General features: G+C 63.1%; 53 protein-coding genes, 1 tRNA gene and 1 pseudogene (2 of these 55 only partly in view). 26 read left to right on the plus strand and 29 right to left on the minus strand.

Features of this window, described 5'->3' with window-relative positions:
- Positions 1-1,856 carry the 3' portion of a M23 family metallopeptidase gene (locus NKH06_RS11275; protein ID WP_352867443.1) on the plus strand. It extends 112 nt beyond the left edge of the window, so 1,856 of the gene's 1,968 nt are visible here — the last part of the coding sequence; its start codon lies off the left edge, out of view; its stop codon occupies positions 1,854-1,856.
- A gap of 6 nt (positions 1,857-1,862) precedes the next feature.
- On the opposite strand, the gene NKH06_RS11280 is transcribed toward NKH06_RS11275, so the two are convergent.
- The 9 genes from NKH06_RS11280 to NKH06_RS11320 all read right to left on the minus strand — a co-directional run bounded on the left by NKH06_RS11280 (position 1,863) and on the right by NKH06_RS11320 (position 15,335).
- Positions 1,863-3,422, minus strand: coding sequence for an MFS transporter (locus NKH06_RS11280; RefSeq protein ID WP_352893077.1), 1,560 nt, complete (start codon positions 3,420-3,422; stop codon positions 1,863-1,865).
- Between the two features lie 220 nt (positions 3,423-3,642).
- Positions 3,643-5,148 (minus strand): L,D-transpeptidase family protein, encoded by a 1,506-nt coding sequence (locus NKH06_RS11285; RefSeq protein ID WP_352675611.1) that lies wholly within the window; start codon positions 5,146-5,148, stop codon positions 3,643-3,645.
- A gap of 148 nt (positions 5,149-5,296) precedes the next feature.
- Positions 5,297-5,662 (minus strand): MmcQ/YjbR family DNA-binding protein, encoded by a 366-nt coding sequence (locus NKH06_RS11290; RefSeq protein WP_352675609.1) that lies wholly within the window; start codon positions 5,660-5,662, stop codon positions 5,297-5,299.
- A 57-nt stretch (positions 5,663-5,719) separates the two neighbouring features.
- Positions 5,720-8,326, minus strand: a complete 2,607-nt coding sequence (clpB, locus tag NKH06_RS11295) for an ATP-dependent chaperone ClpB (protein ID WP_352893078.1) — start codon at positions 8,324-8,326, stop codon at positions 5,720-5,722.
- Between the two features lie 219 nt (positions 8,327-8,545).
- The gene (locus tag NKH06_RS11300; protein WP_352893079.1) at positions 8,546-9,469 is read right to left on the minus strand and encodes a DUF4167 domain-containing protein; all 924 of its coding nucleotides are present in this window, start codon (positions 9,467-9,469) and stop codon (positions 8,546-8,548) included.
- A 303-nt stretch (positions 9,470-9,772) separates the two neighbouring features.
- Positions 9,773-10,645 (minus strand): peptide chain release factor N(5)-glutamine methyltransferase, encoded by an 873-nt coding sequence (gene prmC / locus NKH06_RS11305; protein ID WP_352893081.1) that lies wholly within the window; start codon positions 10,643-10,645, stop codon positions 9,773-9,775.
- Positions 10,638-11,717 carry a peptide chain release factor 1 gene (gene prfA, locus NKH06_RS11310; protein WP_352675599.1) on the minus strand — a complete coding sequence of 360 codons (1,080 nt, stop codon included), beginning with the start codon at positions 11,715-11,717 and terminating at the stop codon, positions 10,638-10,640. Before prfA ends, prmC begins: the two co-directional genes overlap by 8 nt.
- A gap of 10 nt (positions 11,718-11,727) precedes the next feature.
- Entirely contained in the window at positions 11,728-13,998 is a 2,271-nt protein-coding gene (gene ptsP, locus NKH06_RS11315) for a phosphoenolpyruvate--protein phosphotransferase (RefSeq protein WP_027038177.1), read from the minus strand.
- Positions 13,999-14,081: 83 nt separating this feature from the next.
- Positions 14,082-15,335: an aspartate kinase gene (locus NKH06_RS11320; RefSeq protein WP_013529459.1), complete on the minus strand. Its 1,254-nt coding sequence runs from the start codon at positions 15,333-15,335 to the stop codon at positions 14,082-14,084.
- Positions 15,336-15,590: 255 nt separating this feature from the next.
- Between NKH06_RS11320 and NKH06_RS11325 the strand changes: the two genes are divergently transcribed.
- The 3 genes and pseudogenes from NKH06_RS11325 (at position 15,591) to NKH06_RS11335 (ending at position 18,760) form a co-directional block, all read left to right on the plus strand.
- Positions 15,591-17,432, plus strand: coding sequence for a CHASE3 domain-containing protein (locus tag NKH06_RS11325; protein ID WP_352893084.1), 1,842 nt, complete (start codon positions 15,591-15,593; stop codon positions 17,430-17,432).
- A 211-nt stretch (positions 17,433-17,643) separates the two neighbouring features.
- Positions 17,644-18,393: a bifunctional 2-polyprenyl-6-hydroxyphenol methylase/3-demethylubiquinol 3-O-methyltransferase UbiG gene (ubiG, locus tag NKH06_RS11330; RefSeq protein WP_023811162.1), complete on the plus strand. Its 750-nt coding sequence runs from the start codon at positions 17,644-17,646 to the stop codon at positions 18,391-18,393.
- Positions 18,394-18,419: 26 nt separating this feature from the next.
- Positions 18,420-18,760: pseudogene (locus NKH06_RS11335) on the plus strand (MmcQ/YjbR family DNA-binding protein).
- On the opposite strand, the gene NKH06_RS11340 reads toward NKH06_RS11335, so the two are convergent.
- Positions 18,757-19,683, minus strand: a complete 927-nt coding sequence (locus NKH06_RS11340) for a DMT family transporter (protein ID WP_023811160.1) — start codon at positions 19,681-19,683, stop codon at positions 18,757-18,759. The pseudogene NKH06_RS11335 and the gene NKH06_RS11340 overlap by 4 nt on opposite strands.
- A 99-nt stretch (positions 19,684-19,782) precedes the next feature.
- On the opposite strand from NKH06_RS11340, the gene NKH06_RS11345 reads away from it, so the two are divergent.
- Positions 19,783-20,268, plus strand: coding sequence for a MarR family winged helix-turn-helix transcriptional regulator (locus NKH06_RS11345; RefSeq protein ID WP_023811159.1), 486 nt, complete (start codon positions 19,783-19,785; stop codon positions 20,266-20,268).
- Between the two features lie 4 nt (positions 20,269-20,272).
- Here the strand turns inward: NKH06_RS11345 and NKH06_RS11350 are convergent, their stop codons facing one another.
- Genes NKH06_RS11350 through NKH06_RS11365 form a run of 4 tightly spaced genes read right to left on the minus strand, consistent with a single transcriptional unit; the run spans position 20,273 to position 22,669 of the window.
- The gene (locus NKH06_RS11350) at positions 20,273-20,698 is read right to left on the minus strand and encodes a DUF1178 family protein (protein ID WP_023811158.1); all 426 of its coding nucleotides are present in this window, start codon (positions 20,696-20,698) and stop codon (positions 20,273-20,275) included.
- Positions 20,695-21,561 (minus strand): carbon-nitrogen hydrolase family protein, encoded by an 867-nt coding sequence (locus NKH06_RS11355; protein WP_023811157.1) that lies wholly within the window; start codon positions 21,559-21,561, stop codon positions 20,695-20,697. The genes NKH06_RS11350 and NKH06_RS11355 overlap by 4 nt, the downstream gene beginning before the upstream one ends.
- Before the next feature lie 10 nt (positions 21,562-21,571).
- Complete coding sequence (gene grxC / locus NKH06_RS11360; protein ID WP_023811156.1) at positions 21,572-21,841, minus strand: glutaredoxin 3; 270 nt, start codon at positions 21,839-21,841, stop codon at positions 21,572-21,574.
- A 27-nt stretch (positions 21,842-21,868) separates the two neighbouring features.
- The gene (locus NKH06_RS11365; RefSeq protein ID WP_023811155.1) at positions 21,869-22,669 is read right to left on the minus strand and encodes a ComF family protein; all 801 of its coding nucleotides are present in this window, start codon (positions 22,667-22,669) and stop codon (positions 21,869-21,871) included.
- A 65-nt stretch (positions 22,670-22,734) separates the two neighbouring features.
- Between NKH06_RS11365 and NKH06_RS11370 the strand changes: the two genes are divergently transcribed.
- Complete coding sequence (locus NKH06_RS11370) at positions 22,735-23,610, plus strand: methyltransferase domain-containing protein (protein ID WP_023811154.1); 876 nt, start codon at positions 22,735-22,737, stop codon at positions 23,608-23,610.
- A 28-nt stretch (positions 23,611-23,638) separates the two neighbouring features.
- Here NKH06_RS11370 and NKH06_RS11375 read toward each other — a convergent pair whose 3' ends face one another.
- The 5 genes from NKH06_RS11375 to argJ all read right to left on the minus strand — a co-directional run bounded on the left by NKH06_RS11375 (position 23,639) and on the right by argJ (position 26,815).
- On the minus strand, positions 23,639-23,824 hold the full coding sequence (locus NKH06_RS11375; RefSeq protein WP_352441702.1) for a Flp family type IVb pilin: 186 nt from the start codon (positions 23,822-23,824) through the stop codon (positions 23,639-23,641).
- Positions 23,825-23,933: 109 nt separating this feature from the next.
- The gene (locus tag NKH06_RS11380; RefSeq protein WP_352753245.1) at positions 23,934-24,248 is read right to left on the minus strand and encodes a hypothetical protein; all 315 of its coding nucleotides are present in this window, start codon (positions 24,246-24,248) and stop codon (positions 23,934-23,936) included.
- A 128-nt stretch (positions 24,249-24,376) separates the two neighbouring features.
- A complete protein-coding gene (locus tag NKH06_RS11385) occupies positions 24,377-24,799 on the minus strand; it encodes a (deoxy)nucleoside triphosphate pyrophosphohydrolase (protein ID WP_292455459.1) in 423 nt (140 codons plus the stop codon).
- Positions 24,792-25,544, minus strand: coding sequence for a GNAT family N-acetyltransferase (locus tag NKH06_RS11390; RefSeq protein ID WP_352753242.1), 753 nt, complete (start codon positions 25,542-25,544; stop codon positions 24,792-24,794). The genes NKH06_RS11385 and NKH06_RS11390 overlap by 8 nt, the downstream gene beginning before the upstream one ends.
- A gap of 29 nt (positions 25,545-25,573) precedes the next feature.
- Entirely contained in the window at positions 25,574-26,815 is a 1,242-nt protein-coding gene (gene argJ / locus NKH06_RS11395) for a bifunctional glutamate N-acetyltransferase/amino-acid acetyltransferase ArgJ (RefSeq protein ID WP_128304559.1), read from the minus strand.
- A gap of 169 nt (positions 26,816-26,984) precedes the next feature.
- On the opposite strand from argJ, the gene NKH06_RS11400 reads away from it, so the two are divergent.
- On the plus strand, positions 26,985-28,214 hold the full coding sequence (locus NKH06_RS11400) for a caspase family protein (protein ID WP_352893088.1): 1,230 nt from the start codon (positions 26,985-26,987) through the stop codon (positions 28,212-28,214).
- A 302-nt stretch (positions 28,215-28,516) separates the two neighbouring features.
- A complete protein-coding gene (locus NKH06_RS11405) occupies positions 28,517-29,116 on the plus strand; it encodes a TetR/AcrR family transcriptional regulator (RefSeq protein ID WP_352893089.1) in 600 nt (199 codons plus the stop codon).
- Positions 29,117-29,181: 65 nt separating this feature from the next.
- On the opposite strand, the gene NKH06_RS11410 is transcribed toward NKH06_RS11405, so the two are convergent.
- On the minus strand, positions 29,182-30,099 hold the full coding sequence (locus NKH06_RS11410) for a peptidylprolyl isomerase (RefSeq protein WP_352893090.1): 918 nt from the start codon (positions 30,097-30,099) through the stop codon (positions 29,182-29,184).
- Positions 30,100-30,367: 268 nt separating this feature from the next.
- Here NKH06_RS11410 and secA point away from each other — a divergent pair, with 268 nt between their 5' ends.
- Positions 30,368-33,100, plus strand: a complete 2,733-nt coding sequence (gene secA / locus NKH06_RS11415) for a preprotein translocase subunit SecA (protein ID WP_127293637.1) — start codon at positions 30,368-30,370, stop codon at positions 33,098-33,100.
- A 198-nt stretch (positions 33,101-33,298) separates the two neighbouring features.
- On the opposite strand, the gene NKH06_RS11420 is transcribed toward secA, so the two are convergent.
- The gene (locus NKH06_RS11420) at positions 33,299-33,550 is read right to left on the minus strand and encodes a hypothetical protein (RefSeq protein WP_352760705.1); all 252 of its coding nucleotides are present in this window, start codon (positions 33,548-33,550) and stop codon (positions 33,299-33,301) included.
- A gap of 461 nt (positions 33,551-34,011) precedes the next feature.
- On the opposite strand from NKH06_RS11420, the gene NKH06_RS32020 reads away from it, so the two are divergent.
- The 6 genes from NKH06_RS32020 (at position 34,012) to NKH06_RS11445 (ending at position 41,019) form a co-directional block, all read left to right on the plus strand.
- Positions 34,012-34,197, plus strand: coding sequence for a plasmid mobilization protein (locus tag NKH06_RS32020; RefSeq protein ID WP_502908870.1), 186 nt, complete (start codon positions 34,012-34,014; stop codon positions 34,195-34,197).
- Between the two features lie 3 nt (positions 34,198-34,200).
- Positions 34,201-35,898 carry a DUF262 domain-containing protein gene (locus tag NKH06_RS11425; RefSeq protein WP_352760703.1) on the plus strand — a complete coding sequence of 566 codons (1,698 nt, stop codon included), beginning with the start codon at positions 34,201-34,203 and terminating at the stop codon, positions 35,896-35,898.
- A 287-nt stretch (positions 35,899-36,185) separates the two neighbouring features.
- Positions 36,186-36,506 (plus strand): hypothetical protein, encoded by a 321-nt coding sequence (locus NKH06_RS11430; RefSeq protein WP_352893092.1) that lies wholly within the window; start codon positions 36,186-36,188, stop codon positions 36,504-36,506.
- 329 nt (positions 36,507-36,835) lie between these two features.
- Positions 36,836-38,236: a lipopolysaccharide biosynthesis protein gene (locus NKH06_RS11435; protein ID WP_352893094.1), complete on the plus strand. Its 1,401-nt coding sequence runs from the start codon at positions 36,836-36,838 to the stop codon at positions 38,234-38,236.
- On the plus strand, positions 38,236-39,516 hold the full coding sequence (locus NKH06_RS11440) for a GNAT family N-acetyltransferase (RefSeq protein ID WP_352893095.1): 1,281 nt from the start codon (positions 38,236-38,238) through the stop codon (positions 39,514-39,516). The genes NKH06_RS11435 and NKH06_RS11440 overlap by 1 nt, the downstream gene beginning before the upstream one ends.
- 228 nt (positions 39,517-39,744) lie before the next feature.
- Positions 39,745-41,019 (plus strand): coiled-coil domain-containing protein, encoded by a 1,275-nt coding sequence (locus tag NKH06_RS11445; RefSeq protein WP_352893096.1) that lies wholly within the window; start codon positions 39,745-39,747, stop codon positions 41,017-41,019.
- A gap of 41 nt (positions 41,020-41,060) precedes the next feature.
- Here the strand turns inward: NKH06_RS11445 and NKH06_RS11450 are convergent.
- A tRNA-Leu gene (locus NKH06_RS11450) sits at positions 41,061-41,145 on the minus strand.
- Between the two features lie 276 nt (positions 41,146-41,421).
- Between NKH06_RS11450 and NKH06_RS11455 the strand changes: the two genes are divergently transcribed.
- Entirely contained in the window at positions 41,422-42,009 is a 588-nt protein-coding gene (locus NKH06_RS11455) for a YqaA family protein (RefSeq protein WP_023811139.1), read from the plus strand.
- A gap of 34 nt (positions 42,010-42,043) precedes the next feature.
- Positions 42,044-42,562, plus strand: coding sequence for a disulfide bond formation protein B (locus tag NKH06_RS11460; RefSeq protein WP_063173147.1), 519 nt, complete (start codon positions 42,044-42,046; stop codon positions 42,560-42,562).
- A gap of 162 nt (positions 42,563-42,724) precedes the next feature.
- Here NKH06_RS11460 and NKH06_RS11465 read toward each other — a convergent pair whose 3' ends face one another.
- Positions 42,725-43,282, minus strand: a complete 558-nt coding sequence (locus NKH06_RS11465) for an HNH endonuclease (protein ID WP_006328497.1) — start codon at positions 43,280-43,282, stop codon at positions 42,725-42,727.
- Positions 43,283-43,410: 128 nt separating this feature from the next.
- Positions 43,411-44,052, minus strand: coding sequence for a DNA-3-methyladenine glycosylase family protein (locus NKH06_RS11470; RefSeq protein WP_352893099.1), 642 nt, complete (start codon positions 44,050-44,052; stop codon positions 43,411-43,413).
- A 73-nt stretch (positions 44,053-44,125) separates the two neighbouring features.
- Here NKH06_RS11470 and gluQRS point away from each other — a divergent pair, with 73 nt between their 5' ends.
- Both gluQRS and NKH06_RS11480 read left to right on the plus strand, forming a co-directional pair.
- Entirely contained in the window at positions 44,126-45,001 is an 876-nt protein-coding gene (gene gluQRS, locus NKH06_RS11475) for a tRNA glutamyl-Q(34) synthetase GluQRS (protein ID WP_023811136.1), read from the plus strand.
- Positions 45,002-45,150: 149 nt separating this feature from the next.
- A complete protein-coding gene (locus tag NKH06_RS11480) occupies positions 45,151-46,044 on the plus strand; it encodes a DMT family transporter (RefSeq protein WP_352441716.1) in 894 nt (297 codons plus the stop codon).
- A gap of 159 nt (positions 46,045-46,203) precedes the next feature.
- On the opposite strand, the gene NKH06_RS11485 is transcribed toward NKH06_RS11480, so the two are convergent.
- The gene (locus NKH06_RS11485; protein ID WP_013529430.1) at positions 46,204-47,055 is read right to left on the minus strand and encodes a YihY/virulence factor BrkB family protein; all 852 of its coding nucleotides are present in this window, start codon (positions 47,053-47,055) and stop codon (positions 46,204-46,206) included.
- Between the two features lie 55 nt (positions 47,056-47,110).
- Here NKH06_RS11485 and NKH06_RS11490 point away from each other — a divergent pair, with 55 nt between their 5' ends.
- The 7 genes from NKH06_RS11490 to NKH06_RS11520 all read left to right on the plus strand — a co-directional run bounded on the left by NKH06_RS11490 (position 47,111) and on the right by NKH06_RS11520 (position 52,658).
- The gene (locus NKH06_RS11490) at positions 47,111-47,977 is read left to right on the plus strand and encodes an SDR family oxidoreductase (protein ID WP_081734841.1); all 867 of its coding nucleotides are present in this window, start codon (positions 47,111-47,113) and stop codon (positions 47,975-47,977) included.
- 24 nt (positions 47,978-48,001) lie between these two features.
- The gene (locus NKH06_RS11495) at positions 48,002-48,193 is read left to right on the plus strand and encodes a twin transmembrane helix small protein (RefSeq protein WP_013529428.1); all 192 of its coding nucleotides are present in this window, start codon (positions 48,002-48,004) and stop codon (positions 48,191-48,193) included.
- Positions 48,194-48,218: 25 nt separating this feature from the next.
- Positions 48,219-48,800, plus strand: coding sequence for a cob(I)yrinic acid a,c-diamide adenosyltransferase (locus NKH06_RS11500; RefSeq protein ID WP_023811132.1), 582 nt, complete (start codon positions 48,219-48,221; stop codon positions 48,798-48,800).
- 29 nt (positions 48,801-48,829) lie between these two features.
- Positions 48,830-49,630: a rhomboid family intramembrane serine protease gene (locus tag NKH06_RS11505; RefSeq protein WP_023811131.1), complete on the plus strand. Its 801-nt coding sequence runs from the start codon at positions 48,830-48,832 to the stop codon at positions 49,628-49,630.
- Between the two features lie 213 nt (positions 49,631-49,843).
- Positions 49,844-50,593 carry an electron transfer flavoprotein subunit beta/FixA family protein gene (locus tag NKH06_RS11510; RefSeq protein WP_023811130.1) on the plus strand — a complete coding sequence of 250 codons (750 nt, stop codon included), beginning with the start codon at positions 49,844-49,846 and terminating at the stop codon, positions 50,591-50,593.
- A gap of 24 nt (positions 50,594-50,617) precedes the next feature.
- Positions 50,618-51,547 (plus strand): electron transfer flavoprotein subunit alpha/FixB family protein, encoded by a 930-nt coding sequence (locus tag NKH06_RS11515; protein WP_128304638.1) that lies wholly within the window; start codon positions 50,618-50,620, stop codon positions 51,545-51,547.
- A 232-nt stretch (positions 51,548-51,779) separates the two neighbouring features.
- Positions 51,780-52,658: a 3-hydroxybutyryl-CoA dehydrogenase gene (locus NKH06_RS11520; RefSeq protein WP_013529423.1), complete on the plus strand. Its 879-nt coding sequence runs from the start codon at positions 51,780-51,782 to the stop codon at positions 52,656-52,658.
- A 52-nt stretch (positions 52,659-52,710) separates the two neighbouring features.
- On the opposite strand, the gene NKH06_RS11525 is transcribed toward NKH06_RS11520, so the two are convergent.
- The 4 genes from NKH06_RS11525 to NKH06_RS11540 all read right to left on the minus strand — a co-directional run.
- Positions 52,711-54,672 carry a PAS domain S-box protein gene (locus tag NKH06_RS11525; protein ID WP_352441717.1) on the minus strand — a complete coding sequence of 654 codons (1,962 nt, stop codon included), beginning with the start codon at positions 54,670-54,672 and terminating at the stop codon, positions 52,711-52,713.
- Between the two features lie 210 nt (positions 54,673-54,882).
- Complete coding sequence (locus tag NKH06_RS11530; RefSeq protein ID WP_352441718.1) at positions 54,883-55,521, minus strand: NrsF family protein; 639 nt, start codon at positions 55,519-55,521, stop codon at positions 54,883-54,885.
- 1 nt (position 55,522) lies between these two features.
- The gene (locus tag NKH06_RS11535) at positions 55,523-56,074 is read right to left on the minus strand and encodes a sigma-70 family RNA polymerase sigma factor (RefSeq protein WP_127379999.1); all 552 of its coding nucleotides are present in this window, start codon (positions 56,072-56,074) and stop codon (positions 55,523-55,525) included.
- 156 nt (positions 56,075-56,230) lie between these two features.
- Positions 56,231-56,957, minus strand: partial view of a hypothetical protein gene (locus NKH06_RS11540; RefSeq protein ID WP_352441719.1) — the 3' portion only. The gene runs 293 nt beyond the window's last position; the window shows 727 of its 1,020 coding nt (coding positions 294-1,020); the start codon falls outside the window, past its right edge; the stop codon is at positions 56,231-56,233.

Genomic DNA, 56,957 nt, shown 5'->3' on the forward strand with positions numbered 1-56,957 from the left:
GAACATTTCTCACTGGCGTGACCTCGAGCGTGCTGATGGGCGTGGCGCTGTTCGCCGCCCTTGACGGCCGTCAGCAGCTGGCCACCCCACCCGAGATCGCCGAGTTGATCAGCCTTGCCGGCAACGGGGATTCCGGTGAAGTCGCCAAGACCACCAGGCTGGTGGCGCCGCGTCAGATCGCAAAGGCCAAGGACCGCCGCCGCATGGAAGTGTCGATGGTCACCAAGGTCGGCGACCGCGACGTCATCCACACCATGCCTTTCGTCCAGATCAAGATGGCCCTTGCCGCCGGCCACACCACCAGCCGCGCCTACCCACCCTTCGACCCGATGCAGGTGTTCGGCGACGACAGCGACGACAATGCCCAGCCGGCGACGGCCTCTGCCGCTTCCGGCCAGATCTACGGCGCCAAGGTCGAAAGCGAGATGAGCCTGAAGACCATCGATTTTCCGATCGAAACGGCTTCCTTCGACGAAAAGAGTGACCTCTCCGCCGACGAGGTGGAAAAAGTGGTGCGCGAAGCCGGCACCGACCTCAGCGACGGCGCCGTGCAGGTCGCTTCACTTCACTATGTCGACCCGCAGCGATTCGGCGAAGCTTTTGCCGAGAGCATGGCGGGCTCCTACGACGTCAAGATCGTGCCGGAAAATGTCTCGGTGGCGCCCCGCGCCACTGTTGACGACCAGGCGCCGGCTTTCGCCGAGGAAATCATCCCCTTCACCAAGGATCTCGACGTCACCGAGGCTTTTGCTAATTCGGGCTACACGGGTGAAGATGCCACCGGAATGGCCGAAGCCATCGCCAAGTTGCTCAACGCAACGGCGCTCAAAGCTGGAACCGTGCTGCGTGTCGGTCTTGAGGTTCACGGCGATGCCGCCAAGGTCGTGCGCACCAGCGTCTATGACCGGACCCAGCACATCGTCACCATCGCGCTCAACGATCGCGGCCAGTATGTGCCGGCGCAGGAACCGGATCCGAACCCCGAATTGCTGACGGCCTTCGATGATTCGTCGGCGCCCGTGGTGGTGCGCGGCAACCTGCCCAACGTCTATGACGGCATCTACCGCGCCGCCTATTCCTACGGCATGTCCAAGGTGATGACGCAGCGGTTGATCAAGTTGCTGGCGTCCGACGTCGACTTCCAGTCCCGCCTCAGCCCCGCCGACCGCATCGAAGTCCTGTTCTCGCAGCCCGACGGTGACGACCAGACCTCGGACAGCTCCGAGCTTCTTTACGTCTCGGCGACGTTCGGCGGCCAGACCCGCAACTTCTACCGCTTCCAGATGCAGGACGGCGGCACCGACTATTTCGATGAGGACGGCTCGAGCGCCGAGCAGTTCCTGTTGCGCAATCCCCTGCCCGCCGGGAAATTCCGCTCCGGTTTCGGCGCCCGCAGGCATCCCATCCTCGGCTATGTCCGCATGCACACCGGCGTCGACTGGTCCGCGCCGATCGGCACGCCGATCATCGCCGCCGGCAACGGCACGGTCGAGAAGGTCGGCTGGGCCGGCGGTTACGGCAAGCAGATCATCATCCGCCATGCCAATGGCTATGAGACATCATACAATCACCAGAGCGCTTTTGCCAAAGGCATCGAACCGGGCGTGCACGTCCGCCAGGGCCAGACCATCGGCTTCCTCGGCCAGACCGGCCTCGCCACCGGCCCGCATCTTCACTACGAACTGATCGTCAACGGCACCAAGGTTGATCCGATGCGTGTCCGCCTGCCGGTCGGCAAGGTGCTGAAGGGCGATGACCTCGTTGCCTTCAAGCGCGAGCGCGAGCGCATCGACGAACTGCTGAAGCAGGAAGACAGCGATTCGCTGAAGGTTGCGAGCGCCAAGATCGACGGTTGACCCGCTTCAGCCTTGCTGATCTTCGGCCTGTCGCGACCATGGCAATCGCTCACCGGGAATGGTCGTCCAGGCGATGACAGCCGCAAACAGGCAAAGCAGCGCGGTCACCGAAGAGACCGCGGCAAAAGCGGCGTCGCTGGCGGCGAGCCTCGCCGCATCGATGGCCGGCCCAAGCCCGGCTGGCGCCGGTTCACCAAATCCTGGGATGCCCGGCGTTGCGCTCGCGTCCAGCGCATTCGCGTAAACCCATGCGGCAAGCGAGCCCATCGCCGCCACCGCGATCAAACCGCCGATGCGTGAGACGGCATTGTTGATGCCGGAGGCCGCCCCCGTGTCCTTGTCTTCCACCGCCGTCATGATCGCGGTCGACAAAGGCGATACGACCAGAGCCATGCCGAGCCCCATCAGCCCCATCAGCGGGAATGTTCCGGTCCAGAAATTATGGATACCGGCGTAGGTGAGCAAGGCCAGCCCGGCAAACGCGAAAGCCACTACCAGGCTGCCGCAGGCGATCGGAAAACGCGGTCCGATCCGGTCCGACAGCTTGCCGACAGGTCCCGACAAAAGCGCGATCGCTGCCGACAAAGGCAGGAAGATGAAGCCGACCTCGGCCGTGCTCAGCCCCCAGCCGGCGATCAGCAGCATCGGCAGATAGAAAAGGTTGGCCGATAGCGCGAAATAGAGGAAGAACGTCGCCACATTGGCACCGGCGAAAGCACCGACACGAAACAGGCTGAGGTCGATCATCGGCTCACGCTGCCGAAGCTCGAAGAAGATGAAGACAGCCAGCAATACGACGCCTGCGGCAATGCTCGGCCCTGCCATGAGGCCCTCGCCGCTGGCGCTCATCGAGGTCAGCCCATAGGCAAGCGCGCCGAAGGCCAATGTCGCGAGCGCTGCACCGCCGAGATCCAGGCTGCGTTTCTCCGTCGGCGTATCGGCTGGAACCTTGGCCAGCAGAAGCCAGATCGAAATAAGCCCGAGCGGCAGGTTGATGGCGAAGATCGCCCGCCAGATGCCGTCGCCGAAGGCCGACAGCACGAAACCGCCGAACACCGGGCCAAGTGCCGTGGTCAGCGCTGAAGCCGCCGCCCAGATGCCGATAGCGCGGCCGCGTTCTTTCTTCGGGTAGGCCTTGGCGATGATGGCGAGGCTGCCGGGCACCATGATCGCTGCGCCAATGCCCTGGACGGCACGAAATGCGATCAGCACAATGGCATTCGGCGCCAGCGCACAGGCAAGCGAAGCGACGATGAACAGCGCAATGCCGGCCACGAAGGCGCGGCGTAGGCCGAATCGGTCGCCGGCGGCACCCCCGGCCAGGATCAGCGCCGACAGCGTCAACGCATAGGCATTGGAAATCCACTGCGCCTCGGCAAGGCTGGCGCCGAGGTTGACGCGGATCGCCGGTGTGGCGATGGCCAGGATCGAGCCGTCTATGAAGCCAAGCGCCGAGGCCAGAATTGCCGCGATCAGCACAAATCGCCGCTGCGACTGCGGACAGAACGTCCCATTCCTGACCGGGCTGGTCAGCGGGACGGCGGCAGCTTTACTCGGTGAATGCATGAAATCTTGCTTAAACCCCTAGCGCACCGGCAACAACCAGCCAGTGGCTTGCTGTCGCTGAAACCAGCCGTTTGGCCAGGTCGCACTCTGTCAGGGCGCAAATGGCACAGTCATGCTGGCGCCGTTACACGCAGCCGGCGGGGATTTCGGTGAGGCAACCACTTGAAAGCTCGGTTTCATTCTGATCGTGCATCTGGTCTATGCCGCCGCACTTCACAGTTCACTGCTGCGCAAAATCATCGGCTGAAGGTCCGCCGACAAACTCCACCGTCACACCCGGCGACACCAGCTTGGCCAGTTCACGCGCATCCCAGTTGGTCAGGCGCACGCAGCCATGGCTTTCGGTCTTGCCGATCTTCGACGGATCCGGCGTGCCATGGATGCCGTAGGTCGGCTTGTCCAGGGCGATCCAGACCGAGCCGACCGGGCCGTTCGGGCCCGGCGGAATGGTCAGGACCTTGTCGTTCTGGCCCTGCTTGAAATTGATGCTGGGGTTGTAGGTGTAGTTCGGATCGAGCGCGACGCGCGACACCGTGTGTATGCCGGACGGTGACGGCGTGTCCGATGAGCCGATGGTTGCGGGATAGGCCGCGACCAGTCTGCCGCCGGCATCATAGGCGAAAACCTCTTTCTTGTCCTTGTCCGCGACGATGCGGGCCACCGGCGTCGAAACCAGTTTTCCGAAATTGGCGACCTTGATGGTTGTGCCGGGACGATTGAAATCGACGTCCGGGTTGAGCGCTTTGAGATAATTCTCGTCCATGTGGAAGCGCTCCGCGAGCGCCTCGGTCACGGACGTATAACCCATGCGGTCGAGTTGCGCCTTCTGGCTGTAGTCTTCCGGGATCGACGCGACATAGGGACCGGCCGCATCCTCCGCTGTGATCGTGTAGTTGGCGAAGGCATCGCCGCCGGATTGCGCAAGTGCCGCCTGGATGGCGACCGCGTCGGTCGATCGCAGATTGGCGCCGGTGATCTGGTTGTAGGCAGCGAGCGCCTTGTCGACATTCGAACCGAAACGCCCGTCGATGACGCCAGGCGAAGCGCCACCCCGGTCGAGCAGCACCTGAAGGGCGGCGACATCCTGGCGCGCTCCCAGCGAAAGTGCTGGGGCAACAGTGGCCTTGTCGTCAGCCTTTGGTGGCAGAGCCGCCTGATCGGCGGGTATCGCCGGCTGGGCAGGGTCTATCGAGGCCTCGTTCAGCGGCTGGCGCTTGATGGTGCCCGGCTTCGCCGGCTGCGGCGCGTCGGGATAATTGTCGTCGTAGCTGCCATCGTCCTGCGGTGGGGGAGGATAGGCTTCGACGGAATTGTCCCCATAGGGATCGTACTCGTCCGCCGGCGGCGGGATAACGCGGCCTTCCTCTTCCAACTGCTGGCGGCGGAACCGCGCCATGTCTTCCGGATCGTCGAGATAGTAGCGGTCGTCGCCGTCGGGGGCGCGGCCCAATTCGCGCAGTCGTGTCTCACGGCGCAGGGCACGACGGTCGAGCCGGGTCTGCGGCGGCTGGATGGCGATGACCTTGCCGGTATCGGCATCGACGATGACGCGGTTGCCTCTAGCGTCGTAGTAGATGTCGAGATTGCCGTCCTGGGCGATAAGGATGCCCCCGGTATCGGCGGCACGGACAATCGGTGGTGCGCTGTCCTGCGTTGGGGCAGCGATTGCATTGGCAGACAAAAGCCCGCCGGCAAGTACCGAAAGGGTGAAGATCGTACGCAGCATAGTGGCGAAACTCTCCGGTCCGTAATTGCCGCCGCCCGGCATTGTTCTCTGGCGAAGCCCCTCGCCAGCAAACCAGTTACCCACCATATGGTTCCAACATGAACCGGGCATGAAGATGGCGGTTTCCCGGCACCTCGACGAATATTGGCTAGCCTGCGGCAAGCCCCAATTCCTTGCGCGCCTGCTTCGTCAGTTTCAGGGCAACAAGGCGATGGCTCTCGCGCAGATAGTCTTTCAGCGCAGCATCATCCATGCTCTGGCTTGTCCGACGCTGGATCCATGTCATGCCGCGCGAGGCAAGATAGGGCGCTGGTCGCAGGCCCGGCTGCTCCTTGAGCACATCATAGGCGATTTCGGAGCATTTGAACGTGACGAAGAGCTGCTGGCCCTGGTCCCAGCCGCCGATCGCGAAGACCTTGGCTCCGACCTTCCAGACATGGGCTCCGCCCCACTGGACGACATGGCTCGTCGCAGGCAGCGATGCGCAGAAGCTGTTATAGTCGTCCAGCGTCATCCCCGCCCCCGTTTATATGAAAAAGCCGCGCGTCCAGGATGGACGCGCGGCTTTGGATCAGGCTGCCACTTCCGCCGCCACAATCGTCGGTTTCGAGCGGAAGTTCAGCCGATCGGAACCGGCTGTCACCTTGACGGTCGAGCCGTCGAGGATGTCGCCGAGCAGGATCTTCTCCGCCAGCGGGTCCTGCAATTCCTTCTGCATCACTCGCTTCAGCGGTCGCGCGCCATAGGCAGGGTCGTAGCCCTTGGCGGCCAGCCAATCGACCGCCTCCTGGTCCAGCGAAAGTGTGATCTTGCGATCGACAAGCAGGCTCTCCAGCCGCTTGAGCTGGATCTCGACGATGCGGCCCATATCCTGCCGGCGCAGGCGGTGGAACAGGATCACCTCGTCGACGCGGTTGAGGAACTCCGGCCGGAACGACGCCCTGACGACACCCATCACCTCGTCGCGAACCAGATCGACGTCCTGATCCTCGGTGAGATTGACGAGATATTCGGCGCCCAGGTTCGACGTCATGATGATCAGCGTGTTGCGGAAGTCGACCGTGCGGCCCTGCCCGTCGGTCAGGCGGCCGTCATCGAGCACCTGCAACAGCACGTTGAACACATCGGGATGCGCCTTCTCGATCTCGTCGAACAGCACGACCTGATAAGGCCGGCGCCGCACCGCTTCGGTCAGCGCGCCGCCTTCCTCATAGCCGACATAGCCGGGAGGTGCGCCGATCAGCCGGGCGACCGAGTGCTTTTCCATGAACTCCGACATGTCGATGCGCACCATCGCGCTCTCGTCGTCGAACAGGAAGCTCGCCAGCGCTTTGGTCAATTCGGTCTTGCCGACGCCCGTCGGTCCGAGGAACATGAACGAGCCGATCGGCCGGTTCGGATCCTGCAAGCCCGCGCGGGCACGCCGCACGGCCTTCGAGACAGCTTGCACCGCCTCGCCCTGGCCGACGACGCGCTTGCCGATCTCATCTTCCATGCGCAGCAGCTTGTCGCGCTCGCCCTGCAGCATCTTGTCGACCGGAATGCCGGTCCAGCGCGAGACGATATGGGCGACATGATCGGGGGTGACCACCTCTTCGACCATGCCGGCTTTGCCGTCCTGGGTTTCGGCCTCCTTCAGCTTCTTTTCCAGCTCCGGGATCTTGCCATAGGCAAGCTCGCCGGCGCGCTGGAATTCACCCTTGCGCTGGGCAATGGCAAGGTCGTTGCGCGCCTCGTCGAGCTGCTTCTTCAGATCGGCGGCCAGCCCGAGCTTCTGCTTTTCGGCCTGCCATTTGGCGGTGATCTCGGTCGATTCTTCCTCAAGGCCGACGAGTTCCTTTTCCAGGCGGGCAAGCCGATCCTTCGAGGCGTCGTCCGTCTCGACCTTAAGCGCCTCGCGTTCGATCTTGAGCTGCATGATGCGGCGATCGATCTCGTCCAGCGCCTCGGGCTTGGAATCGACCTGCATGCGCAGCCGCGATGCGGCTTCGTCGACCAGGTCGATCGCCTTATCCGGCAGGAAGCGGTCGGCGATGTAGCGGTTGGACAGCGTCGCCGCCGCCACCAGCGCCGAATCCGAAATGCGCACCTTGTGGTGCTGCTCGTACTTCTCTTTCAGGCCGCGCAGGATCGAGACGGTGTCTTCCACCGTCGGCTCGTCGACGAACACCGGCTGGAAGCGGCGGGCAAGCGCTGCATCCTTCTCGACATGCTTGCGATACTCATCGAGCGTGGTGGCGCCGACGCAGTGCAACTCGCCCCGCGCCAAAGCCGGCTTCAACAGGTTCGAAGCATCCATGGCGCCATCCGCCTTGCCGGCGCCGACCAGCGTGTGCATCTCGTCGATGAACAGGATGATGTTGCCGTCGGCCGAGGTGACTTCGGAGAGCACGGCCTTCAGCCGCTCCTCGAACTCGCCGCGATATTTGGCGCCGGCAATCAGCGCGCCCATGTCGAGCGCCATCAGCTGCTTGTCCTTCAGCGATTCCGGTACGTCGCCATTGACGATGCGCAGCGCCAGGCCCTCGGCGATCGCCGTCTTGCCGACGCCGGGTTCGCCGATCAGCACGGGATTGTTCTTGGTGCGGCGCGACAGCACCTGGATGGTGCGGCGGATCTCGTCGTCACGGCCGATCACGGGGTCCAGCTTGCCGGCACGGGCATCCGCGGTCAGGTCGCGCGCGTATTTCTTCAGCGCGTCGTAGCCCTGTTCGGCACTCGCCGAATCGGCGGTGCGGCCCTTGCGGACATCGTTGATGACCTGGTTGAGCGCCTGCGCGGTGACGCCGGCCTTGGCCAGTATGTCGGCGGTCTTGGCCGATTTCTCCATGGCGAGCGCCTGCAAGAGCCGCTCCACCGTGACAAAGCTGTCGCCGGCTTTCTTGGCCAGTTCCTCGGCGGTCGAAAACACTTTTGCCAGCGGCTGCGCCAGATAGAGCTGGCCATTGCCGCCCTCGACCTTGGGCATCGCTTCGAGCGCCGTCTCGACGCCAAGCTTGACGTCGCGGGCGTTGCCGCCGGCGCGTTCGATCAGCGACGCGGCCAGGCCCTCATCGTCGTCGACGAGCACTTTCAGGATATGTTCAGGGGTGAATTGCTGGTGGTTGCGGGAAAGTGCCATAGTCTGCGCGGCCTGGATAAAGCCGCGCACACGCTCTGAGTATTTCTCGAGGTTCATATCTGTCTCCTTCCATCACCGGCCCGCTTTGCGGCACCGGATCCGATTGCGGTGACGGACCCGCCCGGTCGAGCCGGGTCCAGTTGAGGCTGATATGGTGCACAAGCTCCGAACCCTCAAGACGTCTCGATATCGGCAACTTCATAATATTGCACGGCCGCCCAAACGAAAACGGCGGAGATTTCTCCCCGCCGTTCCATGTCTTGAGGTGCCGTTCGATCAGTTGTCGATATCGACATTGACCGGCTGGGCATTGCCGCTTTCGACTGGGGCCGCCTCGGCACTTTCGCCACCGCCATCAACCTGATCGGCGTTCACGCGCGGGCGGCGCGGACGACGCGGACGACGGGCAGCCCCGCTTTCGGCGGCCGCCTCGTTGAGTTCGGCCTGGGCGGCAAGACCTGCCGGGGAAAGATTCTCGAACGACGGAGCCGGTTCGGCCGGCGCTACAGATTCGGTCGGCGAAACGGCTTCGCCCTGAACCGGGGTCTCGTTGCCCTGGGGCTGACCACCTTGTTCCACGGGTGAACCAAAGTCGCGCTGGCCGTTCTGGCCATAACCGCCATTGGGGCGACGATCGCGATGGCGCCCGCCATTGTTGTCGCGGCCACCATTGTTACGCCCGCCATTGTTATCGCGGGCCTCGCGGCCACCTTCCCGGTTGAGCGCAACCTCGGCAGGCGTCCCTTCGATGACCGGCTGCGGGCCGGCGCCATGGTTGATCACCGGGATCTGGACGTCGGAAACAGTGTTGCTGTTGTTGTTGCCGCCATTGTCGAAATCGTCGCGATCCTCGTCGCCGTCATCGTCGAAATCATCGCGATTCTGCTGCGCGTTCTGGATCGGCATCTGCGCCTGTGCGGCCGCGATGATGCGATTGTAGTGCTCGGCGTGCTGGAGATAGTTCTCCGCCATGACCCGGTCGCCGGAGCTGTGAGAATCGCGGGCAAGGGTGGCGTATTTTTCGGCGATCTGCTGAGCCGAACCGCGGATCTTCACATCCGGGCCATTGCTCTCGTAGTTGCGCGTCAGGGGATTAGGCCCCTTGCGGTTGTTGTTGTTATTGTTGTTGTTATTGTTACCACCGCCGCCGCCACTATTGTTGCGACCGCGCATGCGCCTGTTCTGCTGTTGTGGCCTCATCAAACTCTCTTCATTTTGAAATTTTCGAAAAACTCTTCACGAACGGAGGCGCTCATGCAGCCAGCCGTTTCGTCTCTTCACCGGCGTTCGCCCGCATCGATTGCGTTGGCGCCACGTGCCATCCTGTTCCGGTTACATCACTTGCCGGACGATTCCCGCACGAAGCTTGGGCATCGTTTGCGCAAGAAGGCAGCTATTTCCAAGGAAAACCGAATCGCTAAGAGCACTGCCTGCTTCGTCTCATCCGGTTAAGGCGACCCTAGCCGCATTCCCCGGCATTGCCAAGCGCTTTTTTGCACTGCGTCAAGGCTTTATCCTTTCAAAGACAACAACCCTGTCGTTTCCACCGAGGTCACGAAAAGCACCGCCCGGCCCATAGCCGGCTGCAGCGAATATCTCGCAGACCTCGTTGCGTTGCGTTTGGCCGATCTCGACCGCAATCCTGCCTTCAGTTTCCAAAAACCTTGCCGCTTCCGCAGCGATGGTTCTGTAGGGGTTCAGACCGTCCGCGCCGCCATCCAGGGCCAGGCGCGGGTCGAAATTGCGGACTTCGTCCTGCAGATTTCCAATGTCTTCCGTGGTTATATAGGGAGGGTTTGCGACAATTACATGGTACCGGCCGGAAACTTTTTCGAACCAGTCCGACTGCAGCGTCGTGAACCGGCCTGCAAGACCCAGTTGCCCGGCATTGCGCGCCGCCGTCACCAGCGCACCCGCGGACAGGTCGACGCCCGTGGCGTTAGCCGTCGGCACGACACTGAGCAGCGCCAGCGCAATGGCGCCGGTGCCGGTGCCAAGATCGAGGATGCGGCACCCGCCTTCCCGCGCCGCAACTACCTTGACGAAGGGCAATATCGCCTCGACCAGCGTTTCGGTATCCGGCCGCGGCTCCAGCGTTTCCGGCGACAGCGACAGGCGCAAACCGTAGAATTCACGATAGCCGAGGATGCGATGCACCGGTTCGCCGCTAGCGCGACGTCTCAAGGCGGCATCGATTTCGGCAACAACGCCGGCGCCGAGCCTGCGTTCGGGGTCCGCAATGGCTTGCGTGCGCGTCGTGCCCGAAAAATGCTCGACGATCAGCCGCGCATCGAGCGCCGGGTCGTCGACGGTAGCGCCGAGCCGAGCCCGCGCTTCCCGCAGCAGCGGCCCGAGTGCATCGGGCAGGTCAGTCATCGATGCCGATGTCGGCGAGCAATTTCGACTGGTGATCGGCGATCAGCGCGTTGATGATCTCATCGAGTTCGCCCATCATTACCCGGTCGAGCTTGTACAGCGTCAAATTGATGCGGTGGTCGGTGACGCGGCCTTGCGGGAAATTATAGGTGCGGATGCGTTCCGAGCGGTCACCGGAACCGACCTGCGACTTGCGCGATTCGGAACGCTCCTCGTCAGCCTTGCCGCGCTCCAGATCATAGAGCCGGGCCCGCAGGATCTGCATGGCCTTGGCGCGGTTCTGATGCTGCGATTTCTCCGCCTGCACGACCATGATGCCGGTCGGCAGATGGGTGATGCGGACGGCCGAATCGGTGGTGTTGACGTGCTGGCCGCCCGAACCCGAGGCGCGCATCGTGTCGATGCGGATGTCTTCGGCCCTGATGTCGATGTCGACCTCTTCGGCTTCTGGCAGCACCGCGACGGTTGCCGCCGAGGTGTGGATGCGCCCGCTCGCCTCGGTTGCCGGCACGCGCTGCACGCGGTGCACGCCGGATTCGAACTTCAGGTGCGCAAAGACGCCCTTGCCGGACACGGTGGCGATGATTTCCTTGTAGCCGCCGGCGTCACCATCGCTGGCCGAGGCCGTCTCGAAACGCCAGCCGCGTTCGGCGGCGTAGCGCTCATACATGCGAAACAGGTCGCCGGCGAAAAGCGCCGCCTCGTCTCCGCCGGTGCCGGCGCGGATTTCGAGAATGGCGTTCTTGTCGTCGGCGGCATCCCTGGGCAACAGCAGGATCTGAATGTCCTTCTGCAGCGCCTCGATGCGGTCTTCGACCTCCGGCAGCTCGGCCTCGGCGAGCGCCCGCATCTCGGCATCGGTGCCCTTGTCGGCAAGCATGGCTTCGAGATCGGCCTGCTCATGCTCGGCCAGGCGCAGCGCCCTGACCTTGGCAACCATGTCCTGGATTTCGGCATATTCGGACGCCATGCGCACATAGGCATCCGGCGCCGGGCCGGCCGACATCTGCGCTTCGAGCATCTCGAAACGCTTGACGACTTGATCCATACGATCGCGGGGCAAATTGACCATGATGAGGCTGCTACAACGGGATCGAACGGTCGTCGGCAAAGGCCTGCAGCAGCGCTCGCATCGGCAAGCCCTGTGCCGGAGCCATCAGATTGTCGTCGAAAAACGCCTTCAACTCGTCCAGCGGCAGTTCCGTCAGCATCGCCTTGACCGGACCGATCGATGCCGGCGACATCGAGATCGAACGGAAGCCGAGTCCGATCAGCGCCATCGCCGAAATCGGCTTGCCTGCGAGTTCGCCGCACAGCGTCACCGGCGTATTGTTGCGGACGCCGGCATCGGCGATCTGCTTGAGCACCCGCAGGAACGGCGCCGACAGCGTGTCGAAGCGGTTGGCCAGTTGCGTGTTGCCGCGGTCGACGGCCATGACGAACTGGAACAGGTCGTTCGAACCGACCGAGACGAAATCGACCGCCTTCATCAATTCATCAAGCTGGAACAATAGCGACGGCACTTCCAACATCGCCCCCAGCTTCAGGCTGGTCGGCAAATGATGGGCAAAGCGCGACAAATGCCGCACCTCGCGGTCGATGATCTCGCGTGCCTGGGCGATCTCGCCCAGCTCGGTCACCATCGGCAGCATCAGCTTCAATTCGCGGCCGCCGCTGGCCTTGAGCAAAGCGCGGATCTGGGTGCGCAACAACCCTGGCCGGTCGAGCGTCAGGCGGATCGCCCGCCAGCCAAGCGCCGGGTTCTCTTCCTGGATCGCACCCTTGAAATAGGGCAGCACCTTGTCGCCGCCAATATCGATGGTGCGGAAGGTGACCGGCTTGCCGCGCGCCGCCTCGAGCACGTCGCGGTAGAGCTTTTCCTGGGCCTCGGCCCGGGGAAAAGTGGAAGCGACCATGAATTGCAATTCGGTGCGGAACAGGCCGATGCCGGCCGCGCCCGCTTCGGCAAGCTGCGGCAGGTCGACGGCAAGACCGGCATTCATCAGCAAATCGACCTGGACACCATCCCTGGTCGTCGACGGCTTCTTGCGCAGCTCGCGGTAGACCTCTTGCCGGCGCGCCCTGAAACGCACCTTTTCGGCGTAGGCGGCCTCGAGATCTGGCTGCGGCCGCAAATGGATCACGCCCTCTTCGCCGTCGACGATGATGGCATCGCCGTTTTCCGCCATGGAAACGGCGCCCTTCATTTGGCCGGCGACGGGGATGCCCATGGCACGCGCGACGATGACGACGTGACTGGTCGCGGCACCATCCTCGAGCACCAGCCCGCGCATCTTGTCGCGGGGATAATCGAGCAGCTCGGCGGCCCCCATCGAACGGGCGACGATGATGGCGTCCTTTGGCAGCGATGCCGCGACATCTTCCGGCCCGCGCCCCATCAGCTGGCGCAGCAGGCGGTTGGCGAGGTCGTCGAAATCGCTCATCCGCTCGCGCAGATAGGGATCGGTCATGTGCAGCATGCGGGCGCGCATGTCGCTCTGCACCTTTTCCACCGCGGCTTCCGCCGTCAGGCCGTTGCGGATGGCCTCTTCCAGCCGTCGCACCCAGCCGCGATCGTTGGCGAACATGCGATAGGCTTCCAGCACCTGGCGATGCTCGCCTTCGAAGGCGACGTCGCGGCGTTCCAGCATGTCGTCGATGGACAGCCTGAGCGAGCTGAGTGAGGTCTCGAGCCGGCGGACCTCTTCCTCGCTGTCTTCGTTGAACAGATTGGTGACGACGATGCGCGGCTCGTGCAGCACGACATGGCCGAGCCCGACGCCTTCATTGAAGGACAGGCCGGTGAAGCTGACAGGACGGCGCAGATCGAGTTCGAGGCCGGGCCGGGTCAGCCGCGCCAGATCGCCGGTGGCGATCATCTCGGCGATCACCATCGCGGTGGTTTCCAGCGCCTCGACCTCGTCGTCGCGGTAGTGGCGCATGGTCTTGTTTTGCACCACCAGCACGCCCAGCGTGCGCCCTGCCCGCAGCACCGGCACGCCGAGGAACGAGTTGTAGATCTCTTCCCCGGTCTCCGGCAGATAGGCGAAGGCAGGGTGTTCCTGCGCATTGGACAGGTTGAGCGGCCGCGCGCTGGCTGCGATCGTGCCGACCAGACCTTGGCCCAGCCGCAACTGCGCCAAATGGACGGCGTTCGGGTTCAGACCTTCGGTGGCGTAGAGTTCGAGCACCGAATCGGCGCGCAGCACATAGAGCGAGCAGACTTCCGCGACCATGTTGGAGGCGATGTCGCGCACAATCCGGTCAAGCCGCTCCTGCGGCTCCAGCGGCTCCTGCATGAGCTCGCGGAGCCGTTTGAGCAAAACGCGCGGGCCACTGGCCTGATCACGCATCGCGGCTTGTTCTCCAATGGGCATTCTGCCCGCCGCAGTTTCCACCGCGACCGGCGCACACGCAACAACTCAAATCGTTCTCGCTACTGCTTATCCAGACCGTAGACGGAATGCAAAGTACGAACCGCAAGTTCCGTATATGGACCGTCGATCAGGATCGAAATCTTGATCTCGGAGGTCGTGATGGCGCGGATGTTGATCGATTTGTCGGCCAGCGCCTTGAAAGCGGTGGCGGCGACGCCGGCATGGCTCCTCATGCCGATGCCGATGACCGAAACCTTCGACATGCCGGCTTCCGACTGCACGACATCGTAGCCGATCGAGGCCTTGAGGCGTTCAAGCACGGCCAGCGCCTTGTCGACATCGCCCGACGGCACGGTGAAGGTCATGTCGGTGAACTTGCCGTCCTCGGAAATGTTCTGGACGATCATGTCGACATTGATGTTGGCCTCGGCCAGCGGCCCGAAGATGCCGGCGGCAACGCCCGGCCGGTCGCCGACCCGGCGCAGCGAAATCTGCGCTTCGTCCTTGGCGTAGGCAATTCCGGTGACGACCTGCTGTTCCACGATCTCTTCCTCGTCGCAAATGAGCGTTCCGGGCGGATTGAGCAAATCCCCCATTCCGGGCGCGTCGGGATCGTCGAAGGACGACCGCACGAAGGTACGCACCCTGTGCACCATGGCAAGCTCGACCGAACGCACCTGCAGAACCTTGGCGCCGAGCGAAGCCATTTCAAGCATTTCCTCGAACGATATCTTGGCCAGCCGCCGCGCCTTGGGCTCGATGCGCGGATCGGTGGTGTAGACCCCGTCGACGTCGGTGTAGATGTCGCAGCGGTCGGCCTTGACCGCCGCGGCGATGGCGACAGCACTGGTGTCGGAGCCGCCGCGGCCGAGCGTGGCGATGCGATTGTCCGGGCCGATGCCCTGGAACCCGGCGATCACCGCCACCTGGCCCTCGCCGAAGCGCTTGATCAGGAACGCGCCGTCGATGTCGAGGATGCGCGCCGCGCCATGCGCATTGTCGGTCTTGATCGGGATCTGCCAGCCCTGCCAGGAGCGGGCATGCACGCCCATATTCTGCAAGGTGATGGCTAGAAGGCCGGCCGTGACCTGCTCGCCGGAAGCGACGACCGCATCATATTCGCGTGCGTCGTGCATCGGCGAGGCCTCACGCGTCCAGCCGACCAGTTCATTGGTTTTCCCGGCCATCGCCGAAACGACCACCGCCACCTCATGGCCGGCGTCGACCTCGCGTTTGACGTGACGCGCCACGTTGCGGATGCGGGCGATGTCGGCGACCGAGGTTCCGCCGAATTTCATCACGATGCGCGCCATGGGAGCGAAATGCCTTTGCCTGAAGCCGGACCCGCCAAAAGCCGGAATCCCGAAAAGCGGAAGGCCGGCTGACGCCGGCCGCTGAATGCGCGGCCTCCTTAGCCAAATGATGAAGGTTCCGCAAGGCTGGCGGCCGATTGCGGCTCCAGAAGCCGGCATATTGCCTTCCGCCCCGCCGCCGCCTACGAAATGCTGCCTGCGGGGAATTCTTTTGGTTCGGCATAACAGATGATGATTGCTCGTCTTCGACGTGCCATGCGATGGCAATCGCTCCCGCTTGTCGCCGGCTTTGCCGTGCTGGCGCTGATTGTCGGCAGCCGTGCCATTCTGGTCGAGGAACAGCGGGCCAACCGCGCCGCCGCGCGCGAGGCAATCGAATATCAGCAATTGCTTTCGGGACTGCTTTCGCTGGCGCAAGATGCAGAGAGCGGCCAACGCGGCTATCTGCTGACCGGCGAGAAAACCTATCTCGATCCCTATCAGCGCGCTGTCGGCGCCATTCCGGGGCAACTTGCCCGCATCGACAGCTTGACTGCCCCCGACGACCAGCTCGTCCAGCAGATCAGCCATATCAAGGACGCGCTTTCGCAAAAGCAGGCTGAACTGGCCGAGACGATTGCCCTGTACGACCAGGGCAATGCGACGAATGCGCTGGATCTGGTTCGCAGCGGACAGGGCAAGGCCGTCATGGACGAAATCCGGACCAGCATGGACACGGTCCGACGCATCAGCGCCGCAGCCGTCGCCGCGCGCGACGCGCATACCGACCAGGTCGAGGCCTGGCTACGCATCGGTTCGCTGGCGGCGCTGCTGGCGATCTTCCTGCTTGCCGGCTACGCGATCAGGGAATCGCGCCGCCGCTTCCGTGAGGTTGCCGTTGCCCAAGATGAGTTGGTGCGCAAGAACGTCGCCCTCGGCAAGGAGATCGATACGCGCGAAAAGGCCGAATCCCAGATCCGCCAGATGCACAAGATGGAGGCGGTCGGCCAGCTTACAGGTGGCATCGCCCACGACTTCAACAACATGCTGGCGGTGATCATCAGCGCCATGAATCTCGCCCAGCGCAAGCTGGCGCGCGGCGAGTACGACATCGCACAATTCATCGACGCGGCGATCGATGCCGCGACCCGTGCCGCCAATCTGACGGCCCGGCTGCTCGCCTTCTCGCGCCAGCAGCCGCTGGCGCCGCAGATCGTCGACGCCAACCGCCTGCTGACCGGGATGTCCGACCTGATCCGGCGGGCACTCGGCGAAACCATCCGCATCGAAACGGTGCTGGCGGGAGGCTTGTGGAAAACCCATGCCGACCCGAGCCAGATCGAGAACGCCGTTCTCAACCTGGCCGTCAACGCGCGCGACGCCATGGGCGATGATGGCAAGCTGACCATCGAGACCGCCAACAGCCATCTCGATGAGAGCTACGCCGCCGCGCATGCCGAAGTCGCGGCCGGCCAGTATGTGATGATCGCCGTCAGCGACACCGGTTCGGGCATGACCCCCGATGTCATGGCCAAGGCCTTTGAACCCTTCTTCACCACCAAGCCGGTCAACAAGGGCACCGGCCTGGGATTGAGCCAGGTGTTCGGCTTCGTCAAACAGTCGGGCGGCCACGTTAATATCTATTCCGAACCCGGCGAAGGCACGACGATCAAGATCTACTTGCCGCGGTATTTCGGCGCCGAAGAGCCGGCCGTGCCCGCCGGGCGAGGCGACAACCCCGCCGCACCGGTCACCGAAACGATCCTTGTCGTCGAGGATGATGCCCGCGTGAGGGTCTCCACCACCGAGGCCATACGCGAACTCGGATACACCGTCATTCATGCAGCGAGTGGCGAGGAAGCGTTGCAGAAACTGGCGGAGAACCCGAACGTCGCCCTTCTGTTCACCGATATCGTCATGCCCGCCATGAACGGCCGCAAGCTGGCGGAAGAGGCCGTTGCCCGCATGCCGCTGCTGAAGGTGATCTTCACCACCGGCTTCACCAGGAACGCCGTGGTCCACAATGGCGTGCTCGACCACGACGTGCATTTCCTCGCCAAGCCCTTCACCATCGAGCAACTGGCGGCGAAACTGCGTGACGTGCTCGGCACGAACTAGGCAGGCTGCCAGCTCGGCCAGTCTGTCAGTCCCTTGGGCAGCATCGAAAATTGTTGCCTTGACATTCGCGGCCTCACGCCCGACTTCCTAGCGCATGACCCCGAAATCGAAGTCGATTTCGGAAAGGATCATGCGCAGAATCTAAAGTGCTACAGCGTCCTTTGCGCGTCCAAGAGGACGCGCGGCGCTGTAGTGTCGAGGAGACCTATCGATGCCAGAGCCCCGACGATCGACGATCGATGCCGGAGAAGTGGAACGCTTTTCCGCCCTTGCCGCCGAATGGTGGAACCCGAACGGCAAGTTCCGTCCCCTGCACAAATTCAATCCGGTCCGGCTGGCCTATATCCGCGACCAGATAGCGACGCGCTTCGGCCGTGACCCGCGCGCTGCAAGGCCTTTCGAGGGCCTGCGCATCCTCGACATCGGCTGCGGCGGCGGACTTCTGTGCGAGCCGATGGCGCGGCTTGGCGCCGAGGTTGTGGGTGCGGATGCCTCCGAAACCAACATCGAAGTGGCCAAACTGCACGCCGCCGAGGGCAATGTCAGCGTCGACTACCGCGCCACGACGGCCGAGGACCTTGCCGACGCCGGCGAGAAATTCGACGTCATCCTCAACATGGAAGTGGTCGAGCATGTCGCCGACATCGACCTGTTCGTCGCCAAATGCGGCGAGATGGTGCGGCCCGGCGGCATCATGTTCGTGGCCACCATCAACCGCACGCTGAAGGCGCTGGGCTTAGCCATCATCGGCGCCGAATATGTGCTGCGCTGGCTACCGCGCGGCACCCACCAGTTCGGCAAGCTGGTGCGCCCGGAAGAGCTCGAAAAGGCGCTTGGCGGCGCCGGCCTGACCATCATCGACCGCACCGGCGTCACCTACAACCCGCTGGCCGACCGCTGGGCGCGGTCGAAGGACATGGACGTCAACTACATGGTCCTGGCGGAAAAAGGCTCGGTCTGAAGGCTGATCTGGAGATTTGTCGGGCCGTGGACAGTGTGAGAGCCCGACAATTGGCGCTTGAGCTTCCCGAAGCGGCCGAGAAATCGCATTTCGGCAAGGCCGACTTCCGGGTACGCAATCGCATCTTCATGTCGCTGCCCGAAAACGATCGCGCCGTCATAAAGCTCGACATCGGCCAGCAAGAGATGACGACTGCAGCCGAACCGCTGGTTTTCAAGCCAGTGCCTGGTGGATGGGGACGAAAGGGCTGGACGTCGATCATTCTTGACGCATGCGATGAAAGACATTTCGCAGCGCAATACGGATGTCATGGCGAAATGTTGCCCCGCCGGCTCTCAGGAAAATCTTTGACGCGAGCCAGGCCTAACGGATCGGCAAGGCGGCTCCGGCTGCAGGAACTCGACCCTTCTGGCTTTGTGCCCTGGTGGTGATGAACACGCCGGCAGTGATGATGAGCGCGCCTGCCCAGGTCAGCAACTGATAGTGCTCGCCGAGGAAGATGGTTCCGGCAAACAGGCCGACGGCGGCCGCCACATAACCGATCTGGCTGAGATAGACCGGACCGCCAACCGCCTGCAGCCTGAAGAAGAAGGCAAACATCGCCGACGCCGACGCGACCTGCGCGACCACCACCAGCGGCACGCCGCCGAGTGGCACGAAAGCCTCGCCGCCGAACAGGAGAAGAATGCCGGCAAGCAGCATCGCCGCTGACGCCAGATGGCTGCCGACGGCAAGCTCGATCGGGCCGGTGCCGTCCGGCCAGTCGACCGTGCGGTAGATGTTGCCGACGGCAAGGCTGACCGGAATGAGCAACCCCATCGCCACCCAGAACAAATCGGCCGGCTGGCCGGCCTCGCCGCGCGTCACCGCCACCATGACAGCGCCGACGAAGCCGACGGCGATGCCGACAATGCCCAGCATGTTGGGGCGCCGGACACGCAACAGGATCGAGAACACCAGTGTGATGACAGGCGACAGGGTGAACATGATGCCGGTGTAGCCGGCGCCCAGATGCGGGATGGCCGAGAACATCAGGAGGTTGGGGACAGCATAGGACACCGCGGCGGTGACGAAGAAATAGCGCAGTTTGTGCGCGGTGAGCCGGACCCGCTTGCCGCGAGCCAAGAGCACGCACAGCAAGACCCCGCCGGCGCCGAGCGAGATGACGAAGGCCCAGACCATGGCCGGCACGCCGGCAGCCGTGGCGAGCTTGCCGAAGGGCAGCGTCAGGCCGAGCAGGCCGCCGGTGACGACCAGCAGGCCGAGCGCCGAATCCCAGAGAAGTTTCATTGACCGAATCCTGTAGCGCGGCGGCTCTTGGCCGGCATTGCATGTTACGATAAGATAATGGCAAGATTCTTAACGTCAAGATAAATAATGGTGAGACAGTTGGACAGGGCAGCAAGAGCGATCGAGCAATGGAAGCGGGAGCGGCCCGATCTGGATGTCTCGCCGATGGCCGTGCTCGGACGGCTGAACGAGGCCTCCTCGCTGATCGCCCGCGAGCGCCTGGCGCCGTTGTTTGCCCGCTATGGATTGCAGTCGGGCGAGTTCGACGTGCTGGCGACGCTGCGCCGCGCTGGCTCACCCTATGCGCTGACGCCGACCGCTCTCTATGAAGCGACGATGGTCACATCGGGCGCCATGACCAACCGGCTCGACCGGCTCGAAACGTCCGGATTGATCCTGCGTGGGCCTCATCCCAACGATAGACGCGGCATTGTCGTGAGGCTGACCGAAAAGGGCTTGGCGCTGGTCGACGAGGCCGTTACCGCCCACGTGGCCAACGAGCACGCGGTTCTCTCGGGCTTGACGCAGGCGGAACGCGAAACGCTCTCTCGGCTGCTTGAGAAATTGATCGGTAGCGTCAGCTAGCCGGTCAGTTGCGATCGTCCGGGAATACCGGGATAGGCATGAACTCGACGCCATCCTCGGCCAGGCTCTTGGCCTCGTCCAGCGTCGCCTCGCCATAGATGCCGCGCGGGTCGCTCTCGCCGAAATGGATCTTTCGCGCTTCCTCGGCGAACTTGTCGCCGACATAGTCGGCATTCTCGCGCACCTTCTCGGCCATCGCCTTCAGCTGCGCCAGAGCCTGCTTCTGCGCCTCGCCCATGGCGAGCGCTATGGTTTCCTGCTTGCGCGCCGTGGAGACAGCCGGCGCCATCAGCGCTTTCTGCACCTTGTGCGAACCGCAGGTGGGGCAATCGACAAAGCCGCGCTTCTTCTGGGTGTCGAAATCGTCGTTGCTGCGGAACCAGCCTTCGAATTCGTGCTCGTGCTCACAGATCAGGGCAAAACGGATCAAGAGGCTGCACCCCTGAGCCGCGGCGCCTCGCCCAAGCCAGCATTGACGGCGAAATCCCGCGCATTCCTGAGATTGGGGATCTTCTTGCGCGCGGCAAGCGACTGCGCCGGGTCGATCTCGGCGATGATCACCGCCGGCTCGTCATGCGCGGCTTCCGCGATGATACGGCCCCACGGATCGACGATCAGCGAATGACCGTAGGTCTCGCGGCCATCCTCATGCAAGCCGCCCTGCGCGGCGGCGACGACATAGGCGCCATTCTCGATGGCGCGGGCCCTGAGCAGCACATGCCAGTGCGCCTCACCCGTCTGCCGGGTGAAGGCGGCAGGTACGGAAAGCAGGTCGGCGCCGGCCAGTGCCTCGGCGCGGAAGAGTTGCGGAAAGCGCAGATCGTAGCAAACGGCGAAGCCGAGCTTTGCACCCTCGATCTCGGTGACGACGGCCTCGGTGCCCGGCTCATAGGCGGCGGATTCGCGCCAGCTCTCGCCATTGTCGAGATCGACGTCGAACATGTGGATCTTGTCGTATGTCGCGAGCGTGGCGCCGTCCGGCCCGAACAGCAGCGCCCGGTTGGCGAGCTTGCCGTCGGCGCGTAAAATGGCTGTCGAGCCGATATGCAGGAAGACGCCGAGTTCCTTGGCCAGCTTGCGCGCGGTCGAAACGACGATATCCTTGTCCTCGGAGGTGAAGGAGGCGGCGCGAGCTTCCTTGTCGCGGATCAGCGCGCCGGTCATTTCCGGCGTCTGGATGTAGGCGGCACCTTGGCCAGCTGCTTCACGCACCAGCCGTTCGAGATCGACGGCGTTGCGCTCGGGGCTCTCGCCTGAACGCATCTGGATCGCAGCGGCTTTGAAAACACCCATCGTCATTCCCTTAATTCGTCGCGCCGTCAGCGAGCAGTTTGTCGAGCCGGCCTTCGGCCTCCAGCTCGTGGAGATCGTCACAGCCACCGACATGCGTATCGCCGATAAAAATCTGCGGAAAGGTCGAGCGGCCATGCGCCCGGGAGATCATCTCCTGGCGCAGTTCCGGCGAGAAGGAGGCATCGTGCTCGGTAAAGGCTATGCCCTTGCGCTCGAGCAGCCGCTTGGCTGCCGTGCAATAGCCGCACATCATGCGGGTGTAGATCGTGACATCGACCATGACGAATTTCCGCTGTTCGTTGCCGACTTATATAGTCGCGGACTCGTCCGCCCGGAAGTCCCCCGGCAACACACGGGCAAAGGTCAGCACGTCGACGGCGGCCGCACCTCCCCTTTTCAGCGCCTTGGTGGCGGAGCGCACCGTGGCGCCGGTGGTGTAGACATCGTCGATCAAAAGCACCCTGCGGCCGGCGATCTCGATTTCCGCCTCGGCGGGTACCCGAAAGGCGGCCCGCACATTTTCCTCGCGTTCCCCGCGCTCCAGCCCGACCTGCTGGCGGGTGAGTTTCACGCGCCGCACCGCCGAGGGGGCGAAGGGCAATTCACTGAGCGTCGAGACGGCCCTCGCCAGTTCCGCAGATTGGTTGAAGCGCCGCCTGAAAAAGCGCCGCCAGTGCAGCGGCACCGGCACCACCACATCCGCGTCGGCGATGAGATCGGCACCGGCGCGAACCATCCAGCGCGCCATCCATGGTGCCAGATCGGTGCGATCCTGGTATTTCAGCCCCTGCACCATCTGTCGGGCAACGCCGGAATAGGCGACCGCCGCCCGCGCCCGCTCGAAAGGCGGCGGATCGGCAATCGCCTCGGCCGACAGAAAGCCTTCGCCCATATGGTGGGTGAACGGCGTGCCCATGACCGGGCACCATGGCCGCTCCAGCAGCCTGAGCTTCGGCCAGCAGGCGCCGCACAGCACGCCTGGCTGCGAGACATGCCGGCGGCAACCGGCGCAGACCGGCGGAAACAGCATCCGCGCCGGCCAGCCGACAACCGACCGGGCCAGGTTCGTTATTCCGATGGACTTGATCTTGGGCATCGGATCGGCCAGGTGGTTGCTCCTGCACGCCACTATATCAACGATCTCGGAGCGTGGACAAACAAAGGATCTGCCCGTTGCAGCCGATAATGGATACCTCTCTGTGGCTGGCGCACAAGCGGCGCGCGCTTGCCCATCCGGTCGACGGTGCGGACTTTCTCATGCGCCGCACGGCCGAGGACCTTGCCGACCGGCTGGGCGCCGTCGAGCGCAGGTTCGGCAAGGCGGCTGTGCTGTTTTGCCAGACGCCGGCGGCGGCCGAAACGCTCGCCGAAAGCAGCAAGGTCGCCGACATTGTCCGCGTCGAGGCGGACACGGCCTTCCTGAGCGGTGGCGGCGCCGGCTTGATCGCACCGCTCGAAACCGTGCCGTTCGAAGCGGAAAGCCTCGATCTGGCGGTGTCGCTTCTGTCGCTGCAGGCCATGAACGACATCCCCGGCATGCTGATCCAGATCCGCCGTGCGTTGCGGCCGGATGGGCTTTTCCTCGGCGCCTTTGCCGGCGCCGGTACGCTTTTCGAATTGCGCGAAAGCCTGCTTTCGGCCGAGACCGAGCTTTACGGCGGCGCCAGCCCGCGTGTCGCCCCGTTCACCGACGTGCGCGATGCCGGTGCGCTGCTGCAGCGCGCCGGTCTCGCTCTGCCGGTCGCCGACGTCGAGACGGTGACCGTGCGCTATGCCAGCCTGTTCAACCTGATGGCGGATCTGCGGGCCATGGGCGAAACCAATGCGCTCACCGATCGCAGCCGGCGGCCGGGCTCGCGCAAGCTGTTTGCCCGCGCGGCGGAAATCTACGCCGAGCGGTTTTCCGACCCCGATGGCCGTGTCAGGGCAAGTTTCTCGATTGTCTGGATGTCCGGCTGGGCGCCCGACGCATCGCAGCAAAAACCGCTGAAGCCAGGGTCGGCCAAGGTCTCGCTGAAAACAATCCTGGAGGCGCCCGACGGGCAATGATCCTGCCCGCAGGCGCGGAAAAGTTGGATCAGGGAGTGGGTGCGAAAGCGTTCGCAAGCTTGCTGTTGTTGTCGCTGAACAGCCAGACGATCCCGTCACGGACCTCACCGATACCGCCGATGATGGCCAGCGACAGCACGGCGATGATCACGCCATATTCGACGGCCGTGGCGCCGGTCTCGTCGTTCAAAAAACCCAGCAGGACTGCTTTCATGGCCTCAACCCCTCTGTCCGGGACCCTACAGCCGACCTGTTAAGAAAGGTTAACGGCAAAGGCTTAACAGGCGATGAAACCGCCGCCTTTCCGAAATCTCTTAACCATGTCAGCAGTCGCCGCTGCTCCTGCCATTGGACCTGATGATGCAGACCGAGCTCGGCTGCGGCTGCAGCACGCTGCGGCGCAGCGTGTAGGTTTCGCGATGGCCGATCGAGCCTGTCGCCGCCATGTCAAGCCCGCCGAAACCATCACGGGCCGACAGCGAGCGTGTCTGGCTGTCGAGGAAAGGGGTTACAATCAGCGCCAGCGCCACCGCGGCCGAACCGAACAGCAGCGTGATGCGCAATATGCCCATGCCCGCATCGGCGGCGCGAAAGCCGCGCTCGGGCCGGATCGAATCCCAATCCCTGTCTAGGTTCATGCTATCGCTCCCCGGCAAATCGACGGCTCGGCCGCGAACGGCCATGCTTCAATTTTTCACGACGATATAAATCTTCCATTAACGCTGGCTGATACACGCCTCGGCCAGGAACCGACCGGACGCGAGCCTCAGAGAAGATCGATGAGGAACGGGATCAGCGGCGCGTCGGCCGGCGGCATCGGATAGTCGCGCATCTGCTTCGGCCGCACCCATTTCAGCGCCTGCCCTTCCCTGGGATGGGCTATGCCGCGAAAGCGGCGGCAGATGAACAGCGGCATCAGCAGGTGGAAATCGTCGTAGGAATGACTGGCGAAGGTGAGCGGCGCCAGGCACGGAATGTCGGTTTCGATGCCGATTTCCTCATGCAGTTCGCGAATGATGCATTGTTCGGGCGTCTCGCCGGGCTCGACCTTGCCGCCGGGAAATTCCCACAACCCGGCAAGTTGCTTGCCCTGAGGCCGCTGCGCCAGAAGCACCCGGCCGTCGGCATCGACAAGCGCGCAGGCGGCGACCAGGAGCAGGCGCTTGCCGGCGGTCACGACATCATTCATGACCCGGCGGCCGGCGGTAGTGGTAGCGATAGACTTCCTCGAAGCCGAGCGAATGGTAGAGCGCCAGCGCCGGCACATTGTTGGCCTCGACCTGCAGCCAGGCTTCCCGCGCGCCCCGCAGCCGCGCCCATTTGAGCGCCGACAGGATCAGGTTGCGGCCATGGCCCCTGTTGCGCGCCAATCTGTCGGTGGCGACCTCGAACAGGCCGGCGAGATCGCCGTCATGGACGCAGATAAGCGTCGCCAGCGCCTCGGCTCCATCTTCGAGCGCGAACAGCCCGGCTTCGGGCTGGATGGCGCCGATGATCTCCGACAGGCCGGGCCGCAGCGAAACATCCGAACCGCTGACCTTGAGCAACGCGCCGATGAAGCGGCTGATGTCCTTGAGCGGAATCTGGTCCATGGCGGCGTCGAGCTGCGCGCCGGCCAGCGGCAGCCGCATGACCAGCGACTCGTCGAACCGGCTCCAGCCCTCGCGGTCGAGATGGCTGGCGAGATCTGGACCCGACAGCGGCGACATGCGGAACGTCAGCGGCCTTCCATAGGCATCGAAACGGCGGCTGGCCCGGCCGATACGGTCGGCCATGTGCATGATATCGCCGGGATCGAGCGGATTGACCGAGTTCAGCCGCTTGGCAGGATGGCCGGCGGTCAGCCGCACCACCCAGGTGCCGTCATAGTGGACGGCGGCTGCCGGCCAGGCGCGAAAGCCGGCCGCCTCGTAGCGGCGTACGATCGCGAGCATGCTTGCCGGATGCCTGGAGCTCAAAACCGTCAGCTCCGATAATCGCCATTGATGGCGACATATTCCTTGGTGAGATCGCAGGTCCACACCGTCGCCTTGCCGCGGCCGATGCCGATATCGGCGCGGATGCGGATGTCGTCGCGCTTCATGTAGGCCGACGTCGCGGCCTCGGAGTAGCCGGGGTCGCGCTCGCCTTCATGCGCCAGCCTGTTGTCGCCGAACCAGATCGACAGCCGGTCGCGATCGGCGGGTTCGCCGGCCTTGCCGACGGCCATGACGACGCGGCCCCAATTGGCGTCCTCGCCGGCGACCGCCGTCTTGACCAGCGGCGAATTGGCGATCGACAGCGCGATGCGCTTGGCCGAGCGCGCCGATTTGGCGCCGGTGACGGTGACTTCGACCTGCTTGCGGGCGCCCTCGCCGTCGCGCACCACTTGCAGCGCCAGCGATTTCAGCACCTTGCCGAGCGCCCGGCGGAACGCGCCGAGACGGGCATCCCTGGGATCGGTTATCTCCGGCGCACCGCGCTTGGCGGCCTTGCCGGTGGCGAAGATCAGCAGCGTGTCGCTGGTCGAGGTGTCGCTGTCGACGGTGACCGCGTTGAAAGTCTTGGCCGTGCCGCGCGACAACAGATCCTGCAGGACAGGGGCGGCGATCGGCGCGTCGGTGGCGATGAAGGAGAGCATCGTCGCCATGTCGGGCGCGATCATGCCGGCGCCCTTGGAAATGCCGTTGATGGTGACATCGGTGTCGCCGAGCTTGACGGTCGCGGTCGCCAGTTTCGGATAGGTATCCGTGGTCATGATCGCCTTTGCCGCTTCGGTCCACAGCTCAGGCTTGCCGTTGCTGACCAGTCCCGCGAGCAGATGGCTGAATTTGCTGGTATCGAGCGGCTCGCCGATGACGCCGGTCGAGGCCAGGAAAACCTCCGCTGCCGTGCAGCCGGCCGCCTTCGCGGCCGCCTCGCCGGTCAGCGCGGTCGACTCGCGGCCTCTCTTGCCGGTGAAGGCGTTGGCGTTGCCGGAATTGACGACCAGCACCCGGGCCTTGCCTGCGCCGAGATTCTGCCGGCAGAAGTCGACCGGCGCCGAAGGGCATTTCGATTTCGTGAACACGCCGGCGATCGCGGTGCCTTCATCGAAGACCATGGTCAAAAGATCGGTGCGGTTTTTGTACTTTATCCCTGCCTCGGCGGTGGCGATGCGCACCCCTTCGATTTCCGGCATTTTGGGGTATTTCTTCGGCGCGAGCGGCGAAATCGTCGTGGACATGGAGGCCTCGGGCGGGAAAAATCGCAGGGGAAGGCCGGTTTGCCCGATAGACCGCGCGGGCGCAAGGCGTTTTCGTCGCTCTTGCCCGGGAGCTCGAACCCGCTCGTGGTTAGGCCTGCATTTCAAATCCGATGGCGTCGCCGGGGCCGATGGCGTTATGATCTGCCCCATGGGCAGGCTTGCGATCCTTGCATGGGCATTTCTGGGACTTTTGCTGCTGAGCGCCGATGCGCAGCCACAACGGCGCGTGGCGCTTGTCATCGGCAACGGCACTTACGCCGAAGCCGGCACGCTGGCCAATCCTGTAAACGACGCCCTCGACATCGCCGACAAGCTGCGCTCGATCGGCTTCGAGGTCATCGAGGGCAATGATCTCGGCAAGCGTGAACTCGAACGCAGCATCGGCGCGTTTTCCGATGCGCTCCAGGGCGCCGGCGTCGGGCTTTTCTATTATGCCGGCCACGGCCTGCAGGTCGACGGGCGCAACTACATCGTGCCGGTCGACGCCAGGCTGGACGTACCGGTCAAGCTGCAGCTCGAGGCCGTGCCGATCGACGAAGTCCTCGACATCATGGAACAGCAGACCAAGGTCAGCCTGGTGTTTCTCGATGCCTGCCGCAACAATCCATTTGCCCGCAGTCTCAGCCGCACCGCCACCACGCGCTCGGCGAAGACGCTGGCCGGGCTGGCGCAATTCGATTCGACGCGCGGCTCGTTCATCGCCTTCTCGACGGCACCTGGCGCTGTCGCCATGGACGGCAGCGGACGCAACTCGCCCTTCGCCGCCGCCCTGCTGCGCCACATCGCCGAGCCCGGCCAGAGCATCAACGACATGATGATCGCGGTGCGCCGCGACGTGGTTTCGCAAACCCGCGAAACCCAGCGCCCCTGGGAGCAGGGATCGCTGCTCGAACGCTTCGAATTCGTCTCGGACGGACAACCCGCAGAGCCACAAAGGCCGGCCGCGGCGCCGGCGCCTTCGACGGAAGTCGCCGCACTTGAACGCTCTGTCGGCGACGACAAGGGATCGATCGAGAAATTCCTGCGCCAGGACTATCTGACGCCGGACACCAGGGCGATGAGCGAGACCGTCAAACGGCTCTACGGCCCATCCGCCATCATCTTCGGAACCCGCTACGACGCCGACGCCATCGTCAAGGTCAAGGCCGACTGGTTCGCGCAGTGGGCCTCCTGGTCGCTAAGCATGGAGGCCGGCAGCCTGGAAGTCGCTCCGCAGGGCGAAGATCGCGCCGAGGCAGTCTTTGCGATGCGCTACGACTATCTTCCAAAGGACACGTCGGCGGCACGCCTGACCGGCAAGGCGCGCGTCGCGCTTGGGCTGGTCAGGGCCGGCGGCGGCTGGCGTATCGAATCCGAGACATCGCAGGCGATGCAGTAGGCGTGATCCCACGGCCAGCCGGGCAATTTAAGCCGGCAGCGCCTCATGGCGATAGGAATTTTTTCTTGACTCGGTGAGGGCAGCTATGCTACATTTTTGCCCATGGTGCTGAGTTGCGCCAGTGACCCGCCCCCGGCGGGTTTTTGCGTTTGGAGCTTCGCCAACCGACACGCCGGTAGACTTCCAGAGAATAAACTTAACCCCTGCCGCTACCATCCGTTCCTGAAGCTTGAAAACGCGGCGTTTCGTTTGAGCGTCGGGTCGCCTATATTGCCGGCGATAATGTTGGCGAGGAGACAGAGATGGCCGAGGACGCCGATCCGGCGCGCAGATCGATCGGTGCGCGGCGCAACCCCGACAGCGCCGATGCCATTCTCGAAGCCGCCGAGGCCGTGCTGGTCGAAGCCGGTTATGCCGGTTTTTCCATCGAAGCGGTGGCGCGGCGGGCCCGCGCCGGCAAACCCACCATCTATCGCTGGTGGCCGAGCAAGGCGGCGTTGCTGCTCGAAGTCTACCAGCGCCAGAAGCGCGTCGAGGTTCCCGATACCGGGCGGCTGGAGGAGGATCTCGTCGGCTTCCTGAAAAACCTATTCACCCACTGGCGCGAGACATCGTCGGGAAGCGTGTTCCGGTCGCTGATCGCCGAGGCACAGTCGGACGAGGCCGCTGCCGCGGCCCTTGCCGACTACTCACTGGGCCGACGATCCCATACCGGCCAGATCATCGAACGCGCCAAGGCAAGGGGCGAAATCCCGGCCAGCGTCGATTCAGCTGTTGTCGCCGACCTGATCGCCTCCTTCGCCTGGAGACATCTGTTGACCAACCGGCTCGACGAGGACGAAGCGACCATCGGCAAGGCGGTCAACTACGTGATGCGAGGCATAGCGGCGCCCGCCCCGTAAAGATGCAATGAGAAAGGGCGCGGCAACCCCTGGCTGCCGCGCCCTTTTTCAAGGAGCTATCAGTCTTACTTAGCGCTTTCCAGCGTATCGACCGTCTTCTTCAGGTTCGCGTCGGGGATCTCGATCTTGGCGCCGGCGCGCAGCGACTTGACCAGTGCGAAATACTTGTCGCGGATGACCGCCTGCTTGGCCTGGTCCTTGACGTCCTCGAAGGCCGGCGGCTGCTTGGTGCGCTTGTCCTCGAGCTTGATGACATGCCAGCCGAACTGCGTTTGCACCGGCTGCTCGGTGTATTTGCCGACCTCGAGCGCGGAGGCCGCCTTGTCGAACTCCGGCACCATCTGGCCAGGTCCGAACCAGCCGAGATCGCCGCCGCTGGTCTTGCCCGAGGGATCGCTGGTGTGCTCGTTGGCGAGCTTCTGGAAGTCGGCGCCGCCATCGAGCTGCTTGATGATGGCCTCGGCCTCTTCCTTGGTCTTCACGAGGATGTGACGGGCATGCAGCTCATTGGTGGGCGGCGTGTTGGCGATTTCCTGGTCGTAACGGGCGCGGACCTCGGCGTCGGTGACCTTGTCGACGACGCCCTTCTCGACCATCTCGCCATGCAGCGCGCGCTGCTGCAGGAAAGCCATGCGGCGCTGGAAGTCGGGATCCTTGTCGAGTCCCGTGGTGACCGCCTCGGCGGCCATGACGCGGATCTCGATGGCAGCCGAAAGGGCGGCGGCACGGCGCTGCTCGGGCGGCAATTGCGCGAACTGCTGCGACAATTCCCCTTCGGCAAGCACCAGATCTGCTTCGGTCAGGGGCTGGCCGTTGACCGTGGCGATAACCTTATTCGGATCGACCGGTGCCGCGGCTGGCGCTGCTGCATCCGCCGGAGCGGGAGCGGTTTGCTGCGCCATCAGCGGCGAGAGCGAAAGGGCCGACAGGCCGACGGCCAAGCCAAGGCTGGCGAGCGACGCGCGGCGGAACAACAGGGACATAGGGTGACTCCGGTGGGGATTGAAAGAGGGGTGGCTTCCAGATCGGCCAGATTGTGGCGGAATTTGGCGCAGCCAGCAGGGCCGGCGCGGCGTTGACATCAGTTGAGCCCCCTCTTATCTGTCCAACGACTTTGCGTCCAGAACCGTTTTCCGGGCGCTTTTTGTGTTTGTCAGTGTTCACTAATGTGTTTGCCAGTGTTCACGTGGAATTGATGGGGCCGGCCGGCGCTCATCTCAAGATTGAGAATTCTATCGAAAGGACCATTGGATGGTCAGTCTCGGCGGTCTCGCCCGTAAGGTTTTCGGTTCCTCCAACGACCGTCGGGTCAAATCGACCCGGCCTCGTGTCGAGGCAATCAACGCCATGGAAAACGAGATGCGAGCGCTTTCCGACGAGGAGTTGGTCGGCCGCACCGCGAAATTCCGCCAGGACATCGCCAATGGCGCCACGCTCGACGACCTGTTGATCCCGGCCTTCGCCACCGCCCGCGAGGCAGCGCGCCGCGTGCTCGGCATGCGCCCCTTCGATGTCCAGCTGATCGGCGGCATGGTGCTTCACAATGGCGGTATTGCCGAGATGCGCACCGGCGAGGGCAAGACCCTGGTCGCGACGCTGCCGGTCTACCTCAACGCGCTCGCCGGCAAGGGCGTCCACGTCGTCACCGTCAACGACTATCTGGCCACCCGCGACTCCGAATGGATGGGCCGCGTCTACAAGTTCCTCGGCCTCTCGGTCGGCGTCATCGTCCACGGCCTTTCCGACGAGGAGCGTAGCGCCGCCTACGCCGCCGATGTCACCTACGCCACCAACAACGAGCTCGGCTTCGACTATCTGCGCGACAACATGAAATACGAGCGCGCCCAGATGGTGCAGCGCGGTCACAATTACGCGATCGTCGACGAAGTCGATTCCATCCTGGTCGACGAGGCGCGCACGCCGCTGATCATTTCCGGTCCGCTCGAGGACCGTTCGGAAATGTACAACACCATCGACACCTTCATCATCCAGCTGCAGCCGCAGGATTATGAGATCGACGAGAAGCAGAAGACCTCGATCTTCACCGAGGAAGGCACCGAGAAGCTCGAGAACCTTTTGCGCGACGCCGGCCTGCTCAAGGGCGAGTCGCTCTACGACGTCGAGAACGTCGCCATCGTCCACCACGTCAACAACGCGCTGAAGGCGCACCGGCTGTTCCAGAAGGACAAGGACTATATCGTGCGCAATGGCGAGATCGTCATCATCGACGAGTTCACCGGCCGCATGATGCCGGGCCGCCGCTATTCGGAAGGCCTGCACCAGGCGCTCGAAGCCAAGGAGCATGTGGCGATCCAGCCGGAGAACCAGACGCTGGCCTCCGTCACCTTCCAGAACTATTTCCGCCTCTACAAGAAGCTCTCCGGCATGACCGGCACGGCGCTGACCGAGGCCGAGGAATTCGGCAACATCTACGGCCTGGAAGTCACCGAGATCCCGACCAATCTGCCCGTCGTGCGCATCGACGAGGACGACGAGGTCTACCGGACTGTCGAGGAGAAATACAAGGCGATCGTCAGGGAGATCCGCGAAGCCAGCGCCAAGGGCCAGCCGACGCTGGTCGGCACCACTTCCATCGAAAAGTCCGAGCAGCTGGCCGAGCGCCTGCGCAAGGAAGGTTTTACCGATTTTGAAGTGCTGAACGCCCGCCATCACGAGCGCGAGGCGGCGATCGTCGCCCAGGCCGGCAAGCCCGGCGCCATCACCATCGCCACCAACATGGCCGGCCGCGGCACCGACATCAAGCTCGGCGGCAATGCCGAGATGCGCATCGAGGAAGAACTCGGCGACATGCCGGCCGGACCCGAGCGCGAGGCGCGGGAAAAGGAAATTATTGCCGACATCGAGCGGCTGAAGGAAAAGGCGCTGGCCGCCGGCGGCCTCTACGTGCTGGCCACCGAACGCCACGAATCGCGCCGCATCGACAACCAGTTGCGCGGCCGTTCCGGCCGTCAGGGCGACCCCGGCCGCTCGAAATTCTTCCTGTCGCTGCAGGACGATCTGATGCGCATCTTCGGCTCCGAGCGCATGGACGGCATGCTGCAGAAGCTCGGCCTCAAGGAAGACGAGGCGATCATCCATCCGTGGATCAACAAGGCGCTGGAAAAGGCGCAGAAGAAGGTCGAGGCGCGCAACTTCGACATCCGCAAGAACCTTCTGAAATATGACGACGTCTCCAACGACCAGCGCAAGGTGGTGTTCGAGCAGCGCATCGAGCTGATGGACGGCGAGGGCCTCTCCGAAACGATCGCCGAGATGCGCGAAGGCGTCATCGACGAGATCGTCGCCAAGGCCATTCCCGAAAACGCCTATGCCGAGCAGTGGAACGTTGCCGGGCTGAAGGCCGAGATCGCCGAGTTCCTGAACCTCGACCTGCCGGTCGAAGACTGGGCCAAGGAAGAGGGCATCGCCGAGGACGACATCCGCGAGCGCATCGCGCAGGCCGCCGAAGCCGCCGCCAAGGAGCGCGCCGAGCGTTTTGGCCCCGAGGTGATGAACTATGTCGAGCGCTCGGTGGTGCTGCAGACGCTCGACCATCTGTGGCGCGAGCACATCGTCAATCTCGACCATCTGCGTTCGGTCGTCGGCTTCCGCGGCTACGCCCAGCGCGATCCGCTGCAGGAATACAAGGGCGAGGCGTTCGAGCTGTTCCAGGCCATGCTGGGCAATCTGCGCCAGGCCGTCACCGCGCAGCTGATGCGCGTCGAACTGGTCCGCCAGGCCGCCGAAGCGCCGCCTCCGGAAGCCCCCGACATGTTCGGCACCCATATTGACGGCACCACCGGTGAGAACGACTTCGAAGGCGGCGAGACCGCCCTCCTGGTCCGCCCCGAGACAACCGCCATCGTCGCTCCCGAAGACCGCGACCCCAACAACCCTGCCACCTGGGGCAAAGTCGGCCGCAACGAGGCCTGCCCGTGTGGTTCGGGGAAGAAATACAAGCACTGCCACGGCGCGTTCGCGTAAGGGAAGCTTCTTCCCTTCTCCCCGTCACTATACGGGGGTGAGGCGTGGTCCGCGCAGCGGACGAAAAGCCAATTGCTTGGCTTTTCGAACGACGAACGCCCGGAGCGATCGCGAAGGGCTAGGTGCCCGAAGAGCGGATGAGGGGCGGCGCTGACGTTTGCGATTACCAAATGTCTGCAACCGAAAGGGGGGAGTGTCCTAATCTGACTTCTTGGTTTCGAACTGAATGCGCACGACATCGCGCGGGTACAGGCTTGGGTCCATAGCGATCTTCACGCCGCGATGTTCGCCAGTAAGACCGCGTTGATGCAATGAGTTGCTTACGTTGATTCCAATCGCGGTCATGTTTTTGTTCTGCTCAAGCGCTTGATCGACCCAAGCAAAAACCTCCTCGTTAGACAGATCATTTCCAACTTCGCGCTCTACATATGTTGGCGTCTGGTCCGACATTGCCGTTCCTCCCGATTTCAGTTCGATACGCTCGCTTCCACTAATTCTCCCATCGAACATACCCGATTGCTCACACCTGCCGCCATAGCTGGATGATGCGGAGGGTCCGCATATCGCCGACGCGTGAACGGACGTCACTGGACGTCACATGGCGCTGCCTCTTCCCGACATATGCTCGAATCCCATCGACCTGTATGCGCTCGCTTTCAGATCGCGCCTTTCATTGTCCAAGAGCGCAGCGAAGCCATCGCCGACCTGAGCCATCAGGCGCAGGAGCGGATGGAGTTGCCCCCGACAAGAGTGCTGATGGCTTCGGCTTGGCGGTCTATTGAAAAGGCGGTTCAAGGTCAGATCTTTGTTGTACGCAAGAAGTTTGTACCCACAGCATACCCACAAATCAATAATTATCTTGTATCCGTACCCACAATGGGCCCACATAGCGCATTGACGGAGGTGGAAAAATGGCCAAAACTGAGACATTCAAATTTCGGCTTAGCGCGGACGAAAAGGCATCGTTTGAGCGGGCGGCCGAGTTAAGCGGGCTTCCTGTGGCGGCTTGGGTGCGAGAACGGCTTCGCAGGGCCGCGCGGATAGAACTTGAGGACGCGGGTGAGCAAGTGCCATTCGCTAGAATGCCGAGGAGCTAACCTTTGGACGATACCTCTACTGGTCTATCATTCGAAGAGCGCGGGATTGCCAGTGCGCTTAGTCACCGCATCTTGCGCGTCCCTTTGAACCAACGCTCCTACGCCTGGGAAAAGGATGAAGTCACCACCCTTTTAGATGATCTCTACCGAGCGTTCGATGCCGGCGAGCCGATTTATTTCCTTGGCGCAATCGTCCTCACGAGAGGGGCAAACAAGCAATGGGAAGTCGCCGACGGACAACAGAGACTAGCGACAACATCGATCCTAATTGCGGCTGTCCGAGATTATTTGCTGGAGCTGGAGGACGACGACGGGGCGAAGAAATTTCAATCGACATACTTGCTCGACTATGATGTCCGCAAAAAAGACTCTACCGCAAAATTGTACCTGAATTATCAAGACCACGAATTTTTTCTCGCTACGATTCTCAAGGCGCCGAAAGACCGGGAACCTTTTTCCGGCCAATCGTTCGACTCTCACGAACTGCTTGCTGAGGCGTCGAAGTTAGCTAGGGCGCACGTACGGAACATGGTCGCAGCCTTGCCGTATGCTGAGAAGGCCAATCGGCTCTATGACTGGATCGATTTCCTGAGTGACGCTGCCAAGGTGATTGTTATCATGGTGCCGGGGAAGGTCGGCAATGCGTTCAAGATGTTCGAAACTCTAAACGCTCGAGGCATGGAGGCGTCAAAAACCGACATCCTCAAGAACTTTCTGTTTGATCTTTCACAGGCCCGAATAGCGGAAGTTCACACCCGCTGGATGTCGATGCTGAGCACCATTGAAGGGGCAGGCGAAGACGCCTTGCTGGTTAAGTTCGTTCGGCATTATTGGATTACGCAGCAGGGTCCGACAACGGATCGCGATCTTGGCGATGCGATTGAGAGATCCATAAAAACCGAACGGCAAGCCTTTGATATGGTCATGGCGCTCGATTCCTACGCGGCAGACTACGTGGCATTGCTCGCGCCACGCGACCATGCGCGCTGGAATGAGTTCAACCGTCCGTCTCGCGACGCGATTTACACGGTCACTCGCGAGCTTGGAGGGGAACAGATTCGACCACTGATGTTGGCTGTTGCGCGCAGTTTCAGTGTCCAGGAAGCGGAAAAAGCATTTCAAAAAATGGTGTCGTGGGCCGTGAGGTTTCTGATAGCCGGGGGCGGCGGCGGCGGCGTGATGGACCGCAGTTATGGAATGAGAGCCCGCGATGTCACGCGCGGTACGATAACTACAGCCGCTCAACTCTCTGCTGAAATGGCGGGCGTGATACCTTCCGACACCCTGTTCCAGAGCGCTTTTTCCACAGCAAACGTTCGCAAAACCAATCTTGCGCGATATTATCTCCGAGCGTTGGAACTCCATGTAAAGGCGGAGCGAAATCCGCAATTCTTGCCTAGTGATGACACGGCGGCGGTGAACCTCGAACACATTCTACCGGTAAACCCGTCCCCCGACTGGGATATCTCTCAAGAGGCGGCGGCCGTCTTTCACAAGCGGCTGGGGAATATGGTGCTCCTTGGGTCTAAGCAGAACGTCGAAATTGGGAACTCCCGTTTCTTGGAAAAGCGTTCCGTTTTCGCGGCTAGCCCTTTTGTTCTGACTACAGAAGTGGCGAAAAACGAACTATGGGGTGCGGCGGAAATCGAGGCTCGCCAACATCAATTGGCAGAGCTCGCTCCGAAAGTCTGGCCGCTTTGATGTCTGCAATCGAAGACCAGTTGAAAGATGCTATTGAACGCCAGCACGGTTGCAGAGCCTCGCTTGCCTTGTGGAGCCGGTTATAGATGAGTTTGCCGGGGAACGCGTTTGGGAGGATCTGGTTCACGGCTTCGATGTGCAGGGCCACCCTAAAGCCAAGCAGGCCTTCGCGTGGTCATCGCCAATCGAGGGCAGCACCAAGCGACGGTTCTTTGCCTTGTTGCAAATGGGCGCGATCAAGACGCCAGTCGATGCGGTTAGAGCGGCTATCGTAGCGGAGCATCGCAATGGCTGATCTTGAAGGCGCGTTCACGATGGCGATGTTCGATATCTATCGACGTGCCAAGTCGGAAGCGAAGTACCATGCCACCATCTTTTTGCAGATGGTCACGGACAATGGCGGCCTGCCGACAGCCAAGACGTTGATTAATGCTCCTAGGGTGTCCGACGGATATACCGAACTGTATATGCGAAAGCGCCTCGATTTGACCGTAGAAGCCATGGTTATCGAAAACAAGCGTTGGCACCCGCTCTTTACGCCGGAGGAATTGGAGAGAGCTCGGGCTAGGCTCAAGGAATACCGCTACGAGCCGCGCACTTCAAACTAGGACACTACCCGAAAGGGATGACGTGCCGGACGTGTTCGGCTGCCCGCATCTGCCCGATTCTCCGAAACCCTGCGCCGCCCCTCATCCGCCTGCCGGCACCTAGCCCTTCGCTATCGCTCCCTGCCCTTCGGGCGTTCAGCCCCTTCAAAAGGTCCACTGGACCTTTTGATCCGCCCGAAGGCGGACCGGGTCTTCACCGTTCGTCGCTCGAAAAAGCCAAATCGTTGGCTTTTCGTCCGCTGCGCGGACCACTCCTCACCCAACCGTTTCTTAATGTGTCTCCGCTACACCAAAGCCTGAAAAGAAGCGGAAAACGGAGAGAAATCGGGGTGCGCTTTTCCGCGGCCACGACTGCCGGGCGGTTCTTGCCGCAGCGTTGGGCGCTGCGCATGGGGCCGTTGCTTGGCCGCATCGATGCCGTGCTGTTCACCGCCGACGAGCGCGGCGAGGCGAGCCGCATGTCGGTCATCGCCTTCTCGGTCCGCATCGTCAGCGCCGTCATCGCCTTCGTCAGCCAAGTGCTGATGGCACGCTGGATGGGCTCGTTCGAATATGGCATCTTCGTCCTTGTCTGGGTGACGATGGTCATCGTCGGAAACCTCGCCTGCCTGGGCTTCCACACCTCCGTCATCCGCTACATTCCCGAATATCGCGAGCGCGGCTTGATGGATGAGCTGCGCGGCATCGTGCTGGCCAGCCGTCTGTTCGTGCTGATCGCCTCCACGCTGATTGCCGGGCTCGGCGCGCTCGGCGTCTGGCTGGCGGCACCCTGGATCGAGAACTACTATGTGATCCCGTTCATCCTCGGCGTCATCTGCCTGCCGATGATCGCCATGTCCGACCTTTTGTCGGGCCTGGCACGCGCCAACAGCTGGGCGCTGTTTGCCCTGTCGCCGACCTATCTGGTGCGGCCCGTGCTGATCCTGCTGTTCATGGCGCTGATGCTGTTCGTGGGCTACGCACCTGATGCCAGGACCGCCATCTTCGCCTCGATCGCCGCCACCTACGCCACCACGCTGGGACAACTCGTCGGTGTCACCCAGCGCATGGAACGGCAGATCCCGGCAGGGCCGATGAAGGTGCATTTCGCGCAATGGTTCATCGTCTCACTGCCGATCTTCCTGGTCGAGAGCTTCTTCTTCCTGCTGACCAATGCCGACGTGCTGATGGTCGGCGCCTATATGGACCCCAACGACGTCGCCATCTATTTCGCCACGGTGAAGACGCTGGCGCTGGTGCATTTCGTCTACTTCGCCGTCAAGGCCGGCGTTGCCCAGCGCTATGCGCAGTTCACCCATGGCGACCCGCAAAGGCTTGCCGCCTTTGCCCGCGAGACGGTATCGTGGACGTTCTGGCCCTCGCTCTTGATGGCGCTGCTGGTGCTGGCGCTCGGCGAGCCGATGCTGGTGCTGTTCGGCCCTGAATTCACATCAGGCTATCCGCTGCTGTTCCTGCTCGTCTTCGGCGTCGTGGCGCGGGCCGCCGTCGGCCCCTGCGAAAGCCTGCTGACGATGAGCGGCAACCAGAACGTCTGCGCCGCCGTCTATGCCATGACGCTGGCCTTCAACATCGCCCTCAATGTGGTGCTCATCCCGATGTTCGGCCTGTGGGGCGCGGCAATGGCCACCGCCTTTGCCATGATCTTCGAAGCCGGCGCGCTGTCCTTCACGGTGTGGCGCAAGCTCGGCATCGTCATGCTTATCTTCGTGCCTGCGAAAGGAGCCGCGTGATGGCTGCCATCCCGTTGCTTGAGGAAACCAGCGGCGGCACCGCCGGCGCCATGGTGTCGGGGCTTGCCGGGCTGACCCGCGATGCCGACCCCGCCCATATCGAGATCCTCGCCAACAACCGGCCCGAGCGCAAGCTCGCCATCTACCCGGCATCGGCCGGTTTCGACCTGGTCGAGGAGCTGGACTATCTCTGCGCCCGCACGGTCGAGTCCAACGTGTTCTTCAACCCGCGCTTCCTAGCGCCCGCCATGCCGCGGCTGGAGGATCGCGAGGTGCGGCTGGCGGTCATCCGCGACGGCGACGAATACCGCAACCGGCTGCGCCTTCTGGTGCCGTTCTCGGTGGAACGGCCGGTGGTGCCGCTCGGCGTGCCGGTCATGCGCACATGGTCGAGCCCGTTCGGTCCGCTCGGCACGCCGCTGGTCGACCGCGACGACCCGGTCGGCGTCGTCGAGGACTTCTTCGCGATGCTGTCGCGCCCGCATCTCAAGCTGCCGAAAGTGTTCGTCCTGCCCGACATCCGGCTCGATGGCCCGGTGGCGAGCCTACTTGCCACCGTGGCCGAGGCTCGCGGCCTGACGCTGGTCACCACCGGCCAGACGCAGCGCCCGGCGCTGGAGAGCGAGCTCGATGGAGACGATTATCTGAAGGCCTCGCTGCGCTCGCACCATTATCGCGAGTTCCGCCGCCTGAAGCGGCGCCTTGGCGACCTTGGCAAGCTTGAGCATGTCGTGGCGCGCGGCCCCGAAGACATCCGCCATGCCATCGAAGGCTTCCTGTCGCTGGAAGCGGCCGGCTGGAAAGGCCGCGAACGCACCGCCATGGCGATCGACCGCTTCCGCGCCGCCTTCGCCCGCGAAGCCGTGCACCGGCTGGCCGAACAGGACATGTGCCGCATCCACTCGCTGACGCTCGACGGCCGCACCATCGCCTGCCTGATCGTCTTCGTCGAAGCCGGCATCGCCTACACCTGGAAGACGGCCTATGACGAGACGCTGGCCAGCTATTCGCCCGGCACGCTGCTGATGATCGAGGTGACCAGGCAGCATCTCGACGATCCCAACATCATGATGACCGATTCCTGCGCGGTGCCCGACCATCCGGTGATGAGCCGGCTATGGGCCGAGCGCAAGCCGATGGGCACCCTGGTGATCGGCCTGGCGCCGGACGCCGACCGCCTCACCCGCCAGGCCGCCTCGCAACTGCACCTCTACCGCGAAACCCGCAACATGGCCCGCCTACTGCGCAACCGCATGAAGAGCTTGCTGGGGCGGCGCTGAGAAAAGGCTGGGTGCGGTTCTGGAGAATGGCACATCTTCGCTGCAATATTTGACGGGTGGATTACCGGGAATTTACTTCGGTTGCCAGCAGGCAAACGCGAATATTGATCTCTGCTTATAAAAAAACGAGATTTCTCGCAGAAATTTCCAGTGAAAGCCGATAAGATCTACTCGCATTCTTGTTCTTAATTCGCGATAATCTAGTGATTCGGTAGCGATGAGAGAGAAATGTCGCTGAATCATGAGGCCAACGGCGCCCGGCACATCAGTGCGGAGGACAGCGCCGTTGTCCGAAGGGCCGACGAAGACTTCGAAGAACTGATTCGAAGCATTCGAGCCGCAACGCATCAAGCTTTGCCTCTCTTCGAAGAGGAGCCCGTGACCGGATTGGCCCAGTCAGACACGCTGGCCGCCTCCCTCGGCTCGACTTCGGCCCGGACAGGCTCGAGCCAGGCCCGCGCCATGCGCGGCTCCTCGCTCTTGTCCAACGACAGGCTGGATCCACGTGCCGATGACGACTTGGCGTGGTCTTTGGTTGACCACGATGCCGACGCTCCCGATACCGACAAATGGGAATTGCAGGAAGAGGTGGCGAAGCTGCAGCGCTTGCAGGATCGCACCTCGAAAGAGCTTGGGCGAAAATCGCGCGAGCTATCGATCGCGAGTAAGACAATCGCCGACCTGGAGGTCCAACTCAACAAGGCACGGCAGACCATTGCGCAAGCGGACAGGCATGCCGGCCAGCGCGCAACGCGGTTCCTCGAAGCGAATGTCGAGGTCGAGCGTCTGGGCCGGAACCTGGCGCGCGTGTCGGGGCAACTTCGCGACGAGATCATCGCCAGGCAAGCCGCCGAGCAGGCGCGTGAGGACGTCGCATCGCGGCTCGCCAGCTTGCAACAGGCCGCCATGCTGCTTCGTTCCAAGGTCGCGGATTACCAGCTCCACAACGAAAGACTGACCGGCAAACTGTCTGCGCAGATGCTGGTGCAGCAGGACCTGCAGGTGCGGCTGTCCACGGTGGAGCATCAGCGCGGCGTTCTCGGCGATTGCGCCGCCACCGCTCAGGTACGGGCCGCCGAACTTGAAAAGAGGTTGCGCTCGCTCCAGCGCAGCGCCGCCGATCAAAGCGTGGTCCGCGCAACGCCGAGCGTGGGGCAGCGCGCCGAGGACGTGGCCGAGCATCGGCGCCAAACCTCGGAAACCGAGATTGCGACGTTGCGCCAGGAGCGCGACGCGGCGCGCCGAGACTATGGCGCGGTGAAGGTTCAACTCGCCGATCTCCGCTTGCGCGACATGACCGACGAACTCGCGCATGCCCGTTGCCGCGATGAGAACCGCCAGCTTCACCACAGGCTGGAAACGCTGAGACGCCAGGATCCGCCCAGCGGACCGGCAGCGGATGACAATGCCGATCTCGAACGGACATTCGACGAATTGCTGGCGGCTGGCGAGCTTGGCGCGGCCAATGACGGCGATCCCACCGCGACGCGTAAGGCGTCTTGATCGCGTTGGGATTTGCCACCCAAAGCTCGAAGAGTGAAGGTTGGTGCCCCTAGCCGGAATCGAACCAGCACTCCTTGCGGAACTCGATTTTGAGTCGAGCGCGTCTACCAATTCCGCCATAGGGGCTCAGGCCGGGCGGCCTGGATGGCGCGGGACTATACGGTTGGAGGGCTGTTCGTCAACTGGCCAATTCTCCGGCGCCCTCAAGATGCGACCAATCTGCGCCTTTCGATTTCGTGACGGGGCTGCCATTGTGCAGCGCGGAAAATCTTTCTAGACAGGCGGCGCATCAAAGCGCGGCACGTCTGCGGGGACGGATGGCGTGCTCTGGGTCTTTGTTCTGTGCATGCCGTTACACCCCAACCTGCCTGCGCAATTGAACGACACGCATTAGGAGTGCCGATGCTTCGCGGACTTTACGACTGGACCTTGTCGCTGGCGGCCCGCAAATCCGCCGAATGGTGGCTGGCCTTCATCGCTTTCGTCGAGAGCTCGGTGTTCCTGGTGCCGGCCGACGTGCTCTATCTGCCGATGGCGCTGTCGCGGCCGGATCGCGCCTACCGCTATGCGCTGATCGCCACCGTCGCCTCGGTGCTGGGCGGCATCGCCGGCTGGTTCATCGGCCACTACGCCTATGACGCGGTGGCGCGGCCGATCCTCGAATTCTACGGCAAGTACGACGAGTTCGAAGCGCTGCGCGCGGGGGCAGGCGTCGGCTTCATCGTCCTGATGCTGATCACGTCGGGCGCTGCTCACCTGCCGCCTATCAAGGTGGTGACGATCCTGTCCGGCGTCATCGGCGTCAATTTGCTGTTGTTCGTGGTGCTGGCGATCGTGGCCCGCGGTGGCCGTTTCCTGCTGCTCGCCTGGCTGCTGCGCCATTATGGCGAACCGATCCGCGAATTCATCGAGAAGCGCCTCGGCCTCATCGCCGGCGCCGGCGCGGCTGCCCTGATTTTGCTCTATATCCTGGTCAAATACGCGTTCTGAACAGAACCATTGCGAGCCGGACGGACCGATTGAAATGACAGCGACCATGAATGCCGACACCGGACGCCAGCGCACGCTAACCGCCTTGTTCCTCGCCGTCGCCATGGCCGCCACCGTCGGCTCGGCGCTCGGCTTCCAGTATCTCGGCGGCTACATCCCCTGCCACCTCTGCCTCGAACAGCGCACGCCCTACTATATCGGCGTGCCGCTGATGGTGCTGGCGGTGATTGCGTCGATGCTGCACGCACCGGCATGGCTAACGCGCGGCCTGCTGGCCGTCGGCGGCATCCTGATGCTCTACGGCCTCTATCTCGGCGTCTACCACTCCGGCGTCGAATGGCAGTGGTGGGCCGGCCCGACCGATTGTACCGCAGGCGCCGGGCCGGTCGACACCGGCGGCAAGGGCGTGCTCGACGCGCTCGACAAATTCGTGCCGCCGTCCTGTGACAAGGCCGCCTTGCGCATCCTCGGCCTGTCGCTGGCCGGCTGGAACGCCATCGCCAGCCTGATCCTCGCCGCCGTAGCCTTCCGCGGCGCCCTCACCCGCGACTGATTTGGCGCGATGGCGCCGACGCGAGATCGTTCAAGGAATTCGGCAGGCTGAGTCGTATGGAGTGATTCTCGAGAACCGAAGCGGAGCGGACATTTGGTCCGTGAGCATCGGAAGCGCAGACAATCGCTCCAGACGGCCAGCCTCCCGAATTCTCGAACGATCTCAGGGCTCCAGTTCGACATCCCAGTACAGATAATCCATCCAGCTCTCATGCAGATGGTTGGGCGGGAACAGGCGGCCATTGTTGTGCAGATCGTGCACCGTCGGCTGGAAAGGCTTCTGCAGCGGCCACATCTTGGCATGCGCCGGCATCATGCCGCCCTTCCTGAGGTTGCAGGGCGAGCAGGCGGCAACGACATTCTCCCATGTCGTCGCGCCGCCGCGATGGCGGGGGATGACGTGATCGAAGGTCAGATCCTCCGGCGTGCCGCAATACTGGCACTGGAAGCGATCGCGCAGGAAGACGTTGAAGCGGGTGAAGGCCGGGTGCCTGGAGGGCTTCACATAGGCCTTCAGGCTGACCACGCTCGGCAGCTTCATCGAGAAGGTCGGCGAGGAGACGGCATGCTCGTATTCGGCGACGATGTTCACCCGGTCGAGGAACACCGCTTTGATGGCATCCTGCCACGACCAGAGCGACAAGGGATAATAGCTGAGCGGACGGTAATCCGCATTCAGCACCAGTGCTGGAAGCCCATCCGGAGATACGGCAACCGTCACGTGTTCACCTCCTTGGTTCTAGACCCGAACGGCGCGGATACTGTAAGCCCGACATGACAGGGATGTGAAGCGGATTGTCGCGTCGCTGAAGCGCCAAAAATGCATGATTTTTAGGTTTTTTTGCGGATTCAGGCCGGCGGCGCGGCGTCCCGCCCTCTGGTTTCACGATAATAGGACCAGAAAAGCCGCGATGCGACACCTCGCCACGGGCTCCATGATTCGGCCAATGCGATCAGGGTTCTCTCCGGCGGACGCGGCTCGATGCCGAGCGCGTGGCCGACCGCGCTCTGCAGCGCGACGTCGCGCGCGGGGAAGATGTCGGGATGCCCGGCGGCGAATAAGAGATACACTTCCGCCGTCCACGCGCCGATGCCGGACACCGCCGTCATCGTCGTGATCGCCTCCTGGGCATCGAGCGAACAGAGGTGATGAAGGTCGAGGCCGTCGGCCACCGCCTGGGCAATTGCGATCAGGCCGCGCTGCTTGGGCCGCGACAGGCCGGCCTCTCGAAACATGTCCTCGCCGGCGGCCAGGATCGCTTGCGGCGTCAGCGGATCGACGAGTTTGGTCAGCCGGCCGAAGATCGCATCGGCACTGGCGCGGGACACTTGCTGCGAGACGACGATCGACGCCAGGTTTCGAAACCCGGGCTCGGACAGCCGCAGCGGCACCTCGCCGGCCATGCCGCGCACCTTTTCCAGGCGCGGGTCGATCACGCAAAGCGCATCGAGCCCCCGGGCAATGTCGTCTGATGTCACGATACGGCGCATGCTTTCTTGTTCCTCGACCGTCGACAGGGTAGCAATTGGCGAAGCGCCGCAAAACATGATTGCCGCCTGAGAGATGACACTCCTGACATTCCGCTTCGCGCCCAGCCCCAACGGCGACCTGCATCTCGGCCACGCCTATTCGGCGCTGCTCAACCAGAAGCTGGCGGCACAGGCGCACGGCCGCCTGCTGCTGCGCATCGAGGATATCGACACGACGCGCTGCACGCCGCTATTCGAGGCAGGCGTGCTTGCCGACCTGAAATGGCTGGGGCTTGGCTGGGAAGAGCCGGTGCGCCGCCAGTCCGAGCATTTCGCCGAATACCAGGCGGTGCTCGAGCGGTTGATCGCGGACGAACTCGTCTACCCCGCCTTCATGAGCCGTGGCGAGATCCGCGCCTTCATCACCGACAGCGAAAAGCGTGGGCGCGACTGGCCGCGCGATCCCGATGGCGTGCCGCTCTACCCCGCCACCGACAAGGCGCTGCCGCTGAAGGAACGCCAGCGGCGGATCGCCGAGAATGCACCCTTCGCCTGGCGGCTGGATGTCGATGCCGCCATGGCGCGTGTCGGCAAGGACCTTTCATGGACGGAGTATTCTGACGAGACGCTTTCCGCGACGCGCTCCGTCGAAGCCCGCCCGCGGGACTGGGGCGACGTGATCTTGGCGCGCCGAGACATTCCGACCAGTTACCACCTCGCCGTCGTCATGGACGATGCGCTGCAAGACGTCAGCCACGTCGTGCGCGGCCAGGATCTGTTTTCCGCCACTGGCGTGCAGCGCCTGCTGCAGCAACTCCTCGGACTGCCGCAACCGGCCTATTTCCATCATCGTCTCATCCTGGGGCCAGACGGACGAAAGCTGTCCAAAAGCCTCGGCGACACCAGCCTTGCCGCCTTGCGCCATGCCGGCGCATCACCTGACGGCATCCGGCGGATAGTCGGGCTTTGAGCCGGCGAGATCAGACAAACCACCTGCCAAATGCGCCGGCCGTTGAATTCCGATGATGCATGGATCAATGGTTTCGCTTTGCGCGTCGGGTTGAAGCGCATTAGAGCAGCGCCACGGTCAACTCCCCCCAACACGGCGGTCTCCGGAACATGCACAGCATCAAGCGGTTCATCCCCGCCACCTTCGTCGTCCTGTGGGCGACCGGCTTTATCGGCGCGCGCTACGCCATGCCGTGGGCGGAACCGTTCACATTCCTCGCCGCGCGTTTCGTCATCGCCGCCATCCTGCTGGCAGTTTTGATGCTTGTGCTGGGTTCAAAAAGAGCCACGCGCAAGGAGGCATTGCATGCCACCGGCGCCGGCATCCTGATGCATGGCGTCTATCTCGGCGCCGTCTTCTGGGCCATCCACAGGGGCATGCCGGCCGGGTTTTCGGCCTTGATCGTCGGCCTGCAGCCGCTGATCACGGCCGTGCTTGCCGGCAAGTTTCTCGGCGAGGCGATCCTGCCGCGCCACTGGCTTGGCCTTGGTATCGGCCTCATCGGCATCGTCATCGTGCTGTGGCCGAAGCTCGGCGCGCTGGGCGGCGGCGTGACCGCGGCGACATTGACCGCCTCGCTGGTCTCGGTACTCGGCATGAGCGCCGGCACCATCTGGCAAAAGCGCTTCGCCTCCGGCGGCGATCTCGTCGCGGCGACCATGTGGCAATATGTCGGCGGTGGTTCGTTGATGCTCCTCGCCTCGCTCGCCTTCGAAACCCGCACGGTCATCATCAATGGCGAACTGATCTTCGCCATGGCCTGGCTGGTGCTGGTGCTGTCGCTCGGCGCCATTTTCCTGCTGATGGTGATGATCCGCGACGGGGAGATGTCGAAGGTGGCGTCGCTGTTCTACCTGGTGCCGGCGGTGACGGCGGTCATCGCCTGGGCACTCTTCGACGAGCAGCTCAACGCGCTGCAGATCGTCGGCATGGCGATCACGACCTTCGGCGTTGGCCTGGCAACGGCGCGGCAGACCAAGGGAGTTGGGGAATTGAAGAACTGAAGAATTGAGGAATTGAGGAATTGAGGAATTGAGGAATTGAGGAATTGAGGAATTGAGGAATTGAGGAAGATGGGGGCCATCTGGCGCTGGGTGCTACGTCAATTCTTCAATTCTTCAATTCCTCAATTCTCCCATTCCCCAGTTCCCCAATTCGACCTGTCATCCCACCCGCGCACGCGCCTCCAGATAGCGACTGATCGCGGCGTTGAGCTCGCCGCCGAGGATGAAGATCGCCGAGACCATGTAGAGGAAGACCACGGCGATCATGATCGAGGCCAGGCCGGCATAGGTCGTCACGTAGGACGAGAAGTGGTCGAGATAGGTGGCGAAGATGGTCGAGCCGATAAGCCATGCCGCCAGCGTGAAGACGATGCCCGGCACCAGCGAGACGAAGCGGCGCTTGCCCGCCGGCAGCCAGAAATGCACGGCAAACAATCCGCCGACGATGACCGCCGAAGCGATGACGTAACGCCACAGGGTGATGGTGCCCATATAGGGCTTGATCCAGTCGATATGGGCTTCGGCGAGCCGCGCCAGCAGCGGCGCGAACACCAGGAGCACGCTGATCGCCAGGAAACCGGCCGTGGCGATGAGAACGAAGATGATGCTCTGCACCCGGCGGTAGATGATGCCGCGCGTTTCCGAAACGCGGTAGGCGCGGTTGAGCGACGTGCGCAGCGCCTCGATGCCGTTCGACGCAAAATAGGCAGCAAGCACCACACCATAGGTCAAAAGGTCGGTGCGCCGGACGGTCAGCACATTGAGCACTTCGCGCGCGATCGGCTTGGCGATCTGTTCGGGCCAGGTGTCGAAGACCAGATGCACGGCCGTGTCGGAGAACGCCTGTGCGCCCAGGAAGCTCGCCAGCGTCGTCGCGAAGATCAGGAACGGGAACAGCGCCATCAGCGATGTGATCGCCAGATGGCTGGCCATGGCCCAGCCGTCATCGGTGTTGAAATGGCCAAGCGCGTCGTAGAGAACCCGCTTGAGGGCTACGATCTTCCGCAACAAGAACCGCGCCCTCCAATTGTCTCCACGCCGGGAATATGGGAAGGGATTGCGGCAAATGGCAACCCTTGGCGAAACCACGAACAGTCCGGCGCAGAAGGTGCGCTCGATTATCATCACCGGTGCGTCTTCGGGAATAGGCGCGTACTGCGCCCGCGCGTTGAAGGCGGAAGGCTGGCGGGTGTTCGCAACGGCGCGCAAGCCGCAGGACATCGCCGCGCTCGAAGCCGACGGCATCGAGGCCTTCTATCTCGATTATTGCGAGCCGGACTCCATCGCCGCGCTGGTGACGGCGGTGCTCGACCGCACCGGCGGCCGGCTCGACGCCCTGTTCAACAACGGCGCCTATGCGCAGCCGGGCGCCGTCGAGGATCTGCCCGTTGCGGCGCTCAAGCAGCAGTTCGAGGCGAATTTCTTCGGCTGGCATGATTTGACCCGCCGACTGGTGCCGGTGATGCGCCGCCAGGGTCAGGGCCGCATCGTCCACTGCTCGTCGATCCTTGGCCTGGTGCCGGTGCGCTTCCGCGGCGCCTATTCCGCGTCGAAGCATGCACTGGAGGCCTTGATGCTCTGCCAGCGCCAGGAACTGGCCGGCAGCGGCGTCCACGTTTCGCTGATCGAGCCGGGGCCGGTGAAGTCGAAGATCGCCAGCAATGGCCTCATTTGGTTTCTCAGCAGCATCGACCACGAAAATTCCGTGCACCGCGTGGACTATGCGGCGCAACTCGAGCGGTTGCGGGCCGGCGGCAGCCAATCGGCCTTGAAGCCAGGGCCGGAAGTCGTTCATGCGGCGCTGCGCCATGCACTTCTATCGCGGCGCCCGCGCCCGCACTATGTGGTAACAGTGCCGGCCAGGATCGGTGCGGTGCTCAAACGCATCCTGCCGGCATCGATGCTCTACCGCCTGATGGCCAAACGCGCCTGAACGCCAAACAACTGGAACGCAACAATGGCAACCGTCTTCAACATTCTCGCCATTCTGGTCATGGTCGCCGTTGCGGTCGTGCTTGTTCGTGGCCTCATCAACATGATGCGCGGCGGTTCCGGCGTCACCTCGAACAAGCTGATGCAGGCACGCGTCATGCTGCAGGCCGTGGCGCTGGTGCTGATCCTGCTTGCGGTGTATTTCACCCGCAAGTGAGGATATCGGCAGCCGGGGAGGCGAAATGGTCAAGCTCAACAAGATCTACACCCGCACCGGCGATGATGGCACCACGGGTCTCGGCACCGGCGAAAGGCGGCTGAAATCCGACCTGCGGGTAGACGCTTACGGCACCGTCGACGAGGCCAATGCCTGCATCGGCATCGCCCGGGTCCACACGGCCGCGACCCATCCCGCGATCGATGCCATGCTTTCCCGCATCCAGAACGATCTGTTCGATCTCGGCGCCGATCTCGCCGTGCCCGACGACGGCAAGCCACTCGGCTACGAGCCGCTTCGCATCGTCGCCGTGCAGACCGACCGGGTCGAGAAGGACATCGACCTTCTCAACAAGGAGCTTCAGCCGCTCAAATCCTTCGTGCTCAATGGCGGCACGCCGGCAGCGGCGGCACTTCACCTTGCCCGCACCGTGGCGCGGCGGGCCGAAAGGCTGATCGTGGCCCTTGCCCAGGACCCGAACGAGCACGTCAACCGCGACGGACTGAAATACATCAACCGCGTCTCGGATTTCCTGTTTGTCGCCGCCCGGGCGGTCAATGACAACGGAAACGCCGACGTGCTATGGGTTCCCGGCAAGAACCGCTGATTGTCGAAAGCGGAAGAGGGCCTGGGGCAATGTTCATCCCGCTTTACGACACCAACAGGCTGCGGCACATCCGCCTGCAATATGTGACCATCGGGCTGATCGTGGTCAATGCCCTGGTCTACCTTGCCACCGCGCTCGGCGGCGAGAGTTTCTCCAATGCCGCCGTGCTTGGTCTCGGCTTCATCCCGTCGGTCGTCCATGACACCGCCGAGCTCGATCCCCGTTTCATCGTCATCCCCGAAAGCCTGAGCTATCTCACCTATTCCTTCCTGCATGCAGACATCTTCCATCTCGGCGGCAACATGCTGTTCCTGTGGGTGTTCGGCGACAATGTCGAGGATGCGCTCGGCCACATCCGCTACCTCATCTTCTACCTGTTGTGCGCGATCGCCGGCGCCGCTTTCCAGGGCCTCGTCGCCTGGGATTCGCAAGTGCCGCTGATCGGTGCCTCCGGCGCCATCGCCGGCGTGGTCGTCGCCTATCTGATCCTTTATCCCAGGGTGAAGGTCTGGGTGCTGGCCTTTGCCCGCATCCCGCTGCGGATTCCGGCCTTCATCCCGCTCATCTTGTGGGTGCTGTTCCAGGTGGTGATGTTTGCCGCCGGCGGCGAGGACCAGATTTCGTGGGCCTGCCATATCGGCGGCATCATTGCCGGAGCCGTTCTTGTGCTCGTCTTGCGCAGCCGCGGCGTGCCGCTGTTTGCCGGCGCCGACGAGGACGTCGCGCCCACCGCTCCCGACCAACCCCCGGTTGCCACGGAACCGCTGATCCCCGACCCGCCCGCCGCGACACCGCGCTGGGGGCGAGGAAACGCTTCCAGTTCGGACTGAACCGATTTGAGCAGCTTGCAGCGTATTGACGTGCAGGGTTGCCGCAACTACGGAAACGTCACCGCCGCAACCTAAGGCGGGCAAAGACCAGAATTTCCATCCGGCCAGAATTCCATCCGGCCAAAATTCAGTCAGGAATGTCGGCTTTCGACAACTCGGAAAGGGCGCAGGCTGTTATAGCGCGCCCAACTAGCGTGAAGAGGTGACAGGCAAATGAAGATCCTTGTACCCGTGAAGCGGGTTGTGGATGCGAACGTCAAGGTTCGCGTGAAGGCTGATGGTTCGGCGGTGGAGCTCGCCAACGTCAAGATGGCGATGAACCCGTTTGACGAAATCGCGGTGGAAGAAGCAATCCGGCTGAAGGAAGCCGGCAAGGCCGAAGAAATCATCGTCGTCTCGATCGGCCCGCAGCAGGCGCAGGAAACACTGCGCACCGCGCTCGCCATGGGCGCCGACCGCGCCATCCTGGTCAAGACCGACGAACAGACCGAGCCGCTCGGCGTCGCCAAGGTGCTGAAAGGCGTCGTCGACGCCGAGCAGCCCGGCCTCGTCATCCTCGGCAAGCAGGCTATCGACGACGATTCCAACCAGACCGGCCAGATGCTGGCGGCACTGCTGGGCTGGGCGCAGGGCACCTTCGCCTCCAAGATCGTGCTCGACGGCGACAACGCCAAGGTGACGCGCGAGGTCGACGGCGGCCTGCAGACCGTGGAACTGAAGATGCCGGTGATCGTCACCGCCGACCTTCGCCTCAACCAGCCGCGCTATGCCTCGTTGCCCAACATCATGAAGGCCAAGAAGAAGCAGCTCGACGAGAAGACCCCGGCCGACTACGGCGCCGACGTCAAGCCGCGGCTGAAGGTCATCAAGACCGAGGAGCCGAGTGGCCGCAAGGCAGGCGTCAAGGTCAAGAGCGTCGCCGAACTGATCGACAAGCTCAAGAACGAAGCCGGCGTGCTGTAAGCGATCGGGAAAGGAACAAGAAAAATGGCTATTCTCCTCATCGCAGAACACGACAACGCAACGCTTTCCGACCAGACCGCCAAGGCGCTGTCGGCCGCCCTGCAGATCGGCTCGGACGTGCATGTGCTGGTTGCCGGCAAGGGCGCCAAGCCGGCAGCGGACGCTGCCGCCAAGCTCAAGGGCGTGAGCAAGGTGCTGCTGGCCGAAGCCGACGAACTCGCCGAGCGCCTCGCCGAGCCGACGGCAGCACTGGTTGTGTCGCTGGCGGGCGCTTACGACACCATCATCGCGCCGGCGACCTCGTCGGGCAAGAATGTCGCGCCGCGCGTGGCTGCGCTCCTCGATGTCGCGCAGGTGTCCGAGATCATCGAAGTCGTATCGGCCGACACCTTCAAGCGCCCGATCTATGCCGGCAACGCTATCCAGACGGTGCAGTCGAGCGACGCCAAGAAGGTGATCACGGTTCGCACAGCCTCGTTCCAGGCAGCCCCCGAGGGCGGCTCGGCGGCGGTCGAGACCGTCAAGGCCGCGGCCAATCCCGGCCTCTCCACCTTCGTCGAGAACAAGCTTTCCGAGACCGACCGTCCGGAGCTGACCTCGGCCAAGATCATCATCTCGGGTGGTCGTGCGCTGGGTTCGGCGGAGAAGTTCCAGGAGGTCATCCTGCCGGTCGCCGACAAGCTCGGTGCAGCCGTCGGCGCCTCCCGCGCCGCGGTCGATGCCGGCTATGCGCCGAACGACTGGCAGGTCGGCCAGACCGGCAAGGTGGTTGCCCCCGATCTTTACATCGCGGTCGGCATCTCCGGCGCCATCCAGCATCTCGCCGGCATGAAGGATTCGAAGGTCATCGTCGCCATCAACAAGGACGAGGAGGCGCCGATTTTCCAGGTTGCCGACTACGGCCTCGTCGGCGATCTCTTTGTCATTCTGCCGGAGCTGCAAAAGGCGCTTTGACGCTTTCTGCCAAAGGTATTAAATGGTGAGGGTGGGGTAGACGAAGTCGCCCCGCCCTTTTAGTTTGCACCGCACAAAAAGCAGGCCGCAAAGGCGAAAAGCAATCCAGCAAAAGTGCGCAGCGGTTTTCCCGGGAAAAGCGCGTAGCGCTTTCCCTAGGGAATTGCGGTAAAATAAAAAGGTGGAGCGCTTTCGCAGTTCAAGCGGAAGGGCTCAGGACGGGATCGGTGTAATGAGCAAGATCGAGACGATCGGCATCATCGGCGCGGGCCAGATGGGCGGCGGCATCGCCCATGTCTCCGCGCTTTCGGGCTACAAGGTGCTGATCTATGATATTTCGCCCGACCGCATCGAGAAAGGCATCGCCACAATCAGCGGCAACATGGCCCGCCAGGTGGGGTCCGGCAAGCTCGACGAGAAGGTGCGCAACGACGCGATGGGCCGCATTTCGGCCGCGCCCGCGATGGCCGATCTTGCCGGCGCGGATCTGGTGATCGAAGCGGCGACCGAGGACGAGACGGTCAAGCGCAAGATCTACGCCCAGCTCTGTCCGCAGCTCAATCCCGAAGCCATCCTGGCGACCAACACCTCGTCGATCTCGATCACGCGGCTTGCCGCGCAGACCGACCGGCCGGAGCGGTTCATCGGCATACATTTCATGAACCCGGTGCCGCTGATGAAGCTGGTCGAACTGGTGCGCGGCATCGCCACCGAGGACCAGACCTTCGAGGCGGCAAAGACCTATGTGAAGCAACTCGACAAGACGATTACGGTCTCGGAGGATTTTCCGGCCTTCATCGTCAACCGCATCCTGCTGCCGATGATCAACGAGGCGATCTACACCCTCTATGAGGGTGTCGGCTCGGTCGACGCCATCGACACCGCCATGCGGCTCGGCGCCAACCATCCGATGGGGCCGCTGCAGCTGGCCGATTTCATCGGGCTCGATACCTGCCTGTCGATCATGCAGGTGCTGCATGACGGCCTGTCGGACTCGAAGTACCGTCCTTGCCCGCTGCTGGTGAAATATGTCGAGGCCGGCTGGCTCGGCCGCAAAACCGGGCGCGGTTTTTACGATTATCGCGGCGAGCATCCCGTTCCGACGCGCTGAGCGCATCGTCGGCGCAAATCAGGGGCAAGCCTTTCGGCGGTGACAGGCTCGATCAGGAGGCCGCGGCCAGCGGCTCTGTCCGGCCATCCACGATCCGTGCGTCGGGCGCCACGGAGACACAGCCACGGCCGGCCGCCTTGGCCGCATAGCAGGCCGCATCGGCTCTCGCGATGATCTCGTCGACCTCGCCGCAATTGGCATTGATCGCAGCCAGTCCGATGCTGGCGCCGATCACGTGAGGACGGCCGTCCCAGGTGAAGTCCAGGCCGCCGATCGCATCGATGATGGAGCGCGCCGCGATCTTGGCACCGGCTGCTGAACCCGATTTCAGAATGACCGCGAATTCGTCGCCGCCGAGGCGAGCGACGATATCGTCTGGACCAAGCACGCCACGAATCGCCACGGCAACCCGCTTCAGCAGCGCGTCTCCCGCCGCGTGGCCGCCCGTGTCGTTGACCAGTTTGAAGTGGTCGAGATCGATGAACATGAACTGATGTCCGCTGGCTCCGACCGACTCTGTCGTGTCGCCGGTCGACTTCCTCGTGTCGGCGGTGCCGTCCTTGCGGGCCTGACCGACCAGGCCCTCCATGGCGCGGATGAAGCTCGAGCGATTGGCAAGGCCGGTCAGCGCGTCGTGTGCCGCGGCGTGCGCCAGTTGGCGCTGCAGCGCGCGCGCATCGGTAAAGTCCTGGAAGACGATGACCAGCCCGCAGAATTCGTTCCGTTCGTTGATGATCGGCGACACGACCTGGCGGATGCTGCAGCGCGTGTCGTCGCGCCGGATCAGGACGGCGCGGCTGTTCTGGTCGGCGGGCGCATGAACGCCAATCGCGGGCCGGGTGACGCCGATCCTGTGCCCCGTCTCCTCGTCGACCGCCCAGTAGACATGGCCAAGCATCTTGCCGAGAGCCTCGCCGCCGGCAATCCCGGTCAGCTTTTCGGCGACCGGGTTCATGAAGGTGACGCGGTTTGCGGCATCGGTGCAGATGACGGCATCGCCGATCGATTGCAGCGTCACCCTCAGCCGCTCCTTTTCATCGGCAAGCATTGCCGCCGACACAGTGAGGCGCTCTTCGGCCTCCTTGCGACGGGTGATGTCGGTCAGGCTGCCAATGGCCCTGATCAGCCGTCCATCCTCGTCGCGTTCGATAGCCTTGCCGCGGTCGAGTATCCACATCCAGTGGCCATCCTTGTGGCGCATCCTGAATTCGGCCTCAAAGAACGGTGTCTTGCCCTCGAGATGAGCGCGATCCGCTTCGGCGACAGTCTCGCGATCGTCGGGATGAATCATCGTCAGCCAGCTGTCGGTGTCGCCATCGAGCTCGCCATCCGCATAGCCCAGCATCTTGACCCAGGTCGAGGAATAGGTCGTGCCGCCCTTGCGCATGTCGAGGTCCCAGACGCCTTGGCCGGCACCAGCCAGAGCAAAATTCCAACGCGTTTCCGCTTCGGCAATGCGCGCCTCGGCCTGCTTGCGCGCGTCGATGTTCTCGATTTGGGAGACGAGATAGAGCGGACGGCCGCTGGTCTCATCGCGAATGACCGAGCCGGCAAGATGGGCCCAGACGGGCGTTCCGTCCTTCCTGAGATAGCGCTTCTCGAAGTGGAAGGAATTGACCGTGCCCGCCTTCAGATCGTCCATCGTCTCCCGCCCGATCTGCAGATCGTCGGGATGCGTGATCTGGAAGAAAGTCAGCGCCTCGATCTCTTCGCTTGTGTAGCCAAGCATGGCGGCGAAGGCCGGATTGGTCTGGCGGATGCGACCGTCGAGACCGACAACCACGATGCCGATCGCCGAATCCTCCATGGCGCGGCGGAAGCGCAGTTCGCTCTCGGCAATCTGCTGGCGATGCCTGCTGATCCTGCGTATGGACAGGGCGGCGAGGAACAGCGCGCCCACCGCCATCGCCACCGCGATCTGCAGGCAGAGCTTCAACGCTTCGGTGCCGAGGTCCAGGCGCGAAAGCAGGATCGAGGTCGCCAGCACGCCCAAGCCGGCGACGAGCAACGCCAACCCTGCATGCCCAAGAGATTCTCGGCTGGTCAATCCTCGCCACATCACGATACGTGCCACCCCCGTGCGCAAACGCATGTTCTCGCATCAACCTTGGCGGATCGTTTTTAAGGAAAGGTTGCGTCCGGCATGCCGGCGTGGTCGCCAACCGGCAAACAATTGCCGGCATGATTAAGGATCGGTGCACGGGTCCGCGATCGTTACGAAACGCTACCAGCGTATGAAAAACCGTCCGCCGAGCGCACCGAGCAATGCGAGCGCTGCGATCGCTATCGTGTACCAGGGGGCGACGAAAAGCGGCGAGTCGTCGAAGCAGTGCGCGGCATAGAAGGTTGCCGCCAGCCCGCCGGCGAGCAGGCCCGCCACCGCACCGGCAAGCACCGGCCGTGTCGGCGCGCCATAGCGCAGCATCCACAGGAAGACGGCAAGCGGGCCAATACCGATCAGCGGGATGAAGCCCATGCAGAACATCATGTTGTTGCCGACCATCCGTGTACCCCACAGCGCCTCCGGCACCATGAAAAGCTCCAGAAGCACCGCCACGGCTACCAGCACTGGCGCCGCGGCCATCCAGGCCATTGCCCGGCCCGTCGAGGCACCCGGTGTCGACAAGGCGCGGATCAGGGCGAAGGCGCTGACGGCAAGCACGATGGTGAAGACGAATTTGGAGAGGAAGCGCATCGTGTGCGCGGCCGCCATGAAGTCTGGGCGCGGGCCGATGGTCAGCAGGAAAACGATGGCCGCGATCACCGCCCCCGCACCGGCGGCCAGCCACCAGGCCGATTGCAGCGGCATCGCCTTGCTGCTTGCATCGGCGTCCAGCGCCCTGATGAGATCGTCCGTCCTCATGTCATTCCCGCCCGAACCGCCCCTGCCCGAATCGCTTGGCTATCGCGGCAAGTCCGCGATGCAGCGACACACGCACCGCCGTCTCGCTGATGCCGAACTTCGCCGCCGTCTCACCGATGGACCGCCCTTCCACCGACACGGCCGAGACCACGGAGCGCTGTGCCGGCGACAGGCTGTCCAATGCCCGGTTGATGTCTCGCTCGCTGACGGTCTCGGTTTCCGGCTCGGCGAACGTCTCGGCGATATCGTCGACATCGATCTCGATGCGCCGTCCGCGCCGCCGGAACGCATCGATCAGCTTGAAGCGGGCGATCGCGTAGATCCACGGCAACACCGGCGCATCCTGGCGCCAAGTATGTCGTTTTACATGAATGGCCAGCAAGGTTTCCTGCACGACATCCTCGGGATCGACCCCGCCCTGCACGATCTTGCGCCTGGCAAAACCGCGAACCAGCGCGGCAATCCGGTGCAGAAAGTCGGCGTAAGCCCTTTCATCTCCTGCGATCGCGGCCCGCATCAGCCGGGAAAGTTCGGCCTCGTCCTTGCCGCTCACAAGAGTTCACTCCCCCGAATTTCGCGTCTCGGCGCTGATTTGTTACGTGGCCGGCGAAATAATGTCCAAGCCAAACTGTCGGCAAATCACGAAAGTTTGCTGCACACTGCGCGCCGATCGCCAGTGCGATATTGCCCCGCGCTCTTGTTCTTGAACTCAAGGCTTGGCGCCGAACATGGCATCCCGGAAAGACCTGAAGCCCTTTCGAACGGTCAGCTTCATTCGTCTGCGACGGTACTTGTTTCTCAGGCGGCCCAAGATCTGGAGATGTGTCTCATCGATATCCGGAGTGGATAGGGGATCGTTAGCATATGGCAGCTGTGCCAAGGCATCTGCATGCATGTTGGCGTAAGGCAACGAATCATATCTGTCGAAGGGTGTGGGAGGGTCGTTCAATACAGTGGGATTGGTGTTGATCTCGAAAACCTGGATGCGACCATCGACAATGGTGTAGTCGATCCTGCCATATGAGATCCCCGCCTTCTCGAAAATCGGCATCAGCTCTACCGCATGCGGATTGTCGCGCACAAAGGCGGTATGCTCGACCCGATGTTGCCCCGACATACCGCCTCCCTGTACCTTTATGAACCACTCCTTGCTGGCGAAGCAGTGTTGCGCATAACTGCGCTCGCCGATCCGATATGCCGAGTATTTTCGGTAGCTGCCATCGGCACCAGCCTTTGCTCCAAACTCCACCACCATGGGGCGAACAAAATTCATCGTACCCAGGTTCGAGAGCGCCTCGCCGAGTTCCGCCGGCGATTGCAACAGCGGCGGCACTTTATAAGCGGCGCCCGTCTCGTCACGCAGAAACACAGGAAAACGCATTCCCGCCGGCAGAATTTCGGGTCTGTATACATTGAAATCATTGATGCCGTCCGCG

This window comes from Mesorhizobium sp. M1342 (genome assembly GCF_040317955.1).
Taxonomy (GTDB): domain Bacteria; phylum Pseudomonadota; class Alphaproteobacteria; order Rhizobiales; family Rhizobiaceae; genus Mesorhizobium.

Bases quoted from the DNA above. Each gene is read 5' to 3' on its own strand.
- NKH06_RS11470 (WP_352893099.1), bottom strand. From the start codon at position 44,052: ATGCGCCGTATCGTGACATCAGACGACATTGCCCGGGGGCTCGATGCG.
- ptsP (WP_027038177.1), bottom strand. From the start codon at position 13,998: ATGCGTGATCAGGCCAGTGGCCCGCGCGTTTTGCTCAAACGGCTCCGC.
- grxC (WP_023811156.1), bottom strand. From the start codon at position 21,841: ATGGTCGATGTCACGATCTACACCCGCATGATGTGCGGCTATTGCACG.
- NKH06_RS11455 (WP_023811139.1), top strand. From the start codon at position 41,422: ATGCTTCGCGGACTTTACGACTGGACCTTGTCGCTGGCGGCCCGCAAA.
- NKH06_RS11285 (WP_352675611.1), bottom strand. From the start codon at position 5,148: ATGCTGCGTACGATCTTCACCCTTTCGGTACTTGCCGGCGGGCTTTTG.
- NKH06_RS11440 (WP_352893095.1), top strand. From the start codon at position 38,236: ATGGCTGCCATCCCGTTGCTTGAGGAAACCAGCGGCGGCACCGCCGGC.
- NKH06_RS11390 (WP_352753242.1), bottom strand. From the start codon at position 25,544: ATGCTCGCGATCGTACGCCGCTACGAGGCGGCCGGCTTTCGCGCCTGG.
- NKH06_RS11420 (WP_352760705.1), bottom strand. From the start codon at position 33,550: ATGTCGGACCAGACGCCAACATATGTAGAGCGCGAAGTTGGAAATGAT.
- NKH06_RS11445 (WP_352893096.1), top strand. From the start codon at position 39,745: ATGTCGCTGAATCATGAGGCCAACGGCGCCCGGCACATCAGTGCGGAG.
- NKH06_RS11500 (WP_023811132.1), top strand. From the start codon at position 48,219: ATGGTCAAGCTCAACAAGATCTACACCCGCACCGGCGATGATGGCACC.
- NKH06_RS11520 (WP_013529423.1), top strand. From the start codon at position 51,780: ATGAGCAAGATCGAGACGATCGGCATCATCGGCGCGGGCCAGATGGGC.
- NKH06_RS32020 (WP_502908870.1), top strand. From the start codon at position 34,012: ATGGCCAAAACTGAGACATTCAAATTTCGGCTTAGCGCGGACGAAAAG.
- NKH06_RS11340 (WP_023811160.1), bottom strand. From the start codon at position 19,683: ATGAAACTTCTCTGGGATTCGGCGCTCGGCCTGCTGGTCGTCACCGGC.
- NKH06_RS11460 (WP_063173147.1), top strand. From the start codon at position 42,044: ATGACAGCGACCATGAATGCCGACACCGGACGCCAGCGCACGCTAACC.
- NKH06_RS11430 (WP_352893092.1), top strand. From the start codon at position 36,186: ATGGCTGATCTTGAAGGCGCGTTCACGATGGCGATGTTCGATATCTAT.
- NKH06_RS11510 (WP_023811130.1), top strand. From the start codon at position 49,844: ATGAAGATCCTTGTACCCGTGAAGCGGGTTGTGGATGCGAACGTCAAG.
- secA (WP_127293637.1), top strand. From the start codon at position 30,368: ATGGTCAGTCTCGGCGGTCTCGCCCGTAAGGTTTTCGGTTCCTCCAAC.
- NKH06_RS11290 (WP_352675609.1), bottom strand. From the start codon at position 5,662: ATGACGCTGGACGACTATAACAGCTTCTGCGCATCGCTGCCTGCGACG.
- ubiG (WP_023811162.1), top strand. From the start codon at position 17,644: ATGCCAGAGCCCCGACGATCGACGATCGATGCCGGAGAAGTGGAACGC.
- NKH06_RS11400 (WP_352893088.1), top strand. From the start codon at position 26,985: ATGGGCAGGCTTGCGATCCTTGCATGGGCATTTCTGGGACTTTTGCTG.
- NKH06_RS11405 (WP_352893089.1), top strand. From the start codon at position 28,517: ATGGCCGAGGACGCCGATCCGGCGCGCAGATCGATCGGTGCGCGGCGC.
- NKH06_RS11355 (WP_023811157.1), bottom strand. From the start codon at position 21,561: ATGGGTGTTTTCAAAGCCGCTGCGATCCAGATGCGTTCAGGCGAGAGC.
- NKH06_RS11410 (WP_352893090.1), bottom strand. From the start codon at position 30,099: ATGTCCCTGTTGTTCCGCCGCGCGTCGCTCGCCAGCCTTGGCTTGGCC.
- NKH06_RS11530 (WP_352441718.1), bottom strand. From the start codon at position 55,521: ATGAGGACGGACGATCTCATCAGGGCGCTGGACGCCGATGCAAGCAGC.
- NKH06_RS11325 (WP_352893084.1), top strand. From the start codon at position 15,591: ATGCGATGGCAATCGCTCCCGCTTGTCGCCGGCTTTGCCGTGCTGGCG.
- NKH06_RS11300 (WP_352893079.1), bottom strand. From the start codon at position 9,469: ATGAGGCCACAACAGCAGAACAGGCGCATGCGCGGTCGCAACAATAGT.
- prmC (WP_352893081.1), bottom strand. From the start codon at position 10,645: ATGACTGACCTGCCCGATGCACTCGGGCCGCTGCTGCGGGAAGCGCGG.
- NKH06_RS11515 (WP_128304638.1), top strand. From the start codon at position 50,618: ATGGCTATTCTCCTCATCGCAGAACACGACAACGCAACGCTTTCCGAC.
- NKH06_RS11505 (WP_023811131.1), top strand. From the start codon at position 48,830: ATGTTCATCCCGCTTTACGACACCAACAGGCTGCGGCACATCCGCCTG.
- clpB (WP_352893078.1), bottom strand. From the start codon at position 8,326: ATGAACCTCGAGAAATACTCAGAGCGTGTGCGCGGCTTTATCCAGGCC.
- NKH06_RS11380 (WP_352753245.1), bottom strand. From the start codon at position 24,248: ATGAACCTAGACAGGGATTGGGATTCGATCCGGCCCGAGCGCGGCTTT.
- NKH06_RS11375 (WP_352441702.1), bottom strand. From the start codon at position 23,824: ATGAAAGCAGTCCTGCTGGGTTTTTTGAACGACGAGACCGGCGCCACG.
- NKH06_RS11320 (WP_013529459.1), bottom strand. From the start codon at position 15,335: ATGGCGCGCATCGTGATGAAATTCGGCGGAACCTCGGTCGCCGACATC.
- NKH06_RS11495 (WP_013529428.1), top strand. From the start codon at position 48,002: ATGGCAACCGTCTTCAACATTCTCGCCATTCTGGTCATGGTCGCCGTT.
- argJ (WP_128304559.1), bottom strand. From the start codon at position 26,815: ATGTCCACGACGATTTCGCCGCTCGCGCCGAAGAAATACCCCAAAATG.
- gluQRS (WP_023811136.1), top strand. From the start codon at position 44,126: ATGACACTCCTGACATTCCGCTTCGCGCCCAGCCCCAACGGCGACCTG.
- NKH06_RS11490 (WP_081734841.1), top strand. From the start codon at position 47,111: ATGGCAACCCTTGGCGAAACCACGAACAGTCCGGCGCAGAAGGTGCGC.
- NKH06_RS11385 (WP_292455459.1), bottom strand. From the start codon at position 24,799: ATGAATGATGTCGTGACCGCCGGCAAGCGCCTGCTCCTGGTCGCCGCC.
- prfA (WP_352675599.1), bottom strand. From the start codon at position 11,717: ATGGTCAATTTGCCCCGCGATCGTATGGATCAAGTCGTCAAGCGTTTC.
- NKH06_RS11480 (WP_352441716.1), top strand. From the start codon at position 45,151: ATGCACAGCATCAAGCGGTTCATCCCCGCCACCTTCGTCGTCCTGTGG.
- NKH06_RS11280 (WP_352893077.1), bottom strand. From the start codon at position 3,422: ATGCATTCACCGAGTAAAGCTGCCGCCGTCCCGCTGACCAGCCCGGTC.